The organism is Flavobacterium sp., assembly GCF_043773265.1.
Classification (GTDB): Bacteria; Bacteroidota; Bacteroidia; order Flavobacteriales; family Flavobacteriaceae; genus Flavobacterium.
Map to the genome: position 1 here is coordinate 1 of NZ_JAYVFH010000182.1, position 44,648 is coordinate 44,648.

Here is a 44,648-nt window from a genome sequence, read left to right on the forward strand (position 1 = left end):
CAAGTTGAAAAACCAGCAACAATTGCTCGTTACGCTTTAAATATAGAAACTGAAGGTTTGCCTGCCGATTTTTATGAAAATTATATCAAAAACATTCAAGCAGTAACTGTAGATGATGTAATGAGAGTAATGAATAAATATGTTCTTGAAGATAATATCAGAATAATAATTACAGGAAAAGGTTCAGATGTTATTCCTGGATTAGAAAGTTTGAAAATTCCAATGTTTTATTTTGATAAATTTGGAAATCCAACAGAAAAACCAAAACTTAAAAAACCTGCACCAGCTGGAGTTACTGTTAAAACAGTTTTAGATAATTATATAAATGCAATTGGTGGCGAAAAAGCAGTATTAGGTGTAAAAACTATTTTCTTAACTGGAACATCAGAAATAGAAGGTGCACCATCACCACTTTCTTATGTTTCTAAAAAAGATGTAAAAGGAAAAACATTTTTTAAAATGGAAATGGAAGGAATGGGCGAATTGTCTAGACAAGTAATTGGCGACAAAAGTGGTTACTCAATGAATCAAGGACAAAGAAAAGATTTGACTGCAGAAGAATTTGCTGAAAAGAAACTAACAGCATCTACATTTGAAGAAATGATGTTGTTGAAAAAAACCGATTTAGTTCTTGATGGCATTGAGCCAATGAACGGAACAGAAGCTTACATTATTTTAAATGGAAAATCAACTATATATTATGACGTAAAAACTGGTTTAAAATTAATGACATCAACTACAAGTGAACGAAATGGTCAAAAAATGACTTCTACAATTACTTACAACGATTATAAAGATGTAAAAGGAGTTAAAATTCCTTATAATGTAATCATGAATCAAGGTAGAGAAATTGAAATTAAAATGACCGATGTTAAAATTAATGAAGGTGTTACTGATGCTGATTTTCAGTAAATAGAAAGAAATAATAAAATTAAAACCGTTTCAAATATTATTTTTGAAACGGTTTTTTTTTATTTAATTTATTTTTATATGACGATTTGCATCACATGGACATAAACCTATATTGTCTTCTTTTGTGCAGGTAAAATCAAATATACTGTCGTTTAATTTAACAATTTTAACCTCGTTGGTGAAAGAATTATTTTGTTCAGATGCATTATAAAATCTTGTCAATACTGAATCAGCAGTAATTGTATAGGTGCCATTATAATTGATTTCACCAACCTCTTCAAAAGTGTTGTTTGAATTAAAATGTAATATATTACCATTATTATAATATTCAATATGTGGATTATCTGCTTGATCAATATCAAAATAATTATAAAAGCCAACAAATTTCCATGAACCAACTAATTCATCTTGTAATGAGTTAGTTGCTTTATTGTCATTATTAATTGAACAACTTATTATTGTTAATAGCGTTGTTAGTAATAAAATTATTTTTTTCATGATTATTGTTCAACTTTTTGATATCTCTCAAGCCAACCTGTTGAACCTTCTCCAGGAAAGGGATAGAATTCTAAATACTCATCTGTCAACAAGAATATTTTATAAGTATAAACGCTATTTGGATTCCAAGTATAATCCTCATTAAAATTAAAAGTTAATGTAGAATCCATAGCAACTGAATAACTACCAATAGGGTTTGATGGATAAGCTGGAAAATCTAAGTTACCATTACTCTGAAAATTTGTAATTCCGCCATTTTCAACCAAATGATAGTTAGTTCCTGTTATTGGGTCATTATCCATATCATCATAATATCCGACGAGTTTCCAAGAACCAATTAATTTTTCTTTCATTAAGATATTTTCTTCAATTGTATTTTCGTCATTTGACGAACAACTAATCATTGCGAAACAACTAATTATAACTAAAAATATTTTTTTCATAATATAAATTTTTAAATTATTGTTTATTGAACTATTATTACTTGTTGTGTAAAACCACCTTCTTTTGTAAATAAATTTAAAATATAATTATTGCCGCTTTGCAAATTTGCATCGTCAATTACAAACTAATTGGTTGATGTATTTGAAATTCTTTCATCATTAAATCATCATAAGTATGATACTTTTCTGGCGTTTCAAAACCACATTCCTGAGCATTCACATTCAAAAACAAAGATAAATTTTTCATAAACAATTGTTTTTAAATGGTTAATAGTTTTACGAATGTATAAAATACTATTAATTTAACAAAATTATTCTGAGTTATTTTTCTGAAAATAAATAAGTTATATGTTTTAAATGACCAAAACTTGTAACTCATAACTCAAAACCTACTTCTTACTAGACAAATAAACACCAATTAATATAATAAAAGCTCCAATAAACTGAATTGTAGTAAGCATTTCACCATCTAATAATCCCCAAAAAAACGCTACAACAGGAATTAAATAGGTTACCGAGGTTGCAAAAACCGGCGATGACATTTGAATCAATTTAAAAAATAAAATATTTGCAATTCCTGTTCCAACAACACCAAGTATTACAATATAAATCATCGAGTTTTGAACTTCGGCATTTTCTACAACCGCTAAAAAATCTGTTGAAAATAATACAATTAAAGCTGGAACCAACATTACAATAAAATTCCCTGTAGAAATACTCAAAGGTTTTACATCAGATAAATATTTCTTCAACAAGTTTACATTTGTAGCATAACAAATAGAAGCTATAAGAACCAAAATAGTATACCAATAATTTTGATTTGGATGATTCATGGCACCATTAATAATTAATAGTAAAGTTCCAATCAAGCCAATAACAACTCCAAAAATTTGTGTTCTTTTAAAGGTTAAACCAAATGCAATTCCGCCAAGAATTAGAGTATTTAATGGAGTTAACGAATTTAATATAGAACTTACAGAACTACTAATTTGTGTTTGAGCAATGGCAAATAAAAAAGCAGGAATAAAAGTGCCAAACAAAGAGGTCAATGCAATATATTTCCATTGATGTTGCTTAATTTGAGTAACACTTTTAAATCCGATTATGATTAAAAAAACAGCCGAAAATATAATTCTTAGAGAACCCAATTGCATTGGTGACAAACCAACCAATCCTTTTTTTATTAAAATAAATGAACTTCCCCAAATTAAAGCTAGAACAGTTAAATAAATCCATTTTAAAGTAGTCGTTTGCATTACATTTTTTTTGGTATGCAAATTTGACATAATTTTATGAATAGTCACTTACTTAATAATGTAATTTTGCAACTAAATTAAGAACATAAAAAATTAAGATATTAGATTATGAAATTTATAAAATCACTTTTAGGTATAGCAATTACAACATTACTACTCGTAGCGTGTAAAAATACAGACAGTAAACCAATAGCAGTAAAAGACCAGAATCTGAATCAAGTTCAGATTAAAAAAGAAATTGTTGCAGCAGAAAAACCAGAAACAGCAACTTTTAAAATCGAAGGCATGACTTGTGAAATGGGTTGTGCAAAAACTATTGAAAAAAAATTAACAAGTTTAGATGGAGTTCAAGACGCAAAAATAGATTTTGAAGCAAAAACAGCAACAGTAAATTTTGATTTAGATAAATTATCAACTGATGATTTGGTTAAAACAGTTGAAGATTGTGCAGACGGAAAGACTTATAAAGTTTCTGAATTAGAAATTGGTAAAAAAGTGTAATTTTTATTTCCACTTCAAAGTTTCCATTAATCGTTGCATATCATTTCTAATATAATCTTCGGCAGGCATTATTGAATCAAAATTTGGCTTGGCATAAAAATAAACAGAACCAGTTACAAAATGCTTAATGCTGTCTGTAGCATAAAATTGTGAGTTTGTAGCAGCATTTCCGCCAACTTTGTAAAACATACCATACACTTTATTATCATCATTAATAAATGGTTGTTCTAATATATCATCTGCTTTTATAACATGTTCATAGGTTAATCTTTGTGCATCACCAAGCAATTTATCAATATCACCATTCACTGTTTTATAGGTTAAATAAATAGTGGCTTTCATCTTTGGATAAGTAATTGTAAAGCCACAATCGCCTTTTTCTTTTATTACAGCATCCGAATTCATATCAAACGTTAATGGACAATGATTTTCAAACGCAGCATATTCTGCCACAGCATAATCCAATCGCAGTTGACTTGATGGTTTTGGCAAAACATCATCTTTGCAACTTGTAAAAAGTAGTGTGCTAAAAATAAATGCTAATCCAATTATATGTTTAAAACTAGTTTCCATCAGTGGTTACTTTTATTTGTTTTACTCTTTTTTTGTCTACTACTTCAATTGTAAAAAGGCAGTTTTCAAATAGAATTTTTTGTCCTTTTTTAGGAAAATTACCTAATATTTCAAGAATAAATCCTGCTAATGTTTCGGCTTCACCTTTTCTAATTTCAAATAAATCTTCATCTACATCAATAATTCTGTAAAAGTCTTTCAAATTTATTTTTCCTTCAAACAAGTAGTTTCTATCATCAATTTGAGAATAATTTATATTTTCATCATCAAATTCGTCACTAATATCGCCAACAATTTCTTCAATTACATCTTCTAATGATACAATACCAGATGTTCCGCCATATTCATCAACAACAATTGCCAAATGACTTTTCATGCTCTGAAAATCTTTTAGCAAATCGTCTAGTTTTTTATTTTCTGGCACAAAAAACGGTTCGCGAAGCAAGGTTTTCCAATCAAATTCTTTTTTGTTTATGTGAGGAATCAAATCTTTAATAAACAAAACGCCTTGTATATGATCTATATTGTCTTTGTAAACCGGAATTCGTGAATATCCTTTTTCAACTATCTTCGGAAAAATTTCAGAAAATGATTCTTCAATATCTAAAGTAAATAAATCTATTCTCGGACTCATAACTTGTTTTGTGTCAGTATTTCCAAAAGAAACAATACCTTCTAATAATTTTTGTTCTTCATGCGAAGTGTCATCTGTAGAAGTAAGTTCTAACGCTTGTGATAATTGATCTACAGAAAAATTAGTTTTTTGTTTACCCAATTTTTCCTGAATAAAAATAGTAAAAGCACGCATTGGTAAACTTATTGGTGATAGTAATTTGTCTAAGATTGATAATGGATAAGCTATAAATGATGCAAATTTTATATTGTTTCTACTTGCATAAACCTTTGGCAATACTTCGCCAAAAAGCAAAATTAAAAAAGTAACCAAAATCACTTCTACAGAAAACTTTAGAATTGGAGATGCAATAGTCGAAAAAACTTCGTCAAGCGAAAAAGAAAACAGAATAACTATAGAAATATGAAGAAAATTATTGGCTACTAATAATGTTGCTAAAAGTTTCTTGGGTTTAGCAAGTAAATTATTAATTACAACAGCTTTAGATGGATGATTGTTAGATAAATCTATAATGTTTTTTTGAGTCAAAGAAAAAAGTGCCACTTCAGATGCTGCCACCATTGAGCAACAAAAAAGTAAAACTACAATGCCAATTATTCCAAAAAGTAAATTGGTGTCAACATTCGATAATAATTCTAAACTGGGCTCAAAGTCCAAATTCAATAAGATTAGTTAAACAAATTAATACGGCAAATCGTTTTCGATTGGCGTATTTGGTGCGTCAAAGTTAGTGTTTTTATGTTCCGATGTTGTAATTTGTTTGTTTCCTTCGGTATCTTTTTTAACACTCAAAAAAGTAAATTCGGTAACCTGAATTTCTGTTGTGTATTTAGTTGTACCATCTTCGGCTTGCCACTGACGCGATTTTATTCTTCCTTCAATATAAATTTTATCGCCTTTGGTTAAATATTTTTCACATATTTCGGCTGCTTTGTTTCTAACAACAAGATTGTGCCACTCGGTTGAGGTAATTTTTTCGTTGGTTGTTTTATTGATATAAACTTCATTTGTAGCCAAAGGAAAACGACCAATGCAGTTACCACCTTCAAAATAGTGCATTTTTATATCATCACCAAGATGACCAATTAGCATAACTTTATTTAATGTTCCATTCATAATTAAGCACTTTGAGAATATCAAAATTACAAATTAAATAGAATACTTTTCAATAAAATTATAAATTACTATTGGAAAAGGAAAATCTTTCAATGAATTTAAACCAATTCCGTTTAAAATTTCATCAGAAACGGTAACTTTATAAAACTTAATATGAAGTTTTTGATGCGATAATTTATGAACTATTTGGGTTTCATTATATGTATAAACAGATTCAATATTTAAATCAGAATGTTTTTCATGAATTTGATATAAAATTGTTTCAAAATCTACTTCATCATTGGTTTCAATAACTGGAAATTCATATAAATTGTGCCAAATTCCTTTTTGGGTTCTCTTATTAATAAGAGTATTATTTTTAGAATCTAGAATAATTAGATAATTAAAATACCTATTAGTAACTTTGGTTTTCTTTAATTTTACAGGAAGTTGATTCACTTTTTTCTTTTGCAAAGCAGCACAACTTTCATTAAAAATACAAATTTCACATTTCGGATTTTTAGGCACACATTGCAAAGCGCCAAATTCCATAATTGCTTGATTGAATAGAGCAGGATTATTATTTGGAATTAATTCTTTAGCCAAAGCTGAAAATTCTTTTCTTGCAACACTTGATGCAATGTCAGTTTCGATATTAAAATATCTAGATAAAACTCTATAAACATTTCCGTCAACAACAGGAACAACTTCGTTAAAGCAAAATGAAGCAATTGCTGCAGCGGTATATTCGCCAATTCCTTTTAGTTTTAGTAAGTCATTGTAATTATTTGGAAAATTTCCGTCAAATTCAAAGGCAATTATTTGTGCGGTTTTATGCATATTTCTTGCACGAGAATAATAACCTAAACCTTGCCAAAGTTTCAAAACATGCTCTTCATTGGCTTTTGCCAAATCTAAAACAGTTGGAAATGAGTTCATAAAGGATAAAAAATAAGGCAATCCTTGAGCAACACGAGTTTGTTGAAGCATAATTTCAGACAACCAAACTGGATAAGCATTTGTAGTATTTCGCCAAGGCAAATCACGCTTATTTTGTAAATACCAAAGCAATAATGAGTTAGAAAATTCCATAAAAAATATTGGAAGACAAAAGTAAATCTTTATCTGATTAAATTTTAATCAATTATCCTTGAAATATTGTTTTTTTAATTCCTATATTTGCACACTCAAAAAATTACACATAATTATTAAATACGAACGAAAATGACGAAAGCAGATATCGTAGCAAAAATTTCAGAAAAATTAGGTCTTGAAAAAGGAGATGTTCAATCAACAGTTGAAGCATTAATGGAAGAAGTAAAAGCATCATTAGAAGGTGGTGACAATGTTTACTTAAGAGGTTTTGGTAGTTTTATTATCAAGACAAGAGCTGAAAAAACAGGTAGAAACATTTCAAAAAATACTACAATTAAAATTCCAGCACACAATATTCCAGCATTTAAACCTGCAAAAGTATTTGTAGAAGGAGTAAAAACTAAAACTGAAATAGCAGTTTAAAAAAACCAATTATTAATCACAAAAAAACAACCTATGCCAAGCGGTAAAAAAAGAAAAAGACATAAGGTAGCGACGCACAAACGTAAAAAAAGAGCGAGAGCTAACAGACACAAAAAGAAAAAGTAGTTCTAAACTACTTTTTTCTTTTTAAACGTTCATTGAAATTGGAGTTTAGTAAACAGTATTCGGTCACAATTAGCAGTTTGCTAACTGAAAATTGGCACTATCAACTAAAACTCACCGGGTAAAACCCTGAAAAAATGTTTAATCCATCCTAACAATTCAGTTTCGAGTCGAAAATTTGTGAGTTTCTAGTATAAAAACTTGCAACCTGCAACTTGAAACCAAAAAGTCGGGATAAAAATTTACAACATGAATAAAGAACTTATCATTCGAAAGGATGAAAATGCTGTAGATTTTGCCTTATTAAAAGATGGAAAACTAATTGAATTACACAAAGAAGAAGAAAAAAGCAACAATTTTTTAGTTGGTGATATTTTTATTGCCAAAATAAGAAAACCTGTTGCAGGATTAAATGCTGCTTTTGTAAATGTTGGCTTCGAGAAAGATGCCTTTTTACATTACCACGATTTGGGCCCACAATTACCTTCTTATTTGAAATTCATTAAACTTGTAAGCGCAGGTAAAATAAAAGATTTCTCCCTAAAAAACTTTCAGTTTGAAAAAGAGATTGATAAAGATGGTGCAATATCAGATATTCTGAGCGCCAATCAATCTGTTTTAGTGCAAGTGGTTAAAGAGCCAATTTCTACCAAAGGTCCAAGGATAAGTTCAGAACTTTCCTTTGCAGGTAGATTTTTAGTTCTTGTCCCTTTCTCGGATAGAGTTTCTGTTTCACAAAAAATAGAAGATAAAAACGAAAAAGACCGATTAAAAAAATTGGTACAAGCAGTCAAACCAAAAGGATTTGGTGTTATTGTGCGAACAGTAGCCGAAGGCAAAAAAACAGCCGAACTAGAAAAAGACTTGCAAAATCTAAATGAAAGATGGCTTGCAATGTGCAAAAAATTACCAACTGCTCATCATCCGTCAAAAGTGTTAGGTGAACTTAACAAAGTTTCATCTATGCTTCGAGACATATTTAATGATACCTTTACTGGTATTCAAGTAGATGATGAAGAGTTGTTTCAAGAAACGAAGGACTATATTGCCGAAATAGCACCTTCAAAACAAAACATGGTGAAACTTTATCAACATAAAGACACTCCAATTTTTGAGAAATATCATATAGAACGTCAAATAAAAACCTCATTCGGAAGAACAGTTTCTATGAGTAAAGGTGCTTATTTGATAATAGAACACACAGAAGCACTTCACGTTATTGACGTAAACAGCGGAAATCGTTCTAACAAAGCAACCAATCAGGAAGATACAGCTCTAGAAGTAAATATGATTGCCGCAGCAGAAATTGCAAGACAGTTAAGACTTCGAGATATGGGCGGAATTATTGTAATCGATTTTATTGATATGCAAAATCCTGATAATCGCCAAGTTCTATTTAATTTCTTAAGAGAAGAAATGGAAGATGATAAAGCAAAGCATAAAATCTTACCGCCAAGTAAATTTGGATTAGTTCAAATTACGCGTCAACGTGTAAGACCAGAAGTAAATATTGAAACAAGAGAAGAAAATCCAAATAATTTGAGTGGTGATATAGATGCTCCAATCCAAATTATTGACAAGATTACTTTTTCACTTGAAAAAATCATGAAAGACCACAAGAAAGTAAAACTTAACGTTCATCCTTTCGTGGCAGCATACCTTAAAAAAGGTTTTCCATCATTACGTTCAAAGTGGTTCTTTGAACATAAAAAATGGGTGAAAATTATACCTCGTGACGCTTACACGTATCTTGAATATCATTTTTATGATGATCAAGGAAATAGAATTAAAGAATAGATTCTGAAATTAATTCAGAATATAAAACCGCCTTTCGTGAGATTGGCGGTTTTTTTGTGGGCAATAGTTATTATAAAATAGAAATGTAAATTTTTTTTTGTTTAAACCTGTTATTTCTACATTAAAATTCGAAATAGCAATCTAAAATTTTTGTATAATATAGTAGCATTTTTGTATAAAAAATGATATATTTGTATACTATATTAGCAAAAATGAAAAATTATTCAATCAACAAAACGCCTTCTCAAGTTCAATTAGAATTGGCAGAACGTTTTAAAGAAATGAGAAAAAGCAAGAAGCTTTCTCAGCACCAATTGGCTGATAAATCTGGTGTTTCTTATGGTAGCATTAGACGATTTGAGTATACAGGTCAAATTTCCTTAGAGTCATTATTAAAATTAGCACATCTTTTTAATCGACTAGATGATTTTGATAATGTTTTTATAATTAATGAAGATTTGAAGAAAATTGAAAAACTTTTTAGTTATTAAGTTAAAAAAAAACTTTGAACTAGTAAAAACCGTCTTTCGTGAGATTGGCGGTTTTTTTGTTTATAATTTTTGTTACACAAAGTAAAATTACACACATATTACTTTATTTTTGTTTTAAAATTAAAAAATCAATGTCCAACTCAATTATTAATCAATTAGATATTATAGATTTTGCAAAAGATTGCAATGGATACGATATTGATTTGTTTGATAATGAAAATTATGGAGTTGTTAAAGTTTATGGTAACGAAAATCAACCTGTATTATTCTTAAAAGAAGTTAGTTCATTTGATTTTGAAACCTTAAAGCAAATTGCGGAAATACAGAAAGTATGTTGGAATTTTCAAAAAGTACTTTTTTTGTATGTTTATACAAAAACTGAAATCAGAATTTATAATTGTTCTGAAAAACCTTTTAGTTTTGACAAAATCTCAATTCAAGAAAATGAATTTAAAAAAAACTTACAAGAATTAGAACTTTATTCTTGTAAAGAAACTGACAAAGAAAAACTTCAAAAATTAAACATTATTTTTTCTAGAATTGCAATTGATACAGGGTTTATCTGGTCATCAATTGAAGCAAAAGATATTAGAGAGAAAATAAATCTTCAAAAAAGAGTTGATAAATTTTTAATTCAAAGTTTAATCAATGTTTCAAGGGAATTAGAATTACAAGGTTTAAAAGACAAAAACCTAATTCATAAGTTGGTGATGCGTTCGCTTTTTCTTTTGTATTTAGAAGATAAAGGAGCGACGAAAAAAGAGGAATATAGAAAGAATTCAACAATTGCTGAATCATATCTTGATTTACTAAAAGAAGGAGAAGTAAACTATGTTTACGATTTATTTGAAAAATTAGCTAAAGATTTTAATGGAAGTTTATTCAACATCGAAGAAAACGAAAAAGATATTGTTACACATGAACATTTAACGTTAATTGGAAAGTGTTTTACAAATGGATATGTTAAAAGTAATCAAATAAAATTATTTTTAGATTGGCGATTATTTGATTTTAGTATTATTAGAATAGAATTATTAAGTGAAATTTATGAGAATTTCTTATCTGAATTAAATAATGAAGAAAAAAAGAAAACAGGTACTTTTTATACACCTCCTTCATTAGTTGAATTGATTCTAAATGAAAAGTTACCCATTAGATATAATGAAACCGATTATAAAGTTAAAACATTAGACCCAAGTTGTGGTTCTGGGATTTTTTTAGTTCAAAGTTTTAAAAGATTAGTTAAACGTTACGAGAATAAGCATAATTTAAAACTAAATGATTTTACAATTTTAGTTGATATTCTAAAGTCTAATATTTTTGGAATTGAGCTTGAATCTAAATCTATAAAAGTTGCGGCTTTTAGTTTGTATTTAGCATTATTAGATAATCTTGACCCAAAAACAGGTTGGTGGAATGGAGCTATAAAATTTCCTTATTTAATAAATGACTCTGAAGATACAAGTTTAAAAGAACAAGGTTATAATCTTTTTAGAAGAGATACTATTTCTGATTTGTCTGAAATAAAACAATTACAAGATTTTGATTTGATAGTTGGAAATCCACCATTTGGAACAAAAAAATTGTTGCCAACAATAACAGCATATTGCAAGAAATGGGATTTTGCACAAGAAATGGTTTTGCCATTTTTGCACAAAGCAACACTTTTAGCACCTAAAGGTCAAATAGCTTTGATTTTCAATACCAAAGTTTTAACCAATACAGGCGGAACGTATCAAAATTTTAGAAAATGGTTGTTTAATAACAATCTTGTTGAGAAAGTATATAATTTTTCAATTTTAAGAAAAGCACCAAAGTTCTCCGGAGGTCAACTTTTTGGTTCGGCAGTTGGTCCAATTAGTATTATTTTTTATAAAAATGAAATACCTGAAATCTACAATGAAACAATAACATATTACGCTCCAAAGACATACATTAAAAATGATGTTTTAGAGGGAATTGTTATTGATTCATCAGATGAAAAGCATTTGCCAAGAATTGAATGTCAAAAACCAGACACTAAAATTTGGAAAATTGCTATGTGGGGTAGTTATTTTGATTTTGAGTTGATTGGAAAATTAGAAGAAAAATACAACACACTAGAAGAGTATTTTAATACTAACAAAAGTGAGTGGATAAAAGGTAGTGGACTTCATTCTCCAGATAAAAAACAGATTGAAAAGAATAAGTTCTTTATACCAAATAAAGTAATTGATACAAGTTTAATAGATAAATATTATACTTCTCGAAATGCGATAGTTGAAAATTCTAAAATATATAGACCTACAAATGAGCTTCTTTATAATAGTCCGTTTTTAGTGATTAAAGAGGGTCAAAAAGAAAAAGAATATTGCTCAAGTATAATAGATTTTGATTGTTATCACATGAGTTATAGCATAGTAAATAGCAATATAAATATTCTAAAGGTGTTATCCGCTTTTATTAATTCTATTTTTTCTAATTATTACCTTTCATTAAGTTCGTCTTCTTGGGGTATTGAAAGAGAAAGAGTTCAATCAAATGAAATGCTAGAACTTCCTGCAATTATTGAAGATATTGAAATAAAAAATATTACTAAGATTTCTTCGAAAATTGATAAAATTATCGAGATAAAAAAATCAGACAGATTTAATCAAGACACCTCATATTTAGAAAAACAAATTGATCAAATCATTTATAATGACATTTTAAAACTAACAAAAGACGAGCAAATAATAATTCAAGATACTTTGGATTATAGTATAGATTTATTTGAAAAACAAGAAAAATCTAAAGCTGTTTTACCTGTTAATGATATTAATGTTTATTCAAAAAGAGTGACCAAAGAACTCAATGAATGGCTTGAAGATATTGAATTAAAAGTTTCCGCAACTCATTATTTTATTGATCGAAATTGTCCTTTGTATTTAGTGAAATTGTCTTTTGGAAATCAACAAAATGAAATAAAAGATTCAAAAGAAAATATTTATAATGAACTTAAAAAACTAGATAAAAAACTTTGGAATGAAGAAGAGCAGAATCTTTATTTTAGAAAAAAAGTAAATTATTTTGATGGTGACGATGTTTATATCATAAAGCCTAACCAAAGACGTTTTTGGTCTGAAACTGCTGCTATGGAAGATAGTAAAACTTTATTGGTCGAAATTCTTAATATGAAAGAGTAATGGCAGGTAAATTAAACATTAATACTTTCAAAAAAATCAAGAACATTTTTTTCTCAAATTGTACTTCTCTTCTAATTGAAGCTTATCATACTTCAAAATCAAATGAAGTAATATTTCAAGATTTTGATGAAAATGACATTACAGCAATTCTTCACCATTATATTGATGTAAATCCGAAAAGAAAAATTTTAGAAATTTCTACCAATATTGAACATCATATTTTTAATAATACAAAGAAATATTCAAAAAAGTTTGCTTCAAAATTTGCAAGAATTGACTTGAGGTTTTCAACTTTTTGGAAAAGAGAAGAATATATTTATTTCATAGAAGCTAAGAATTTAAAATCAAGTGATTCTGGACTTAAAAGAAGATATATAAATACGGGTATTGATAATTTTCTTAAAGGTGGAAAATATGAAAATTGTGATGGTTTATTGGTAGGATATATATTAGAAGGAACAAAACTTGAGTGTGTAAAAGGAATAAATAATTTACTTGAAAAAGACAACAGAAATGATTTAATAATAATTCCTCAATCATTTCATAATTTTGATTTTTATCTTTCTTCTCATGAAGAAAGACTTCTTACTCATGCTTTTTTAGAATATTTTAATTAATTCTAATCCCTAACAAACTCAACCTTTCTCTTAATCTCATTTCCAAATTCATCAACTACGGTAATGAAATGAAAACCTGTTTTAGCATCTATTTGCATTTCATGAAAAGTTTGGGTTGTACCTTTATAAACATCATCTACATACCAATACAATTTGGCTTCTCTATTAGAATGAGCCACTTTTAAAATTACAGATTGAATCTTGCTATTAAAATCCTTAGCCAAAAAAATTTTACTATTAGTTTTTGGGTAAATAAAATCCATAGATGCTAGTTGCGTTTGCTGACAATCTTCTCTAAATGGCGGCAATGGCAAATAATCTATATGTAAACTTTTGTAATACCATTCCATAACTGGTGGCAATACAAACCATTTTTTGGAAATAATATTATCTACATCTTCGCAACTGCTATTTACTCTATATTGTTCTAATTTATCTAAATGAATTAATTTATGATACGGACAAATACTTGTTTTTTTGCCTTTTCTAGGAATTAATTGTTTGGTTTTTGGGCAATCATCTTGAGCTAAATGGCCACTTTTTGTACAAACATCAACTTCTTCTAAATCATTTAATGGTGCCGAAAAAAAAGATTTTCTTGGTAGTAAATTAAAAACATCAAATAAAATTGGTGCAGCACTTTCAACTCCTGTAAGTTGTGGTCTTCCTTCGCCAGAAGCATTGCCAACCCAAACGCCAATTACATATCTAGAATTAGTTCCAATTGCCCATGCATCTCGATTGCCAAAACTAGTTCCGGTTTTCCAAGCAATTTCTAATGATGAATCATAAAATTTCCAAGCTTCATCGCCTTCTGGTCGATTAACTTCTTTCATGGCATTGTAAGTTAAATATATAGAACCAGCACCAAGAATGGTTTTTTGAAAACTAGCATCGCCATAATCTTGTTGGAAATTATTTTTATAATTCAATTCAACAAATTCTTTATTTCTGTATTTTCCTTTGGATGTGTTGAAATAGTTAATAGTAGATGATAAATTGGCATAGGTTCTACACAAATCCCAAAGATTACATTCTGCACCACCAAGAATTAATGATAAGCCATAATGATCTGGATGTTTATTAATGTTCTTGAGTTGAAATTGTTGTAGTAATTCATAAAAATTATTCACACCATGTTCTTGCAACATCAATACTGCAGGAATATTTAAAGATCGCGACAAAGCACGTTGAGCTGGAACTGCACCATCAAAAGTTAAATTAAAGTTTTCGGGTGCATAACCTGAAATTTGGGTTGGAATATCAGCAACTAAAGCGTTTGGTAAAATTTCGCCATCATCAAGCATTGATGCATATAATAATGGTTTCAAAATACTTCCGGTACTTCTCGGAGCACCAATAATATCAACATCTTTGTTGTGTTCTTTATCGGTTGGAGAATTGCCAATATAGCTCACAATATTTCGATTTTGAACATCAATTACCATAATCGCCAAGTTGTGAACTTCGTTTTGCTTGTATTGATTGTAATAATAATTTGCAATTTGGTTTACTCTATTTTGTAATGAAATATCTATTGTTGTTATAATTCGTTTTCCTTCGTTTGTTTTTGCAATTCGTTGTAATAAATGTGGTGCAATTTGAGGTAAATCATATGGTTTTTGAGGCAATGGTTCGTCAATTGACAATTGGTAAGTTAATTTGTCAATGATTTTTTCGTTTAATAATTTCAATAAAAGAGCATTGCGTTTTTTAAGTAATTTTTGTTGATTTTTACCTGGATAAATTAAACTTGGAGCATTTGGTAAAACTGCCAAAGTAGCACTTTCTGCCCAAGATAATTGGTGTGATTGCACGCCAAAATATCGCCATGAAGCCATTTCTAAACCTACAACATTTCCTCCAAAAGGTGCATGTGCTGCATATAATTCTACTATTTTTTCTTTAGAATGACGAAATTCTAAACGAGTAGCAAGAATTATTTCTATTAGTTTTTCAAAGTAGCTTCGTTTTTTATTTTTTCTTGATAAACGAATTACTTGTTGGGTAATAGTGCTTCCGCCACGAACTATTTTTCCGGCGCTTCTGTTCTGTTGAATAGCTTTTACCATAGCAATAGGATTAAACCCAAAATGATAATAAAAATGTTCATCCTCAAAATAGACAATACATTTTTTAAATTTATCTGGAATACTATCATTGGCAGGAAAACGCCATTGACCATCACGAGCAATTTTAGCAGCAAGTAATTCACCATGATTACTTTCGATTACTGTTGCATATGGAGTTTCAAAAAGTGTTCTTGGCAATGAAAAATAGTAAACCACAAGAAGAATAAATGCTATTGCAGACTTCTTTTTGTTGGCTTTGATGTATTTTAAAATTTTCCTAACCAGTTTTTTTAACCTGTTAGGTATATCTGAAATAATAGACATTTATTTTTTTATTATCCTATCAGGTTTTTGGAACTGTTAGGTATTTCTTATTTTAAATTTAATTTTTAAGATACCAAACAGGTTTGAAAAAAACTATTAGGAAATGAAAATTTACTTCACCACTTCAACCCATTGACCTTTAGTTCGTGCTAAAAACTCATTATCATACATGGCTTCACATTGTAAGCCAGGAAGATAATAATTCCCTAAATAGGATGCGTTTAACAAGATTTTGAAAACTCTAGTTTCGTTTGCTTTTAAACTAAAATAGTAATTTGCTCTGTCGTCACGAATGTCAATATAATCAGCAACATTGTTGGTTGCGTCACCAAAATCGGTGTATCGTGTATTTACAATTTCAAAACCAGAAGGTAAAATTTGAGAAAGTGCAACATTTTCAACACGTTCATTTTTAGTATTAGTAAGTTTTACTTCGGCTATAAATTCTGTTCCTTGAGCAATTTTTGTTACAGATATTGGGTTTCCTTTTCGGTCTTTAAAAACAACATTTGACCTAAGATTATTTTGAACAACTTGTTCTTTTCCAACAGGAAGAATTCCGCTGTTTAAAACCCTAACATATAATGTATTGTTCTTATTGTTTTTTATTGTAACCGAATTTTTGCCAGATTTCAAAACTAAATTTCTTTCAGAAACTGTTTTATTTGTATTAATAATTTGTGATTTCCCACCATTTAAATATTGAATTGAAACACCTTTACTACCATTATTTTGAGTAAATTTAGACATTGCATACAAACTATAAGCTGTAGTTTGTGTACTCATCCATTGATTGCTTGAAAGATTTTTAGCCAATTTTGTTGCCATAGAAAACGCTTTTGGTTTTTGCCCTAATAAAATTAAAGTTTCCAAAGCCATTGCTCTATTTCTTTCGTTTGAACCATAATAATAGTAATAACCATTTTCATTTTGTTCATCAATTATAGATTTACTCAATAAAGATAATCCTGCCGAATTTTGCTTAATTATAGCATAAGTTGCAGCCAAACGCAATTTACTTTCGTTAGAAATACCAATAGTTTCGCGCAATCTATTCATCGAAGCTAAATCTGCCGAACCAGAAATTGCTAATGTATAAAGTCGATAAGCTTGTGCTAAATCGTTGCCATATTGTTTTTCATATCGCCATTGTTTAGCTATTTTTTGTTGATAAGAAATCCATTTAGATTTAAAATTAATGGGTAAAACATATCCTTTTTTCTCGGCTTCAATCAAAAAATGTCCAGCATAGGATGAACCCCAATCATCGGCATCGGGATTGCCTTGCCAGTATGAAAATCCGCCATTTGGTAATTGAAAGTTTCCTAATTTTTGAATTCCAGCCGTAACATTTTTTTGAATATTTTGTTTTCTTGTAACGTCTAAATCCATAACATCATTTAAGTATAATTGTGGAAAAACAGATGATGTAGTTTGTTCAACACAACCATGCGGATATTGAATTAAATAATCCAATCGGCGACTAAAATCTATTGTTGGAGAAGAGGAAACTTCCATTTTAGATTTATTACTTCCTGTTACACCAAATAAATCCCAAGATATAGTTTTAGAACTATTGGGTTCAATTACAATATCAGTAAATGTAGTTGTAATTGGATTTGGATTCATTACATCAACTTCTACATCATAAACTGATTTTTCAGTGCCAGATGTAGCAATAATTTGAACTTTACCCAATCCAGTTATACTTCCAACTTCTAAATTAAAATAAGCCATTTTCTCGTCTGGTTCAGTAAATGAAACTATTTGACTCGCTTTTCCTACAACTCTAACTGCATTGTTGGTTTTTATTTGAAGTGTTACATTTTTAATATTTTTTTCTGTAGCAAATAATGTTACTGGAATCGTTACTTTTTCTGAAGGAGAAATTTTTCTAGGTAACGAAGCCAAAACCATCAACGGACTTTTTACTTGCGTAGCTTTTTCGGACATTCCATAAGCATTGGTTTTTGCATCGGCAGCAACAATCATTGTTCTAACTGAACCAATGTATTTTGGAAGTTTAATTGCTGTTGTTTTTGTTTCTCCTTTGCCCAATTCAAATGGTCCAAAATACATGACAACTGGTTTAAAACGATTGGCTTTTTTGGCTTTTCCACCACCTAAATCTGCATCACCACCAATACTAAAAATTTGATTTACTTTTCCACCATAAGCTCCAATTACATCATCATATATATCCCAAGTTCTTACGCCTAATGCTTCACGAGTGTAAAAATTATCCCAAGCATTTGGTGTTTTAAAACGTGTTAAATCTAATAAACCTTCATCAACAACAGCAATAGTATAAGTCATTTTTTTGCCTTGTTTTTCTGAAACTTTTACGTTAACAGTTTGCTCTGGACGAAGCACATCTGGCATAGAAATTTGTGGTTCTAGAACTGTATTTTTATCTACAACTTCTATAGGAACAATTCCATACATTCTTATTGGCGAATCATTTTTAGTAGAAGCATGAGGTTGTAAAAGAGTAATATTAATATAAACATTTGGCGCCATTTCTTCTGTAATAGGTAACTCTAGTGATGTTTCTCCTTTTTTGGTTTTTACCCATAAAGTTTTAACAACTTTTGTTCCGTTTTCGATAGAAATTAATGCTCTTCCGCCTTCACTTGACGGAAAGAAAACTTTGGCTTTTTCTCCAACAGCATATTTTGTTTTGTCTGTAGAAAAACGCAGCATGTTAGCCGATTTACCATCGCTATTTTTAGATTTTGCAGACCAATATGGCATGTCAATATAAACTTTTGTCCCAGTTGCATGACCATCTGTTGGATCAGAAACACGAACTAAATAATTTCCCCATTCATCATCTGTTACAGAAAAAGCTATACTTCCTTTTCCAGATGCATTGGTGTTTATTTTAAAATTTTTGTAAGCTATTGTTGAAGTTGATGAACTATAATTAGATAAATTATCATTAGATGCATCCCACCACCAACGAGATTCTAATTTGTAAACACGAACATCTATATTCTGAACAGCTTTTGGCATGCCATTTTCATTAACAGTAACTATGTCAAAACGATTATTTTTACTAGTTTCTAACATTCCATAACGGTTTGGTTCTGGCTCTTTTACACCAACATAGGTTTTGTATGGAGAATATGAAGTTAAAGCAACGTCGGTACTAACATCGCCACCATTTTCATATACTTTTGTAATGAATGCTGCACGTAACATTCCTGGTGCTTGACCTTGTAATGTTGGTTTTATTGGTATTGAAGCGCGACCATTTGCATCAACTTTACCAGAAAAAATATTTATTTCTTCAGTAGAAAAACTTCGAGTTGGATCATCAAAAATATATTTATCAAATCCTTTAAAAGTTGTTACTTGTTGTGAAAATTTAGCTTGAACTTCGGTTTTTAAATCTTTCGCAATTGCACCATGAAGCCATAAAACTTGAATGTTATTTAAGTTGGTTTTACTTGTAGAAAGAATAGCATCATTAAAACTATTTTTAATTTTTAATCGATTAGGTTTAATGGTTTCTATTTTTAAATTTTTATAAAAACGTGCTCCACCAATACTCACAACCGCTTCCCAATTTCCTGTTGGCGCACTTGATTGAGTTGGTACAACAAATTTATAATGGTTTAAATCATTTAATTTTTGAACCGTTTGGTAAGTGGTTTTTCCGTTAGGATCGTTTATTTTTAATTTTATAGGATGTGTTGCTGGAAGTTTATTGGCATTGTCATTTAATATAAAAGATATAAACAAAGTATCGCCAGGTCGCCAAACTCCACGTTCTCCATATAAATAACCTTTTAAACCTTTTTGTAAAGTTTCTCCAGAAACATCAAAATTACTCACAGACAATGACAATTCATCATCTAGTTTTACATAAGTACTTTGTTTTCCTTGTGTTACAATTGCAAAGTAGGCATATTTTTCTAATTCAAATGAAACCATTCCGTCGCCATCGGTAGTTGAAGTTGCAATTTTTTGTTGCTGATAATTGTATAAATCTACTGTTGCGCCAGAAATTGCTTCAGTTGAAACAATATCACTTACTGCAATAATTACCGATTTATCTGTTCCTCTTTTGGCAATTACACCCAAATCGGTTGCGAGTATATTGGTTCCAACTGTTGTATTGTTATAATAATAATAGTCTGTGCATGGATCTAAACTTTCTCTATAATCTGAATCTTCGTCATAATAATAGTAGTCGTTATCATAATCACTATAATTTACATCATCTTCATTTTCTGGTTCATCGTCTTGATTCTCTTCGTCTTGATTTTGTGCAGTTGTACCACATTTATAAAGAGAATATTTCTTTTTAAATGAAAATTCTACTCGATAAATTGCGCCTGGTTCTGGATTTATTATTTTAGAAATATCTAATGCATAAGTATTCCATTTACTGTAATCGAGAAGATTATTTTGTTTTAATTCTATTGTTGATTTGGCAATTGCTTGACTAACTTGTTTTAAATTTCGTGTTCCGTTTAATTCATTGTCTTGCAAAAATTGCATGATGTTGTTTTTGTAAATTTTATAAACTTTAACATCAACAGCATTTATATTAGCAGCTTCAAAATTTATTTTTAAGTTATTAGAACTTGGTAAAATGGTTCCGCTCTTTAGAAAATTTACACCAGGTTTTACTTGATCAAACTGTATTTTTTCGGAATAATTATTTTTCATTTTAAAACCATCTATGCTTTCTATTCCTTGAAAAACTTCAATTAGTTTGCTTCCAGAAAAAGATTGTTCTATAGAAGTTGATTGTTCTTCAACAGCTTCGGCATAAGTAACAGCCACAGTTGAATCTACAGCCACAGAAGCTGTATCAACGGTAACCATTGCCGAGTCTACAACTTCGGCAGCTATTGCAACCGCATCGTTTGTTGTAGCTTTGTCAACCTTAGAATTTGTGGCTTCGTTGCTAAAAAACACTTTTAAAACGTTGCCCATTGTAGCAAATTTTAAATTATTTGTATTTTCAATTGCTATTAAACCTTTAAAATCTTGATCTTTTTTTAATGGATCAGAAAAATTAATTAATATTGATTGATTGTTAGCATCGCCAACTTCAATTTTCATTACTTTAAATTGGTTTTTCCCAGGAATTGGAAATTTTACACTTCCTTTTTGGTCAATATCAACATCGTCGCCATCCCAAACAATATCAATTTCGCTATCGCTTTCAAATCGCTGAATACTGTCAATCATAAACTTAAACTCGGTTGGCGAACTTGTTGCTTTATCGAATTTTATTTTTAAATTTTTATTGTTTTGTGATGCTTCTATTAGTTTTTGTGCTTCTTCAAATGATAAATTATCGGCTGTTTTTATAGTTCCGTTTAAATAATATAAATCTTTATTATAGGATTGTAAATCTTGAGTATTTACTATAAAATCTTGTTTAATTGTTTTTACAGAAAATTTAAAATCTGATAATTCCTTAGGAACTTTATTGGTAATTTTTGAAAGTTTTAAAGTAATTTGATACAGTGTATTCTGATCTAATTTGTCTTTTGGAATAAAGGCAATTGTATTACTAGAAAGTGCAACTACTTTACCACTAACGCTTGGCGAGATATCAAAATAATCATCATCCAATTCTTGGTTTGGTTTCCAATCACTTTTATTAAAAGATAATTGCACTCTAAAGTCGGAGCTGACCGATACAAAACCAGAAGAAAAACTCGATATATAATCTTTATATAATGAAAAATCGGAATCAAAATCGGATGCCGATTTTTTGGAACAAGAAAACAAAACAAAGAACGCTAAAAAAACACCGATTAACTTACTGGTTTTCATTTTAATAAAGATTATTGGTTAGAACTTTTTTTCTTGAATAAATGTAAAATTAACACTTCTCAATTAATAGCATAACTAATAAAGTGTTCCAATTATTGTAGTAAATGTAAAATATTTTTTTGGACTATTTTTCTTGTAAAATAAGTAATCTTTTTACTTCCTTTTTTCGGCAAAAAAACGCTTAACTATACTTGAACATTCGTTGGCTAAAACTCCTTGAATTAGCTCGGTTTTTGGATGTAATTTTGTTCCTAAATTTAAAAAACCACGTTGTTCATCTCTTGCTCCAAAAACAATTTTAGATATTTGACTCCAGTACAAAGCACCAGCACACATTTGGCAAGGTTCAAGAGTTACGTAAAGAGTACAATTTTTTAAATATTTTCCACCAAGAAAATTTGCAGCAGCAGTTATACTTTGCATTTCGGCATGGGCTGTGACATCGTTTAATAATTCGGTAAGATTATGACTTTTTGCAATTATTTTATTATCGATTACAATTATTGCACCTATTGGAATTTCATCTTTATCGAAAGCTGTTTCTGCTTCTTGCAACGCTTTTTTCATGAAGTATTCGTGGGTGAAAATGTTTTCCATAGAACAAAAATAGGAATTCAATTCGTACATTTGCTACATGACAGAAAAATTACTTCAACATATCAATAATCCAACCGATTTAAGAAAATTAGAAGCAAAACAATTGCCTCAATTGGCAAAAGAATTGCGTGATTTTATTATTGAAATTGTTTCTGTAAAAGAAGGTCATCTTGGTGCATCACTTGGTGTTGTTGAACTAACAATTGCACTTCATTATGTATTTGACACACCAAACGATTTATTGGTTTGGGATGTTGGTCATCAAGCGTATGGGCATAAAATTTTAACAGAAAGAAAAGATACTTTTCATACGAATCGTCAACTTGGAGGAATTTCTGGATTTCCAAAACGTAGCGAAAGTATTTATGATACTTTTGGTGTTGGTCATTCGTCAACTTCAATTTCTGCGGCTTTGGGAATGGCAATCTCATCTCAGTTAAATGGAGAAAATAAACATCATATTGCTGTTATTGGCGACGCTTCAATTGCAAGCGGAATGGCATTTGAAGGATTAAATCATGCAGGAGTTACCAATGCTAATTTATTGGTCATTTTAAACGACAATGCCATTGGAATTGATCCAAGTGTTGGTGCTTTGAAAAACTATTTGACATCTGTTAAAGAAGGAAAAAATCCGAAGCAGAATAATATGATTAAGTCTTTAAATTTTGATTATTCTGGACCAATTGATGGTCATGATATTTTTGCTGTCATTCAAGAATTAGAACGTTTAAAAAAAGTAAAAGGGCCAAAATTTCTTCATATAATTACTACCAAAGGAAAAGGATTACAACTTGCCGAAGAAGACCAAGTGAAATATCATGCACCAGGAAAATTTGACAAAACTACTGGTGAAATTCATATAAAACAAGAAGATGACTTAGCTCCAAAATTTCAAGATGTTTTTGGAATAACATTGGTAGAATTAGCTAAAAAAAATCCTAAAATAATAGGAATTACTCCAGCAATGCCAAGTGGAAGTTCAATGAAATTTATGATGGATGTTTTTCCAGAAAGAGCATTTGATGTGGGAATTGCAGAACAACATGCTGTTACACTTTCGGCAGGAATGGCAACTCAAGGTATGGTGGTTTTTTGCAATATTTATTCTACTTTTTTGCAACGTGCTTATGATCAAATAATTCATGATGTGGCTTTGCAAAATTTACCTGTAATTTTTTGTTTGGATAGAGCAGGATTGGTAGGAGAAGATGGTGCAACGCATCATGGAATTTTTGATATTGCTTATTTAAGATGTATTCCAAATATGATTATTTATGCTCCGAAAGATGAAATTGATTTACAAAATATACTTTATACAGCTTCGATAGGATTGAATAATCCAATTGCAATTCGTTATCCAAGAGGAAGAGGAAAAATTCCAAATTTTAAAGTTTTAAATTCCAAATTTCAAAAAATAGAAATTGGAAAAGCACATTTATTAAAATCTGGAACAAAAACTGCAATTTTATCTACCGGATTTATTGGTAATAATGCGAGTTTGGCGTTGAATGAAATTTCTAATTCAAGTGAAATTGCTCATTATGATTTTGGATTTATAAAACCTTTGGATGAAAATTTGTTGCACCAAATTTTTAAATCATTTGAAACTATAATTACGCTTGAAGACGGAACAAAAAAAGGTGGTTTTGGTAGTTCAATAATAGAATTTGCATCCGAAAATAATTATAAATCAAACATTAAAACACTAGGAATTCCAGATAAATTTATTGAACATGGAACAGTAGATGAGTTACAAAAGATTTGTAAAATTGATGTTGAAAGTTTGAAATTACTTTTTTCAAAAATATAAAAAAAACGCCTCAATTTCTTGAGACGTCCCATGTTTAAAAATCTTCAATATTAATTATAATCCTTTGTTTTTATTATCACGCAACCAATATTTTACTCTTTTTACTAAGTAAAACATTACTGGAACCATTACTAGAGTTAAAACTGTTGCATAGGTTAACCCAAAAATAATTGTCCAAGCCAATGGTCCCCAAAACATTACATTATCTCCACCAATAAAAACATGTGGATTTAAATCGGTAACTAATGAGAAAAAGTCAAAGTTTAACCCAATTGCTAAAGGAATTAATCCTAAAACAGCGGTTAATGCTGTTAATAATACTGGTCGTAACCTTGATTTTCCAGAATCGATAATAACCTCTTTTATTTGCTCTAGCGATAAATCATCATGACTTTGTAAATTATTATCGGCTACTTTTTTATCCATTAATAGCACAAAGAAATCCATTAATACAATTCCGTTTTTAACAACGATTCCAGCTAGCGAAATAATTCCCATCATGGTCATCAAAATAACAAAATCCATATTTGCAATTACATAGCCATAGAAAACACCACTAAAACTTAGTATAACGGTAAATAATATTACCATAGTTTTAGAAACCGAATTAAACTGCAATACAATAATAAGTGTAATTCCAGCTAATGCTAAAAACAAAGCATACATCAAGAAACTTTGGTTTTTTCCTTGTTCTTCTTGAACTCCAGAAAAAGAATAATTTACAGATTTAGGTAATTCATAACCGTTTAATTCTGTCTGAATTTTTTTAGTTATTTCGTCTCCATTAAAATTCGTCAACACATTAGAGTATATAGTCATTACTCGTTTATGGTTTTTTCGTTTAATTTGATTGTATGTCGTTGTTTTTTCAGTAGTTGAAACCGCCGAAATTGGTACCTGCATCATTTGACCATTGTTCTGGTTTCTAAAAGTTAACGATTGATTAAACAACACATTTTCGTTTTTGCGTTGATCATCTTGCATTCTCATTACAATATTATAATCGTCATCACCTTCTTTAAAAGTTGAAATTTCTTGTCCATAAACAGAACGACGTAAATTAAAACCCAACTGACCAGTAGAAACACCCAAACTTCCTGCATTTACTCTATCCACTTTTACTTCAAGTTCTGGACTTTCTTTGTTAACATCAATGCTTAATCGTTCAATTCCGGGAATATTTTTAGAATTGACAAATGCAATCATTTTATCTGCTTCTTTTAACATTAAGTCATAATCAGTTCCTGATAACTGAATACTAATTGGATAACCAGCTGGCGGACCATTTGCATCTTTTTCGACTGTAACTGTTGCACCAGCAATACCTTTTACTTTTGCTCTTATTTCTTCTAGAATATCAGATGTATTAATGCCGTTTCTATATTTAAATTCAGAGAAATTTACAGTTACTTTTCCTTTAAAAGGTGTTTCAGATGCCGAACCTGCATCAACATTTGGATTTCCTGCACCAACACCTACCTGAGAAACAATAGATTCTGCAAGAAAGTTTTCGTTGGTTTTTTCATCAATATATTTACTTAAAACTCCAATTACTTGTTTCTCTACAAAGGTTGTTGCTTTATTGGTTTTTGCAATATCTGTTCCTTGTGGATATTCGATATATACAATGGCTTGATTTGGAATGTTTTCAGGAAAAAACAATACTTTTCTTGGAAAAATACTTAATAAAACAAACGAGAAAATCAATAATCCAATGATTGTTCCTAAAGCCATCCAAGCTCTTTTTCCGATAAGAATTTTAGACAAGAAACGTTTGTATTTATCTTCCATTCTAGGAAAAAAGCTATGCTGAAAATCTTGTGTCCATTGGTATAATTTGATTTTATATAGCCACATTAATCCTAATGAAATTATTGCTAAATGTCCAATTGCTTTTGCAAATTTAGAATCATAAATATTTCCTAGAACTACAAATATTACTGCTATTACAGTAAAAATTATAGAATAAGTTTTTGCCGATTTTTTTGTTACATTTTTATCTTCAATATCCATTGAACCACCAGTCATGGCAGCATTTACAACCATTGCAACAAATAGTGAAGCCGAAAGTGTAACAGTTAATGTAATAGGAAAATATTTCATAAATTTTCCCATTGTTCCTGGCCACAATGCAAATGGTAAAAACGCCATAAGTGTTGTTGCGGTTGATGAAATTACTGGCCAAGCTATTTCGCCAATACCAATTTTAGAAGCATCCATTCTGTTCATGCCTTTTTTCATGTTAGCAAAAACGTTGTCTACAACTACAATTCCATCATCGACCAACATTCCTAATCCCATTACTAAACCAAAAAGCACCATCGTGTTTAATGTTAATCCAAAGGCAGAAAGTATACTAAAAGCCATTAACATTGATAACGGAATTGCTGCTCCAACAAATAATGAATTTCGTAATCCCATGGTAAACATAAGTACAATCATTACTAGAATAATTCCAAAAATAATATGGTTTGAAAGCTCATCTACTTGATGTTCAACTCTTGATGATTGATCGTTTGTTAATGCAAGTTTTAAGTTTGAAGGCAAATAAGATTGTTTAGCTTCTTCAATTTTTTCTTTAACTTGATCAATTGCCGAAATCATGTTTTGGTTAGAACGTTTTTTAACATTTAGCATTACAACTTCAGTTCCTTTTTCGCGTGCATAAGTTGTTTTTTCTTTTTCTTTAAAACTTACAACTGCAATGTCTTTAAGATAAACTGTTCCGCCATAAGATTTTACGATTACGTTTTCTAATTCTTTTGGATCTTTAATTTCGCCAACAATTCTAATGTTATTTCTTGAACCTTGTGATATTAAATTTCCGCCAGAAAGCGTCATGTTTTCATATTTTACTGCATTCTGAATTTCGTCAAACGATACTTGCGCAGCAGTCATTTTAAAAATATCTACAGCAATTTCAACTTCTTTATCGTCTACGCCAAGAATATCTACTTTTTTTACTTCGGCAATTTCTTCAATATCGTCTTGAAGTAATTCGCCATATTTTTTAAGTTGTTGCGTTGTGTAATTTCCTTGAAGATTAATATTTAAAATAGGAACTTCTTCTGATATGTTTAATTCAAAAACACTTGGCTCAACTTTACTGCCGTTATCTAAATTTGGCCAATCGGTGTCTGCCTTTACATTATCAACTTTATCTTTTACTTTTTGTTTAGCTTCTTCAATTGAAACATCATCAGAAAACTCTACTATTATCATTCCGTAATCCTGAAATGAATTAGAAGTAATTTTATCTACACCACTTATGTTTTTTATATCCTTTTCTAATGGTTTAATAATCAATTTTTCTACATCTTCGGCTGAGTTTCCAGGAAAAACAGATGAGATATAAACTTTATTTTCTATAATTTCTGGAAAATCTTCTCTTGGCATTGTTACATAAGCAATTAAGCCAGTTACAACTATAAGTAATGTAACAATATAAACCGTAACACGATTTTCTACTGCCCAATTTGATATTCCGAATTCTTTATTTTTGTGTGACATAATGATTTGTTTCAAGTTTCAAGTTTCAAGTTTCAGCGTTCTAAAAACAACTTAAACTAGAAACAATTATTTTTTAGAAATTTAACTTCATACCTTCAGAAATTGTATTTACACCTTCAGTTACAATAATATCATCAGTAGATAATCCGCTTTCAATTTCGGTAACATTATCAGATGATTTTCCAACTGTAACTAATACTTTTTTAGCAATACCAGTTTTTCCGTTTACATTGGTTGCTGTAAATACAAATTTATTACCTTCACCATCTTCTTGTACAACATTTGTTGGAACTATAATTGCTTTTGGATTAGAATAATCAATAACTTTTAGCTTTGCAACTTGGTTTGGGCGCAATAAATTATCTGGGTTTGGAACACTAACTTCAATACCAAAACTTCGGTTATCTGGATTTATATAATTACCAACTTGGCGAACTCTACCTTTATATGTTTTTCCTAATGATGTTAAGAAAACATCTACTTCGGTTCCAACCTTTAATTTGCCAATATAAGTTTCTGGAACATTTGTAGAAACATACATATTAGATAAATTTAAAATTCTCATTAATCCTTGTGGACTTGCAGAAACTACTTGTCCTCTTTCTACAAAAACTTCGTCGATTGTACCTGTAAATGGTGCGCGAATTAATGTTTTAGATAATTGAGCTCTCATTTGAGAAACCGATTTTTGAGCAGAAATCATTTGTGTTTGTGCTTGTAAATATTGAATTTCTGAACCAATTTTTTGATTCCAAAGATTTTTTTGTCTTTCAAAAGTTGTTTTTGCCAAAGCATATTGATTTTCTATGCTAGCCAATTGTTGACTCATTCCGCCATCATCAACACGACCAAGAACTTGTCCTTTAGAAACGCGTTGACCTGATTTTACATTTAAGGAAACTAAAGTTCCAGGAATTTCTGGTTGCACCAAAATGTTTTGTTTGGTATCTACATTTCCTTGAATTTCTAAATAATGATTGAAAACTGTATCTTTTACAACCATTGTAGAAACTAATGCTTCACTAGTTTTTTTAACATCTAACGTAGCTAAGGCATTGTCAATTTTGGCAATATCAGCTTGTAATGTAGCTTTTTTGGTTTGTAATTCTTTTACATTTCTTGCTGAAATTAAAGAATCTATCGATTGATTGTTTTCTTTTTTTTCACAAGAAAAAAGTAAAATTGAAACGGTTAAAAGTGTTATTATTTTTTTCATATTTATATAGATTGTGTTTGTTTTTATTTTGAAATTATTTTTTCTAAAGTTGCTTTTTTATTGATTACATCAACCATCGTTTGCAAGAAATTTTGTTGAGAAGTATACAATTGTCGTTGCGCTTCTGTAAAATCAAAACTGCTTGAAAGTCCTTCTCTAAACTTGATTTGTTGTTTATATTCTATTCGTTCTGCAAGTTTTAAACTTTCTTTAGAACTGTTGTATTGTTCAATGCTAAATTCATAATCGCTTTTGGCGTTTTGATATTGCAATTTCAATTGCTCTTCGGCTTGTGTAAGTAAGGTTTTGGCTTTATCTAATTCAATTTTGGCTTGTTGAGTTTTTGCACTTCTTGCAAAACTGCTAAATATTGGAATATTTAAATTCACTCCCAGATTAGAATAATTAAACCATCGTTGGTCTGAATTTAAGAATGTAAAAGTGTCGCTAAAAGAATTATAACCAAAATTTACAGCTGCACTAAGTGTTGGTAAAGCTTTGCTCTTTTGAAGTTTTAACTCTAGAGTTCTTTGGTCAACAAAATTGTTTGAAATAGCATAATTAATATTATTTTTCACATTAAAATCGGTTGCAGATAAAGCTAAATCCATATTGTTTATAGCAAGATTATCTAGCTTGTCAGTAATTATTAAATCATCTTCGAGGTTGACGCCTAAATTAATTTTTAGCATTTTTAAACTAATTTCTTTTAATCTATTGATATAATTTAAATTGCTTTTTACACTTGTTAAAGTAATTTTTAGTTGTTCTACATTTTCTTCTTCTATAAAACCATTTTTGTAAATTTCGTTGGTTTCAAAAACTGTTTTTTCTAGAATTGTTTTATTTTTTTCTAAAATCAATGCGTTTTCATTTGCCAAAAGTACACTGCCATATGAGTTGATAATCATTTCTCTAACATCGGTATCGGTTTTCTTTTTATAGTTTTTATAAAATTCCAAATAAGTTTTAGATGCTTGTAATGCAACAATATATGAACCATCGAACAACAATTGAGACAAAGTTAAACTACTGTTTACATTGTGTTTTGTGCCAAAAGTCACTTCTGCAAATTCACCAGGAGTTCCTCCAAAAATTTCGGCAGGAATTAAAGATGTTTGTTGCTTAAAATTATTTTGATAGCTTATAAGTCCATTTATTTGAGGCAAACCCATTGCCGTAGTTTCCCATTTTTTTTGTTTAGCAATTTCAATATCTCTACCAGCATTTATAGCTTGATAATTATTTTGAATTGCATGATCAATTGCTTGTTGTAAAGAAAAAGAATAAGATTGTTTTGGCTTTTCTTGAGCTTTTGCAAAAACAGCAAATAGCATAAATGTAATTAAAGATATTTTTTTCATTGATTATATATTTGGTTGTTCAAGTTGTTTTTCTAATTCTATAATTCCTTTTGGTGTAGCAATTGCTCTTGTGTGATATTCTAGTGCGTGATATTCTAAATGATGAACTTCTTTTTCAGAACTTGTAGTTTCGTTGATACTGAAAATTAAAGTATAATAAAATTTTACACAAGTTTCAATATTAACATGCTCTCTATATAAACCTTGATGAATTCCTTTTTGAATATTTTGTATAAAAAGCTTGTTGCAATCATCTATTTCACGACCCATAAACTGATTGTGAATTTCGGGATAATGCTTTTTTAATTGATATAATGGCGAAGTGTCTAATGAGTTAAACATTTCTTTAAACATTTTTCTTATTATAAAGTTTTCTTCTATTGCATTGTGATTTTCGGCAACAATAGAGTTAATTGTTTGATGAATTTTTTCGTGAACCATCATTGTTCCTTCGGTTATAAGCAATTCTTTATTGTCGAAATATTTATATATAGTTTTTTTTGAAATTCCCATTTCGGTGGCAATATCATTCATAGTAACGCTTTTGAAACCTAATTTCAAGAACATTTCAGTGGATTTAGATATGATTTTAAATTTCATTAATTGTAATTTTTTTTGAAAATAGTAACATACGATATTCAATAATTTTGAGTGCAAATATAGAATAGAAACTTTAGACACCAAAAAAGTTTCCATAGTATTTACATAAATTTAACATAAGAAAAAGTTTCGGGTTTAAAGTTTCAGGTTTTTTGACTTACTTTGTACAACCTGAAACTTTAAACTTTAAACTCAGAATTAATGCAAGCAATCTCTCATTACCAAGAATTAATATCCAATTATTTTGATGATTTAGAATTAGTAAAAGAGCCAAAAAATCTTTACAACCCAATTCAATATATTTTATCGCTTGGAGGAAAAAGAATGAGACCAATATTAACATTAATGACAACCGAAGTCTTTGATGTTGATGCGAAAAAAGCAATTCCGGCAGCAACAGCTATTGAGGTTTTTCATAATTTTTCGTTAGTTCATGATGATATAATGGATGATGCACCACTACGAAGAGGAAACGAAACTGTTCACGAAAAATGGGATGTCAATACTGCAATTTTATCTGGTGATGCTATGCTTATTTTGGCTTATCAACATTTTGAAGAATATGAACCAAAAGTGTTTCGAGATTTGGCAAAATTATTTAGTAAAACTGCATTAGAAGTTTGCGAAGGACAGCAATATGATGTAGATTTTGAAACTAGAGATGATGTAACCATTACTGAATATTTAAAAATGATTCAATATAAAACTGCAGTTTTGGTTGGTGCAGCCATGAAAATGGGAGCAATTGTTGCCGAAACATCAGAAGAAAATGCCAATTTAATTTATGATTTTGGATTAAATCTAGGAATTGCTTTTCAGTTACAAGATGATTATTTAGATGCTTTTGGTAATCCAGAAACTTTTGGTAAACAAGTTGGCGGCGATATTATTGAAAATAAAAAAACCTATTTATATTTAAAAGCAATTGAATTTGCAAAACCCAACGAAAAAGACCAATTATTACATTTATTTTCTGTTCAGCCAAATGAAAGCACAGATAAAATAAATTCTGTAAAAGAAATTTTTAATACAACTGGCGCTTCACTAGAGACACAAAAAGCAATTCAAGTATATACTTTTAAAGCTTTTGAAACCTTAGAAAAAATGAAAATCAATGATGATAAAAAGTCAATGTTGAAGGTTTTTGGCGAAAAATTAATGAGTAGAAATGTTTAAAATGACAATTTCAATCTCAAAAATCAATCTCAAAAATTGACATTGAAATTAAAAAATATGTATATAGCACCAAATACAATTGAAAATTTACTTTCTGAAGCAGAAAAAGAAAGTTTATATCTAAAATTAATTGAACAAATTAATAAAGATTTTAATTTAGCCAATGAGCCAATAGATTTTCATCTCAGTATAAAACCAGATGAATTAAAAGTTCAATTACACGAAAAAGTATATAAATTAATTCAATATAAATTTGCCGAATATTTAAATCTTCTTTATATTATTGATGTTTCAGAAGATCAAATAAAAAAACTTGATGGTTCAGATATTTCTGAACTCGCCGAGCAAGTTGCCTTTTTAATTCTTAAGCGCGAATGGATGAAAGTTTGGTTTAGAAAAAACTATTAATACTCTATTTAACAAATATTTACATATTAAATTTAAATTTATTTTGTAAATTTGATATTCATTTTAAGTTTATTTTATTATTTAATATCTTAAATTATGGAAATCAAACAAATAATAGACAAACCATTTTTTCTTTTATTTTTTAGAAAAAACAGCAAAATTTTATCGCTATTAACTCTATTTGCATTTTTAAACCTACTATTTTCTTGTTCTTATTATAAATCTCGTCCAATGGCGACAAAAAACGGCGATTTTTATAAAGATTATAACTCCATTAAAAAGAAAGAACGCTACATTATTTTACACTCTGGTAACGAATTATGGCATTTAAATAATGTTGTATTAAATCAAGACACTAAAGAAATTACGGCAACTTTAGATTCTGTTAATTATAGTCATTCATTATATCAGTTAAGCGCCAACAAAACATCAATGCGTTATAAAGCATCAAAATCTGATAAAACATTTGAAATTCATTTTTATATAAATGATGCTTTACAAAAAACAATGGGTTCTCAGGTTAGCATACCGTTTTCTAGTATAGTAAAAACTAATGTTTACCAAACAGATACAGGCAGAGTAATTTTTAGTGTTTTAGGATATACTGTTGGTGTTGCGGCATTTATACTAATTATTATTGCAGCAACAAAAAGTTCTTGCCCTTTTGTTTATATTAAAAATGGTGAAACCTATAATTTTGTTGGCGAATTATATCCAGGTGCAATTTTGCCAAACCTTATTCGAACTGATTATTTGCCGTTACAAGATTTTAATTCAATTGATAATGACTATGAGCTCAAAATTACAAACGAGTTATTAGAAATTCAACATACCGATTTGGCTCAGTTAGAAATAGTAAACCATCCATTAAATTGTTCGGTTTTATTAGATCAAAATGGCAATCAACATTCTATTTCTGAATTAAATTTCCCGACAGATGTTGTTATTGATGATTTTTCATCAGATATAAAACCAAGTTTAAAAAAAGATAATATTATATATGAATTTGATCGTCAAAAATCTCAAAACAACAATTGGAATACTATTATTTTAAAATTTAAAAATCAAAAATCAAAACAAGCTAAATTGGTGTTGACTGCAAAAAATTCGTTGTGGTTTGATCTTTTATACGGTAAATTCAACGAGCAATTTGGGTCGTATTTTAATAAATTTCAAAAAGAACAAAGCAAATCTCCGGCTGAAAAAAGCATAAAATGGAGAAACGAACAAGGCATTCCGTTATCGGTTTATATAAAAAACAATAATGAATGGGTTTTAATAGAAAAAATAAATCCTGTTGGTCCTTTGGCTTTTAGAGATTTGGTAATACCATTTAATTCTGAAAATATTGAAACTGAAAACATTGAAATAAAACTGGAATGTGGTTTTAAATTTTGGGAAGTTGATTATGCCGCGATAGATTTTACAAAAGATATTGATTTAGAAAAACAACAAATAAATCCATATTCTGCAATAGATAATTTAGGCAATAATGTAACCCATTTGTTAGACAAGGAAGATAATAATTTTTTAACACAACCTAATATTGGCGACGAAGTTGTATTGAAATACCATATTAATCCTCCAAAAAATGGCGAAAAACAATCTGTTTTCTTAAAAAACAGAGGTTACTATGAATACATTAGAAATTATAAAGGAATTCCAAATTTCTCAAAACTGAAAAAATTTAAATTAGAAGGCGCTCTTTCTAAATATTCAGAACAAGAATATAAAAAAATTATTGAAAATAAGAGTTTGAACGAAATAGTTTTTAGCCATGAATAGCCAAACATTATCTAATGATATTTCTACAATTCCTTTAATTATAAATGAAAATGTAGATAAAAATATATCCAAAAAAACAATAATTAATAAACAATCCTTAATTTCTGGTTTCAGAAAAAATTTAGCAGTGTTGTCTTTTCGCATAACAATTATTGGCATTGCCATTAAAAGCTATAATAATCCGTGGAATTGGATTTATGTGCCTTTAACGTTAATAAAATTAAGAAGAAAAAATTTGGGTCAACATTATTTAAAAAAATTGGCTTATGTTGATAATAGATATTATTGGGGACTTTATACTCCGGGTTGGAATGGAATTTCGTTCAAAAAATTTATTGCCGCCGAAATGAACCATGTCGTTCCTGTAAAACAAAAAGTAAACCGTTTTATTAACGCTTATGTAGCCATAACAAAAAAGTGTTCCCTGCAATGCGAACATTGTTACGAATGGGAAAACCTAAATAAAAAAGAGACGCTTTCGCCAACGCAACTAAAAAATATTGTTGCAAAAATTCAGGAAAAAGGTGTTAGCCAAATTCATTTTTCTGGAGGAGAACCACTTTTAAAAGTTGATTTATTGATTGATATTTTAAATAGCGCAAAAAAAGAAACCGATTTTTGGGTTCTAACTTCGGGTTTTAAATTAACATTTGATAATGCAAAAAAACTAAAAATGGCTGGATTAAATGGAGTTATGATAAGTTTAGATCATTTTAATGCAGAAAAACACAATCAGTTTCGAGGTTTTAAAGATGCCTATCTTTGGGTTGAAAATGGTGTAAAAAATGCCATAGACAATCAATTAGTCGTTGCTTTATCTCTATGTACCACAAAAGATTTCACCACTTTTGACAATCTCATTACTTATGCCAATCTGGCAAAAAAATTGGGAGTTTCTTTCATTCAAATATTAGAGCCAAAAGCTGTAGGTCATTATTCTGGAAAAGATGTTTCTTTATCCAGTGACCAAATTAATCTTTTAGAAAATTTTTATTTAGAGATGAATTACAATCCAAAATACAAAGATTATCCACTCATTAGTTATCATGGTTATTATCAAAGACAGCAAGGTTGTTACGCAGCTGGCAATAGAAGTTTATATATTGATACCGATGGAGATATAAACCCATGTCCATTTTGTCAATCAAAAACAGGAAATGTATTGGATGCAGATTTCGATAAATCGATATTAAAATTGCAAAATTTAGGATGTCATCAATTTAATTCAAATAGAAATTAAAAAAAACACCTAATTATGTTTTTCTTCAAAGAAAATAGCTGGTTGGCAGCAGCCATTATATTAATCTTTAGATATTTTATAATAGCTGGGATAGCTTATTTTGTTTTTTATATTTGGAAGAAAAACAAACTTTTTCATTTAAAAATCCAAGAGAAACTACCATCAACAAATCAATTAAAAAACGAAATTTTTTATTCGTTTCTTACTTTGCTAATATATAGTGGAACAAGTGGAATTGTATTATATTGGTATCAAATAGGAATGACAAAAATATATTTTGATATAAATGATTACGGAATATTATATCTAATATGTAGTATATTTATTATGATTGCAATTCATGACACTTATTTTTATTGGACACACAAATTAATGCACAGCTACAAATGGCTCTATAAATTTCATAAAATTCACCATCAATCTCACAATCCAACACCTTGGACTGCTTTTGCCTTTCATCCTGTTGAAGCTGTAATTTCTTTAGGAATAATTCCTTTGATTATTTTTATAATTCCAACACATCCTATAGCACTTTTATTATTCTTAACCTTCATGACTATTTATAATGTTTTAATACATTTAGGATATGAAATTTTTTCTAAAAAAGGAATTTTTCATCAAATTGGGAAATGGAAAAACACAACAACAAACCATGATTTACATCACGAAATTGGAGGTCGATTTAATTACGGTCTGTATTTTTCTATTTGGGATAGATTAATGAAAACCTTTAAAGAAAATTAACGCTACTTGATGTAAGTTTAGTTTAGAAATAGATATTAAAAACTAATATTTACATAAGGAATAATAGCACTAGAATAAACACTTTCGTCTTTTTTATACAATAAATTGTATTTTGCGCCAACTGATATTTTCTTTGTAACATTATATCCTGCACCAACAAACAATGCCGAATCCCAAAAACTTTTAGACGTTTTTACAGCATTAATTTCAGTTTCTGTTTTTACTCTCAATTGAGCAAATTCAAGAACCGTTTGTATAGTTTTACTTGGATTATAATAACCCAAAACATTTGCACCAAACGTTGTTGTGTTTTGTAAATTTTTTATGGCATTGTAACTGGCTTGCAAACCACTACCAAAAGATATTTTATCAGAAACTTTATAAGTTAAATTTGGAGATAAACTTATACTTGTTCCACCAACAAAGTTAAGACCAAAACCGCAACCAAATTTTAATTTTTTTTCTTTTGGTTTTATCGTATCTACAACAACCGTTTTTATAGTATCATTTTTAGATTGACAAAATGATTTTGTAGATAAAGAAAAGAAATATACTAAAATCAAAATAGGTAGAAATGTTTTTTTCATTTTGGGAAAATTTTAAATTAAAAAAGCAAATTAACTACAAATTAAAAATAAAACCTAACAAAAGGCATCAAAGCATCACCATAAACACCTTTGTCCTTGTCAAAAAGAAGATTATATCGTGCTCCAATAGTCACATTTTCTGCTCTGTAACCTGCGCCAAAAAATAAACCAGTATTCCAAAAATCTTGAGAATTATTAGAAGTACCATCAAAATCTAGATTCACTCTAAGTTGCTCTAATTCTACAGATAATTGAATTTCATCAATTGGATTTATTAATCCTATAACACTTGCACCATACATACTAGATGAATAAAAATTCTTTTGTTTTAAATAACTGTATTGAACTCCCAAACCAGCAGAAAAATATTTATTTACATTGTAAATAGCACTTGGAGCAACAGTTATATTAGAATAACCACTTCCAAAACCCAATCCCAAACCACCACCAAACTGAACATTATCCCAAAAATCTGATTTTTTTTGGGTTTCAGAACTTGGTACTTCTTGTGCAAAAGTTGTAAGAGAAAATCCAAAAAAGAAAATCAAAACTGCAAATTTATAAATCAATTGAAGTTGATTGTTTTTCATAAAATTAAAGTGTTAAATTGTAAAAGATAAAAGTATCAAAAAATAATTATATTTTTATTGAATTATCGTACTTTTGCGAAACTATTTAAACAAATCAGGTTTTTTAACTTATAACTATGGATAGGTTTTCCTTTTTAAACGCAGCTCACACACAATTTTTTGCCGATTTATACGAACAATATACTCAAAATCCAGATAGTGTTGAGCCAAGTTGGCGTGCTTTTTTTCAAGGTTTCGACTTTGGCATGGAAACTTTCAATGAGGAGAATTTAGGTAGTCAAATTGCTAGCATCTCTTCTGAAAACCCAAAAAATGCTCAAGCATCTGAAAAATTGCAAAAAGAATTTAATGTTCTTAAATTAATTGACGCCTACAGAACTCGTGGTCATCTTTTTACAGAAACCAATCCGGTTAGAGATAGAAGAATTTATACACCAAATTTAGATTTAGCAAATTTTGAACTTTCAGATTCTGATTTGAATACCGTTTTTGATGCTGCTAAAATAATTGGTCATAAACCTTCAACGTTGCAAGAAATTATTGCACATCTTAAAAATGTATATTGCCAACATATTGGTATTGAATACATGTATATGAGAAAACCCGAAGTAATTCAATGGGTTCAAGAAAAAATAAATGTTAACGATAACCTTCCTAAATTCGATATAGATCAAAAAAAGCATATTCTTGGAAAACTAAACGAAGCCGTTTCTTTTGAAAGCTTTTTACATACAAAATATGTTGGCCAAAAACGTTTTTCACTCGAAGGTGGCGAATCTATAATTCCTGCACTTGACGCACTTATAGAAGCTGCAGCCGAAAAAGGAGTGCAACATTTTGTAATGGGAATGGCTCACAGAGGACGATTGAATATTCTTGCTAATATTTTCGGAAAAGAAACCCAAGATATTTTCTCTGAATTTGATGGTAAAGATTATGACAAAGAATATTTTGATGGTGATGTAAAATATCATTTAGGATTGACATCTGAAAGAAAAACTAAATCTGGAAAAACTATTAATATTAACTTAGCGCCAAATCCTTCGCATCTTGAAACCGTTGGAGCAGTTATAGAGGGAATTACTCGTGCAAAACAAGACAAATATTTCCCAGACGATTTTTCTAAAGTGTTGCCAATTGCTGTTCATGGTGATGCAGCTGTTGCCGGACAAGGAATTGTTTATGAAATAGTTCAAATGGCACAACTTGATGGATACAAAACCGGAGGAACAATTCATATAGTAATCAATAACCAAGTAGGTTTTACAACAAATTATCAAGATGCAAGATCTTCAACTTATTGTACCGATGTTGCAAAAGTAACATTATCACCAGTTTTGCATGTAAACGCAGACGATGTTGAAGCTGTTGTTCACGCAATGCTTTTTGCCTTAGATTTTAGAATGGAATTTGGTCGCGATGTATTTATAGATTTATTAGGATACAGAAAATATGGTCATAATGAAGGCGATGAACCAAGATTTACACAACCTGTTTTATATAAAATTATTGCACGACATAAAAACCCAAGAGATATTTATTCAGAAAAATTAATTATTGATGGTATTGTTGACCAAGCATATTTAACCAAAATCGAAAACGATTACAAAGACAAATTAGACGAAAATCTTCAAGCATCGCGTAAAAAAGACAAAACTATTATCACACCATTTATGCAAGATGAATGGAAAGGTTTTGAGCAAGTTAGCGATGATAAAATGCTTGAAAAAGTTAATACAAAATTTGATAAAAAGAAGCTTTCTCAACTTGCAAACGAAATAGCTACTTTGCCATCTGATAAAAAATTTATTAGTAAAATAACAAAAATTATTTCTGATAGAAAAACAATGTTTGACAACAATGTTATCGATTGGGGAACAGCAGAAACACTAGCATATGCAACTTTGTTGACAGAAGGATATGATGTTAGAATATCTGGACAAGATGTAGAAAGAGGAACTTTTTCTCACCGACATGCAGTTGTAAAAGTTGAAGATAGCGAAGAAGAAGTTGTTTTATTAAATACAATTTCAGATAAGAAAGGGAAGTTTAATATTTTCAATTCCTTGCTTTCAGAATATGGAGTTCTTGGTTTTGATTATGGTTATGCTTTGGCAAATCCAAATGCGTTAACTATTTGGGAAGCACAATTTGGAGATTTTTCTAACGGTTGTCAAATCATGCTAGACCAATACATTTCTTGTGGCGAAGATAAATGGAACAACCAAAACGGAATCGTCCTTTTATTACCTCACGGATATGAAGGTCAAGGCGCAGAACATTCATCTGCAAGAATGGAACGTTATTTACAACTTTGTGCTCGACACAATATGTATGTAGCCGATTGCACAACGCCTGCAAATTTCTATCATTTACTTCGCCGTCAAATGAAAACCAATTTCCGTAAACCATTGGTAGTTTTTTCTCCAAAAAGTTTATTGCGTCATCCGCTTTGCGTTTCAACACAAGATGAATTAATAAACGGAAGTTTTCAAGAAACAATAGATGATATTTCGGTTGATAAGAAAAAAATAAAATCATTAGTTTTCTGCACAGGAAAATTCTATTATGATTTACTAGCCGAGAGAGAAAATTTAAAAAGAAATGATGTAGCTTTGGTTCGTATTGAACAATTATTTCCTTTACCAGTACAACAATTAAAAGAAATTATAGCTAAATACCCAAACGCTGACGATTATGTTTGGGCACAAGAAGAACCAAGAAATATGGGAGCTTATAGTTTTATGCTAATGAATTTTGATCTAGTAAAATGGAGATTAGCATCATTAAAAGCATATGCAGCACCAGCAGCAGGAAGTCACACAAGAGATAGAAGACGTCATGCAGATGCAATTAGAATGGTTTTTGACAAAGATTTATTTAGGTAAATGCCTACAATATTTTACATAAATGGCTTTAGATTTTTCTTTTATAGCAATGAACATTTACCTAAACATATTCATATAGAAAAAGCTGAGAAAACGGCTAAGTTTAATATAGAGAATATAGAGTTAATTAAATCTTACGGATTTAACGCCTCAAGTTTAAAACAAATTAGTAATTTAGTAGAAGAAAATCAAGAACTTTTAAAACAAAAATGGGATGAGTTTTTTAACAATTAATAAATCAAAAAACGCAATTAATATTGCCTTCGAAAATTCTAAAATGATTGTATTTTTAGAAGATGGTAGAGAGTTGTCAATTCCACTAGAATGGTTTCCAAGTTTAAAAAAGGCAACTGATGAACAATTAAATAAATGGAGATTAATTGGTAAAGGAGAAGGCATACATTGGGAAGAAATAGACGAAGATATTTCGATAGAAAATTTATTAGAATAAAAAAATAATAACACTTATATAGTTACAAAGATGATTTTAGAAATGAAAGTGCCTTCACCCGGCGAATCAATAAAAGAAGTAGAAATTGCATCTTGGTTAGTAAAAGATGGTGATTATGTAGAAAAAGACCAAGCTATTGCTGAGGTTGATTCAGACAAAGCAACGCTAGAATTACCAGCAGAAGCAAGTGGAATTATTACACTTAAAGCTGAAGAAGGTGATGCAGTGGCTGTTGGAGCAGTAGTATGTTTAATAGATACAAGTGCAACAAAACCAAATGCTGTAGAAAGTCAAAAGAATGATGTTCCTAAAGCTGAAGCTCAAAAAAAAGAAGAAGTAAAAACTGCACCAGTTTCAGAGAAAACTTATGCGGCACAGACACCTTCACCGGCAGCTAAAAAAATATTAGACGAAAAAAACATACAACCTTCAGATGTTGTTGGATCTGGTAAAGATGGAAGAATAACGAAAGATGATGCAGTAAATGCTGTTCCATCAATGGGAACTCCAACTGGAGGAAACCGAGGTTCTGAACGCACAAAATTATCAATGTTACGTCGTAAGGTTGCTGAAAGACTGGTTATGGCTAAAAATGAAACAGCTATGTTAACTACTTTTAATGAAGTTGATATGACTGCAATTTACGCTTTACGTGAACAATATAAAGAAGAATTTAAAACAAAGCATGGATTAGGTTTAGGTTTCATGTCTTTTTTTACAAAAGCAGTTACTCGTGCTTTACAAATGTATCCTGATGTAAATTCAATGATAGATGGACAAGAAAAAATTTCTTATAATTTTTGTGATATTTCTGTAGCTGTTTCTGGTCCAAAAGGACTTATGGTTCCTGTAATGAGAAGCGCTGAAACACTTTCTTTTAGAGGTGTTGAAGCCGAAATTAAACGTCTTGCAATTCGTGCTCGTGATGGTCAAATTACTGTTGACGAAATGACTGGTGGAACATTTACAATTTCTAACGGTGGTGTTTTTGGAAGTATGTTATCAACACCAATAATAAATCCACCACAATCTGGAATTCTTGGTATGCACAATGTTGTAGAAAGACCAATAGTGAAAAACGGTCAAATAGTTATTGCTCCAGTTATGTTTGTAGCACTTTCTTATGATCATAGAATTATTGACGGAAGAGAATCGGTAGGATTTCTAGTAGCAGTAAAAGAAGCATTAGAAAAACCAGAAGAGTTATTGATGGATAACAATGTTAAAAAATCATTAGAATTATAGTATTGTTAAAAAAACTTTAAGTCATAAAAAAACTCATTTCAATTAAGAAATGAGTTTTTTTATTATGTAAAAAATTTCTAAAAACTAAACTAAATTTAGTTTAGAATATTATCCTAAAGCTGCTCTTTTGAAACCAGTTACAGTCAAACCTGAATCTACAGATTTAATGTAAGCAGCAACGCTCATTGAACTATCTTTAATATAATCTTGATTAACTAATGTGTTATCTTTAAAGAAACGACCAAGTTTACCTTTAGCAATGTTTTCAATCATGGCTTCTGGTTTTCCTTCTTGACGTAACAAATCTTTAGCGATTTCTATTTCTTTAGCAATAACTTCAGCATCAACACCTTCTTCGTTCAATGCTATTGGATTCATTGCTGCAGCTTGCATAGCAACGTTTCTTGAAGCTTCGTCAGCTCCAGAAATATTAGCCGAAAGTGCAACTAAAGTAGCAATTTTGTTTCCAGAGTGAATGTAAGATCCAACAAAAGCGCCAGATAATTTTTCAAAAGTTCTTATTTCTAGTTTTTCACCAATAACTCCTGTTTGCTCAATAAGTTTATCAGCAACAGTAATTCCGTGAAAATCAGAAGCTAAAAATTCTTCTTTAGTTGCAAAGTTTAATGCTAAACCTGCCATTTCTGTAGCCATTTTAACAAAATTTTCATTCATTCCAACAAAGTCCGTTTCACAATTTAATGTAATAACTACACCTTCTGTTTTGTCAGCATTAACAACTGCAATTGCAGCACCTTCTGTAGATTCTCTGTCAGAGCGATTAGCAGCAACTTTTTGTCCTTTTTTTCTAAGGTTTTCAATTGCTAAATCAAAATCTCCATCAGATTCTACTAATGCTTTTTTGCAGTCCATCATTCCTGCACCTGTTATTGTTCTTAATTTATTTACGTCTGCAGCAGTAATTGTTGCCATTTTGTTTTTATTTTAAGTTTTAATATTCTTTTGTAAAAAAATAAATTCTAAATCTAAAATTCCAAATTCCAACTTTAATAAATCATCAATTAATTGATAATTATTGGAACTTGGAATTTAAAATTTAGAATTTTAACTGTTTTATTCTTCAGTTTTAGTTTCTTCTGTAGCTTGTGCTTCTTCAGTTACAACAGCTTCAACAGCTGGAGTTTCTTCAGTAGCAACTACTTCAGTTACTTCTTCTTCTGTTCCAGCTTCTTGAGCATCATCACCTTCTTTTTCAGAAGTTCTGTTTGCCAATCCGTCTTTTACAGCGTCTGTTACTAAAGTTAAAATTTTATCAATTGATTTAGAAGCATCATCATTAGCTGGTATAACATAATCTACTTCACGTGGATCAGAGTTAGTATCAACCATTGCGAAAACTGGAATGTTTAATTTTTGTGCTTCTTTTATTGCGATGTGTTCAGCTTTGATATCAACTACAAATAATGCAGCAGGCAATCTAGACATATCAGAAATAGAACCTAAGTTTTTTTCTAATTTTGCACGAAGACGATCAACTTGAAGTCTTTCTTTTTTAGAAAGTGTCATGAATGTACCATCTTTTTTCATTCTATCAATTGAAGCCATTTTTTTAACCGCTTTTCTAATAGTAACGAAGTTTGTTAACATTCCGCCTGGCCATCTTTCAGTGATGTACGGCATGTTACATGCAGCTGCTTTTTCTGCAACAATATCTTTAGCTTGTTTTTTGGTAGCTACGAAAAGTATTTTTCTACCAGATGCTGCAATTTTTTTCATAGCTTCGTTAGCTTCTTCAATTTTTGCAGCAGTTTTATATAGATTAATGATGTGAATACCATTACGTTCCATATAAATGTAAGGCGCCATATTTGGATCCCATTTGCGAGTCATGTGTCCGAAGTGAACACCTGCGTCTAATAATTCTTTAACGTCAATTTTGTTTGCCATTGTGTAATAGTTTACGTTCCGTGATTAGCAATGCGTCACCTTTTTCGCTTTAAGAAATTTTCTTTAAGACTTTGGACTGCATTTCGATGCTAAACTAATTCCTTTTTTACAAGGAATATCGACAACTTTGTTTAAAATTCAATTTTTTATGCTGAGTTAACTTGGTCTGAATTAATTTTCAGACTTTCAGCATCTGTTTGTAAAAATTCGCAGTTTCCTGAAAAGAATCTGAAACAAGTTCAGATTGAAGTTCAAGAGATACTGAAACGAGTTCAGTATTAACGTTTCGAGAATTGGAATCTCTTACGTGCTTTTTTCTGACCGAATTTTTTACGTTCTACCATTCTTGGATCTCTTGTTAGTAATCCTTCTGGTTTTAAGATAGCTCTGTTTCCTTCGCCAACTTCACACATTACTCTTGCCAAAGCCATTCTTACTGCTTCTGCTTGACCTGTTGAACCACCACCATAAACATTAACTTTTACGTCATAGTTAGTTACATTTTCTGTCATAGACATTGGTTGTAATACTTTGTACTGTAAAGTTGCAGTTGGGAAGTAAGTTGCAAATGGTTTTTTGTTAACTGTGATTTGTCCTGTTCCTTCTTGAACATAAACACGTGCTACGGCACATTTTCTTCTACCGATTTTGTGAATAACTCCCATTATTTTAAGTCGTTAAGGTTTACGGTTTTTGGTTTTTGAGC

36 protein-coding genes and 1 pseudogene are annotated in these 44,648 nt (G+C 29.8%); 17 read left to right on the forward strand and 20 right to left on the reverse strand.

The features are described from left to right. Positions 1-912, forward strand: a pseudogene (locus ACH2BO_RS09705) (insulinase family protein); the annotation flags it as partial. Between the two features lie 63 nt (positions 913-975). Here the strand turns inward: ACH2BO_RS09705 and ACH2BO_RS09710 are convergent. The 4 genes from ACH2BO_RS09710 to ACH2BO_RS09725 form a co-directional block, all read right to left on the reverse strand. Further along, a complete protein-coding gene (locus ACH2BO_RS09710) occupies positions 976-1,410 on the reverse strand; it encodes a hypothetical protein (RefSeq protein WP_395044544.1) in 435 nt (144 codons plus the stop codon). Positions 1,411-1,412: 2 nt separating this feature from the next. After that, entirely contained in the window at positions 1,413-1,853 is a 441-nt protein-coding gene (locus tag ACH2BO_RS09715) for a hypothetical protein (RefSeq protein ID WP_395044545.1), read from the reverse strand. 118 nt (positions 1,854-1,971) lie between these two features. Then, positions 1,972-2,100: a hypothetical protein gene (locus tag ACH2BO_RS09720; protein ID WP_395044546.1), complete on the reverse strand. Its 129-nt coding sequence runs from the start codon at positions 2,098-2,100 to the stop codon at positions 1,972-1,974. Between the two features lie 142 nt (positions 2,101-2,242). Next, positions 2,243-3,109, reverse strand: coding sequence for a DMT family transporter (locus tag ACH2BO_RS09725; protein ID WP_395044579.1), 867 nt, complete (start codon positions 3,107-3,109; stop codon positions 2,243-2,245). A gap of 108 nt (positions 3,110-3,217) precedes the next feature. Between ACH2BO_RS09725 and ACH2BO_RS09730 the strand changes: the two genes are divergently transcribed. Beyond that, entirely contained in the window at positions 3,218-3,610 is a 393-nt protein-coding gene (locus ACH2BO_RS09730) for a heavy-metal-associated domain-containing protein (RefSeq protein WP_395044547.1), read from the forward strand. Positions 3,611-3,613: 3 nt separating this feature from the next. On the opposite strand, the gene gldD is transcribed toward ACH2BO_RS09730, so the two are convergent. From gldD to mutY, 4 genes are read right to left on the reverse strand one after another with little or no spacing between them, the layout of a single operon-like run. Continuing rightward, entirely contained in the window at positions 3,614-4,183 is a 570-nt protein-coding gene (gene gldD / locus ACH2BO_RS09735; protein WP_395044548.1) for a gliding motility lipoprotein GldD, read from the reverse strand. After that, entirely contained in the window at positions 4,173-5,474 is a 1,302-nt protein-coding gene (locus tag ACH2BO_RS09740; RefSeq protein WP_395044549.1) for a gliding motility-associated protein GldE, read from the reverse strand. The genes gldD and ACH2BO_RS09740 overlap by 11 nt, the downstream gene beginning before the upstream one ends. 24 nt (positions 5,475-5,498) lie before the next feature. Further along, positions 5,499-5,933, reverse strand: coding sequence for a single-stranded DNA-binding protein (locus ACH2BO_RS09745; RefSeq protein WP_395044550.1), 435 nt, complete (start codon positions 5,931-5,933; stop codon positions 5,499-5,501). Positions 5,934-5,966: 33 nt separating this feature from the next. Then, a complete protein-coding gene (gene mutY, locus ACH2BO_RS09750) occupies positions 5,967-7,004 on the reverse strand; it encodes an A/G-specific adenine glycosylase (RefSeq protein ID WP_395044551.1) in 1,038 nt (345 codons plus the stop codon). Positions 7,005-7,136: 132 nt separating this feature from the next. Between mutY and ACH2BO_RS09755 the strand changes: the two genes are divergently transcribed. From ACH2BO_RS09755 to ACH2BO_RS09775, 5 genes are all read left to right on the forward strand, one after another. Next, entirely contained in the window at positions 7,137-7,430 is a 294-nt protein-coding gene (locus ACH2BO_RS09755; protein ID WP_395044552.1) for an HU family DNA-binding protein, read from the forward strand. A 372-nt stretch (positions 7,431-7,802) separates the two neighbouring features. Continuing rightward, the gene (locus ACH2BO_RS09760; protein WP_395044553.1) at positions 7,803-9,350 is read left to right on the forward strand and encodes an Rne/Rng family ribonuclease; all 1,548 of its coding nucleotides are present in this window, start codon (positions 7,803-7,805) and stop codon (positions 9,348-9,350) included. 212 nt (positions 9,351-9,562) lie between these two features. Then, entirely contained in the window at positions 9,563-9,841 is a 279-nt protein-coding gene (locus ACH2BO_RS09765; RefSeq protein ID WP_395044554.1) for a helix-turn-helix domain-containing protein, read from the forward strand. Between the two features lie 131 nt (positions 9,842-9,972). Further along, positions 9,973-13,005, forward strand: a complete 3,033-nt coding sequence (locus tag ACH2BO_RS09770) for a class I SAM-dependent DNA methyltransferase (protein WP_395044555.1) — start codon at positions 9,973-9,975, stop codon at positions 13,003-13,005. After that, positions 13,005-13,622 (forward strand): hypothetical protein, encoded by a 618-nt coding sequence (locus ACH2BO_RS09775; RefSeq protein ID WP_395044556.1) that lies wholly within the window; start codon positions 13,005-13,007, stop codon positions 13,620-13,622. The genes ACH2BO_RS09770 and ACH2BO_RS09775 overlap by 1 nt, the downstream gene beginning before the upstream one ends. Before the next feature lie 2 nt (positions 13,623-13,624). Here ACH2BO_RS09775 and pbpC read toward each other — a convergent pair whose 3' ends face one another. The 3 genes from pbpC to ACH2BO_RS09790 all read right to left on the reverse strand — a co-directional run bounded on the left by pbpC (position 13,625) and on the right by ACH2BO_RS09790 (position 22,417). Further along, entirely contained in the window at positions 13,625-16,018 is a 2,394-nt protein-coding gene (gene pbpC, locus ACH2BO_RS09780; protein WP_395044557.1) for a penicillin-binding protein 1C, read from the reverse strand. Positions 16,019-16,129: 111 nt separating this feature from the next. Beyond that, entirely contained in the window at positions 16,130-21,820 is a 5,691-nt protein-coding gene (locus ACH2BO_RS09785) for an alpha-2-macroglobulin (protein WP_395044558.1), read from the reverse strand. A 153-nt stretch (positions 21,821-21,973) separates the two neighbouring features. Further along, positions 21,974-22,417, reverse strand: coding sequence for a nucleoside deaminase (locus ACH2BO_RS09790; protein WP_395044559.1), 444 nt, complete (start codon positions 22,415-22,417; stop codon positions 21,974-21,976). A gap of 37 nt (positions 22,418-22,454) precedes the next feature. Here ACH2BO_RS09790 and ACH2BO_RS09795 point away from each other — a divergent pair, with 37 nt between their 5' ends. Then, positions 22,455-24,230, forward strand: coding sequence for a 1-deoxy-D-xylulose-5-phosphate synthase (locus ACH2BO_RS09795; RefSeq protein ID WP_395044560.1), 1,776 nt, complete (start codon positions 22,455-22,457; stop codon positions 24,228-24,230). Between the two features lie 54 nt (positions 24,231-24,284). Here ACH2BO_RS09795 and ACH2BO_RS09800 read toward each other — a convergent pair whose 3' ends face one another. The 4 genes from ACH2BO_RS09800 to ACH2BO_RS09815 form a co-directional block, all read right to left on the reverse strand. Continuing rightward, on the reverse strand, positions 24,285-27,740 hold the full coding sequence (locus tag ACH2BO_RS09800; RefSeq protein ID WP_395044561.1) for an efflux RND transporter permease subunit: 3,456 nt from the start codon (positions 27,738-27,740) through the stop codon (positions 24,285-24,287). A gap of 73 nt (positions 27,741-27,813) precedes the next feature. Beyond that, entirely contained in the window at positions 27,814-28,956 is a 1,143-nt protein-coding gene (locus ACH2BO_RS09805) for an efflux RND transporter periplasmic adaptor subunit (RefSeq protein WP_395044562.1), read from the reverse strand. Between the two features lie 23 nt (positions 28,957-28,979). Then, positions 28,980-30,320 carry a TolC family protein gene (locus ACH2BO_RS09810; RefSeq protein ID WP_395044563.1) on the reverse strand — a complete coding sequence of 447 codons (1,341 nt, stop codon included), beginning with the start codon at positions 30,318-30,320 and terminating at the stop codon, positions 28,980-28,982. Positions 30,321-30,323: 3 nt separating this feature from the next. After that, complete coding sequence (locus ACH2BO_RS09815; RefSeq protein WP_395044564.1) at positions 30,324-30,920, reverse strand: TetR/AcrR family transcriptional regulator; 597 nt, start codon at positions 30,918-30,920, stop codon at positions 30,324-30,326. A gap of 201 nt (positions 30,921-31,121) precedes the next feature. Between ACH2BO_RS09815 and ACH2BO_RS09820 the strand changes: the two genes are divergently transcribed. The 5 genes from ACH2BO_RS09820 (at position 31,122) to ACH2BO_RS09840 (ending at position 36,273) form a co-directional block, all read left to right on the forward strand. Continuing rightward, positions 31,122-32,096 (forward strand): polyprenyl synthetase family protein, encoded by a 975-nt coding sequence (locus ACH2BO_RS09820; RefSeq protein ID WP_395044565.1) that lies wholly within the window; start codon positions 31,122-31,124, stop codon positions 32,094-32,096. A gap of 57 nt (positions 32,097-32,153) precedes the next feature. Then, positions 32,154-32,504, forward strand: a complete 351-nt coding sequence (locus ACH2BO_RS09825; RefSeq protein ID WP_395044566.1) for a hypothetical protein — start codon at positions 32,154-32,156, stop codon at positions 32,502-32,504. A gap of 231 nt (positions 32,505-32,735) precedes the next feature. Beyond that, positions 32,736-34,289, forward strand: coding sequence for a hypothetical protein (locus ACH2BO_RS09830; protein ID WP_395044567.1), 1,554 nt, complete (start codon positions 32,736-32,738; stop codon positions 34,287-34,289). After that, a complete protein-coding gene (locus tag ACH2BO_RS09835) occupies positions 34,282-35,529 on the forward strand; it encodes a radical SAM/SPASM domain-containing protein (RefSeq protein ID WP_395044568.1) in 1,248 nt (415 codons plus the stop codon). Before ACH2BO_RS09830 ends, ACH2BO_RS09835 begins: the two co-directional genes overlap by 8 nt. Before the next feature lie 15 nt (positions 35,530-35,544). Next, positions 35,545-36,273 carry a sterol desaturase family protein gene (locus ACH2BO_RS09840; RefSeq protein ID WP_395044569.1) on the forward strand — a complete coding sequence of 243 codons (729 nt, stop codon included), beginning with the start codon at positions 35,545-35,547 and terminating at the stop codon, positions 36,271-36,273. 35 nt (positions 36,274-36,308) lie between these two features. Here ACH2BO_RS09840 and ACH2BO_RS09845 read toward each other — a convergent pair whose 3' ends face one another. Together ACH2BO_RS09845 and ACH2BO_RS09850 are read right to left on the reverse strand one after the other, a co-directional pair. Next, positions 36,309-36,860: an outer membrane beta-barrel protein gene (locus tag ACH2BO_RS09845; RefSeq protein WP_395044570.1), complete on the reverse strand. Its 552-nt coding sequence runs from the start codon at positions 36,858-36,860 to the stop codon at positions 36,309-36,311. 41 nt (positions 36,861-36,901) lie between these two features. Beyond that, positions 36,902-37,450 (reverse strand): hypothetical protein, encoded by a 549-nt coding sequence (locus tag ACH2BO_RS09850; protein ID WP_395044571.1) that lies wholly within the window; start codon positions 37,448-37,450, stop codon positions 36,902-36,904. Positions 37,451-37,566: 116 nt separating this feature from the next. On the opposite strand from ACH2BO_RS09850, the gene ACH2BO_RS09855 reads away from it, so the two are divergent. From ACH2BO_RS09855 to odhB, 4 genes are read left to right on the forward strand one after another with little or no spacing between them, the layout of a single operon-like run. Beyond that, complete coding sequence (locus tag ACH2BO_RS09855; RefSeq protein WP_395044572.1) at positions 37,567-40,338, forward strand: 2-oxoglutarate dehydrogenase E1 component; 2,772 nt, start codon at positions 37,567-37,569, stop codon at positions 40,336-40,338. Further along, the gene (locus ACH2BO_RS09860; RefSeq protein ID WP_395044573.1) at positions 40,339-40,572 is read left to right on the forward strand and encodes a DUF4160 domain-containing protein; all 234 of its coding nucleotides are present in this window, start codon (positions 40,339-40,341) and stop codon (positions 40,570-40,572) included. Continuing rightward, positions 40,553-40,789: a DUF2442 domain-containing protein gene (locus ACH2BO_RS09865; protein ID WP_395044574.1), complete on the forward strand. Its 237-nt coding sequence runs from the start codon at positions 40,553-40,555 to the stop codon at positions 40,787-40,789. Before ACH2BO_RS09860 ends, ACH2BO_RS09865 begins: the two co-directional genes overlap by 20 nt. Positions 40,790-40,819: 30 nt before the next feature. Next, the gene (gene odhB / locus ACH2BO_RS09870) at positions 40,820-42,034 is read left to right on the forward strand and encodes a 2-oxoglutarate dehydrogenase complex dihydrolipoyllysine-residue succinyltransferase (RefSeq protein ID WP_395044575.1); all 1,215 of its coding nucleotides are present in this window, start codon (positions 40,820-40,822) and stop codon (positions 42,032-42,034) included. Between the two features lie 108 nt (positions 42,035-42,142). On the opposite strand, the gene tsf is transcribed toward odhB, so the two are convergent. From tsf to rpsI, 3 genes are all read right to left on the reverse strand, one after another. Next, the gene (gene tsf, locus ACH2BO_RS09875; protein WP_395044576.1) at positions 42,143-42,967 is read right to left on the reverse strand and encodes a translation elongation factor Ts; all 825 of its coding nucleotides are present in this window, start codon (positions 42,965-42,967) and stop codon (positions 42,143-42,145) included. 141 nt (positions 42,968-43,108) lie between these two features. Then, positions 43,109-43,942, reverse strand: coding sequence for a 30S ribosomal protein S2 (rpsB, locus tag ACH2BO_RS09880; protein ID WP_395044577.1), 834 nt, complete (start codon positions 43,940-43,942; stop codon positions 43,109-43,111). A 278-nt stretch (positions 43,943-44,220) separates the two neighbouring features. Beyond that, a complete protein-coding gene (gene rpsI / locus ACH2BO_RS09885) occupies positions 44,221-44,607 on the reverse strand; it encodes a 30S ribosomal protein S9 (protein ID WP_395044578.1) in 387 nt (128 codons plus the stop codon). Between the last annotated feature and the right edge of the window lie 41 nt (positions 44,608-44,648).

Bases quoted from the DNA above. Each gene is read 5' to 3' on its own strand.
- ACH2BO_RS09710 (WP_395044544.1), bottom strand. From the start codon at position 1,410: ATGAAAAAAATAATTTTATTACTAACAACGCTATTAACAATAATAAGT.
- ACH2BO_RS09715 (WP_395044545.1), bottom strand. From the start codon at position 1,853: ATGAAAAAAATATTTTTAGTTATAATTAGTTGTTTCGCAATGATTAGT.
- ACH2BO_RS09720 (WP_395044546.1), bottom strand. From the start codon at position 2,100: ATGAAAAATTTATCTTTGTTTTTGAATGTGAATGCTCAGGAATGTGGT.
- ACH2BO_RS09725 (WP_395044579.1), bottom strand. From the start codon at position 3,109: ATGCAAACGACTACTTTAAAATGGATTTATTTAACTGTTCTAGCTTTA.
- ACH2BO_RS09730 (WP_395044547.1), top strand. From the start codon at position 3,218: ATGAAATTTATAAAATCACTTTTAGGTATAGCAATTACAACATTACTA.
- gldD (WP_395044548.1), bottom strand. From the start codon at position 4,183: ATGGAAACTAGTTTTAAACATATAATTGGATTAGCATTTATTTTTAGC.
- ACH2BO_RS09745 (WP_395044550.1), bottom strand. From the start codon at position 5,933: ATGAATGGAACATTAAATAAAGTTATGCTAATTGGTCATCTTGGTGAT.
- mutY (WP_395044551.1), bottom strand. From the start codon at position 7,004: ATGGAATTTTCTAACTCATTATTGCTTTGGTATTTACAAAATAAGCGT.
- ACH2BO_RS09755 (WP_395044552.1), top strand. From the start codon at position 7,137: ATGACGAAAGCAGATATCGTAGCAAAAATTTCAGAAAAATTAGGTCTT.
- ACH2BO_RS09760 (WP_395044553.1), top strand. From the start codon at position 7,803: ATGAATAAAGAACTTATCATTCGAAAGGATGAAAATGCTGTAGATTTT.
- ACH2BO_RS09765 (WP_395044554.1), top strand. From the start codon at position 9,563: ATGAAAAATTATTCAATCAACAAAACGCCTTCTCAAGTTCAATTAGAA.
- ACH2BO_RS09770 (WP_395044555.1), top strand. From the start codon at position 9,973: ATGTCCAACTCAATTATTAATCAATTAGATATTATAGATTTTGCAAAA.
- ACH2BO_RS09775 (WP_395044556.1), top strand. From the start codon at position 13,005: ATGGCAGGTAAATTAAACATTAATACTTTCAAAAAAATCAAGAACATT.
- pbpC (WP_395044557.1), bottom strand. From the start codon at position 16,018: ATGTCTATTATTTCAGATATACCTAACAGGTTAAAAAAACTGGTTAGG.
- ACH2BO_RS09785 (WP_395044558.1), bottom strand. From the start codon at position 21,820: ATGAAAACCAGTAAGTTAATCGGTGTTTTTTTAGCGTTCTTTGTTTTG.
- ACH2BO_RS09790 (WP_395044559.1), bottom strand. From the start codon at position 22,417: ATGGAAAACATTTTCACCCACGAATACTTCATGAAAAAAGCGTTGCAA.
- ACH2BO_RS09795 (WP_395044560.1), top strand. From the start codon at position 22,455: ATGACAGAAAAATTACTTCAACATATCAATAATCCAACCGATTTAAGA.
- ACH2BO_RS09800 (WP_395044561.1), bottom strand. From the start codon at position 27,740: ATGTCACACAAAAATAAAGAATTCGGAATATCAAATTGGGCAGTAGAA.
- ACH2BO_RS09805 (WP_395044562.1), bottom strand. From the start codon at position 28,956: ATGAAAAAAATAATAACACTTTTAACCGTTTCAATTTTACTTTTTTCT.
- ACH2BO_RS09810 (WP_395044563.1), bottom strand. From the start codon at position 30,320: ATGAAAAAAATATCTTTAATTACATTTATGCTATTTGCTGTTTTTGCA.
- ACH2BO_RS09815 (WP_395044564.1), bottom strand. From the start codon at position 30,920: ATGAAATTTAAAATCATATCTAAATCCACTGAAATGTTCTTGAAATTA.
- ACH2BO_RS09820 (WP_395044565.1), top strand. From the start codon at position 31,122: ATGCAAGCAATCTCTCATTACCAAGAATTAATATCCAATTATTTTGAT.
- ACH2BO_RS09825 (WP_395044566.1), top strand. From the start codon at position 32,154: ATGTATATAGCACCAAATACAATTGAAAATTTACTTTCTGAAGCAGAA.
- ACH2BO_RS09830 (WP_395044567.1), top strand. From the start codon at position 32,736: ATGGCGACAAAAAACGGCGATTTTTATAAAGATTATAACTCCATTAAA.
- ACH2BO_RS09835 (WP_395044568.1), top strand. From the start codon at position 34,282: ATGAATAGCCAAACATTATCTAATGATATTTCTACAATTCCTTTAATT.
- ACH2BO_RS09840 (WP_395044569.1), top strand. From the start codon at position 35,545: ATGTTTTTCTTCAAAGAAAATAGCTGGTTGGCAGCAGCCATTATATTA.
- ACH2BO_RS09845 (WP_395044570.1), bottom strand. From the start codon at position 36,860: ATGAAAAAAACATTTCTACCTATTTTGATTTTAGTATATTTCTTTTCT.
- ACH2BO_RS09850 (WP_395044571.1), bottom strand. From the start codon at position 37,450: ATGAAAAACAATCAACTTCAATTGATTTATAAATTTGCAGTTTTGATT.
- ACH2BO_RS09855 (WP_395044572.1), top strand. From the start codon at position 37,567: ATGGATAGGTTTTCCTTTTTAAACGCAGCTCACACACAATTTTTTGCC.
- ACH2BO_RS09860 (WP_395044573.1), top strand. From the start codon at position 40,339: ATGCCTACAATATTTTACATAAATGGCTTTAGATTTTTCTTTTATAGC.
- ACH2BO_RS09865 (WP_395044574.1), top strand. From the start codon at position 40,553: ATGAGTTTTTTAACAATTAATAAATCAAAAAACGCAATTAATATTGCC.
- odhB (WP_395044575.1), top strand. From the start codon at position 40,820: ATGATTTTAGAAATGAAAGTGCCTTCACCCGGCGAATCAATAAAAGAA.
- tsf (WP_395044576.1), bottom strand. From the start codon at position 42,967: ATGGCAACAATTACTGCTGCAGACGTAAATAAATTAAGAACAATAACA.
- rpsB (WP_395044577.1), bottom strand. From the start codon at position 43,942: ATGGCAAACAAAATTGACGTTAAAGAATTATTAGACGCAGGTGTTCAC.
- rpsI (WP_395044578.1), bottom strand. From the start codon at position 44,607: ATGGGAGTTATTCACAAAATCGGTAGAAGAAAATGTGCCGTAGCACGT.